Origin of the sequence: Stenotrophomonas sp. AR029 (genome assembly GCF_047520695.2) — a bacterium.
GTDB lineage: Bacteria > Pseudomonadota > Gammaproteobacteria > Xanthomonadales > Xanthomonadaceae > Stenotrophomonas > Stenotrophomonas sepilia.
Window position 1 is genome coordinate 206,188 of the sequence record NZ_JAXBQQ020000001.1, and the last position, 57,671, is coordinate 263,858.

The following is a 57,671-nucleotide window of genomic DNA, read 5'->3' on the forward strand; positions in this document are numbered from 1 at the left end:
ATGCGCTTGCCCACGGGGTGAACCTGCTCGATACCGGTCACAACTATTCCGGCTTCCATGCCGAGCCGCGCCTGGGCCGCATCCTGCGCCCGTTGCTGAAGCAGTACCCGCGCGATTCACTGGTGATCTCAAGCAAGGGCGGCACGCTGACCGGCCAGGCCGGCATCAGCGGCGCCGAGCAACGCAACTTCTCGCCCGCGGCCATCACCGCCAGCTGCGAGGCGTCGCTGCGCAACCTCGGCCTGGACCATCTTGATGTCTACCAGCTGCATGGCGCCAGCGAACACGACATCAGTGACGACCTGCTGGCGGCACTGCAGCGCCTGCGCGAACGTGGGTTGATCCGGTACACCGGCATCAACACCCACTCGGCCTCGACCCTGCGCTGGATGATCGCCCATCCGGACGCCTTCGATGTGGTACTGCTGGACTACAACGCCCTGCAGCAGGACCGAGAACCGCTTATCGATCGGCTGCAGGCAGTGGGCATCGGCGTGCTGGCCGGCACCGTGCTGGCGCAAGGACACCTGCTGCCCGCGCGTGCGCGCCTGCCACGGCTGGCCGATGGCTGGTATCTGGCGCGCGCGTGGTTGAAGCCCAGCAGCCGCCAGCTGATGCGCAGTGCCCGCCAGATGCGGCGCGCGGTGGCCACGATCCACAGCCAGCGCCCGGCCCAGACCGCCTTCGCCTATACGCTGGGCCATCCCGGCGTTGCCAGCGGCATCCTCGGCACCACCCGCACCCGCAGCCTGGACGAAGTGCTGGCGACGCGGCTGGAGGCGCTGACTCCGGCGGAACGGCAACGGCTGGTCGATGCCTTCGGTGATGGCCGTGGTTCGCCCAGTCAGTGAGTCTTCACCCGGCACTGCCGCCGTTGCGGCAGTCTGTCCGGCATGAAGAAGCTCACCGCACTGCTTGTGCTGCTGGTCCTGGCCTTGGCGGCCTGGTGGTTCGGCGGCCCGTACCTGACCGTCAATGGCCTGTCCAAGGCCATCGAGCAGCGCGACACTGCGCGCCTGGAGCGCTACGTCGATTTCCCGCGCGTGCGCAGCAGCCTGCGCGCGCAGCTCAATGACTACCTGGTGCGCCAGGCCGGCCCAGACGTGGCGGCCAGCCCGTTCGGTGCCCTCCTCCACGGCCTCGGCGACCAGCTCGGGGGGGCCGCGGTGGAAACCATGGTGACCCCGACCGGGATCGGCGCGATGCTGCAGGGCCACGTGCTGTGGAAGCGTGGCCGCAATGAACTGCAGGGTGGCGACGCCTTCGGCGCAACTGAACCGGCGCGGCCGTTGAAGAATGCCGAACATCATTTCGAAGCGCTGGACCGCTTCGTGATCGATGTGGATCGCGGCCCCGGCCAGCCACCGATGAAGGTGGTGCTGGAGCCGCAGGGCCTGCGCTGGAAAGTGGTGGACCTGCAGCTGGGGATGTCGGGCAGCCCGTAGCCCCATGCCGCTGCGCTCGCCGGGCATGGCCCGGCGCTGCCGCCGCCTTGTACCCCGCTCTGGTAGACGCCCACCTTGGTGGGCGCGGCTGCGCCGCGATGCCAACAGCTACCGGGCTCAGCCCTCGTTGGCGACGCCGTGCGGTACGTGGCCGGCGGCTACATGCTCGCGGGCACTGTCGATGTTGTGCTGCGAATCATCGAAGAAGATGTCGGCACCGAAGGCCTGCAGGAACGGCCCCTTGTGCCGGCCGCCGAGGAACAGTGCTTCGTCCAGGCGCACGCCCCACTCCCGCAGGGTACGGATCACCCGCTCGTGCGCCGGGGCCGACCGCGCGGTCACCAGTGCGGTACGGATCGGCGCGCTGTCGCCAGCCGGGAACACTTCCTGCAGCGTGTGCAGGGCCGACAGGAAGCCGCGGAAGGGGCCGCCACTGAGTGGCTCGCGGGCGCGTTCGCGTTCGTGGCGGCCAAAGGCTTCCACGCCCTGCTCGCGCGAAATGCGCTCACTCTCGTCACCGAAGATCACTGCGTCACCGTCGAAGGCAATGCGCAGCTGGCCGGCCGGGCGACCGGTATCGATCTGGTCGGCCGCTGCCGCAGCGGTCTCGCCCGGTGGTTTGGGCAGGATGGTCGCCGCCGCGATGCCATGGCGCAGCGCACTGCGCACCGATTCCGGGTTGGCCGACAGGAACAGGTCGGTGCCGAACGGCTTCACATACGGCCAAGTCGGCTCGCCAGCGGTGAACGTCGCACGGATGATGCCCAGGCCGTAATGCTGGATCGAGTTGAAGATACGCAGGCCGGTATCGGCCGAATTGCGCGACAGCAGGATCACCTCGACCCGCGGGTTCTCCGGGCTGGCGCCCTGGTTCAGTGCCAGCAGCTTGCGCACTACGGGAAAGGCCACGCCGGGACCGAGGATGTCGTCCTCATGCTGGCGCTGGAACTCGGCATAGGCCGCCACGCCATCGCTCTCGAACAGCGCGTGGCTTTCCTCGAGGTCGAACAGCGCGCGCGAGGTGACCGCGACGGTCAGCAAACGGGGGGAGTTGTCGCCCATCGGTGGGGGTCCTTCAAGCGGTCGGCGGGGCCGGCCGCCCATTGTCCTCAAAAAACGAACTGTTCGCTCAGGATCCGGTCTTCCAGGTTGTGCTCCGGGTCGAACAGCAGGGTCACACGACGGTCCCTCGACTCGCGGATGGTAACCTCGACCACATCGCGGGTCTCGTGCGAATCAGCGGTGACGCTGACCGGACGCTTGTAGGGATCGAGCACGCGGAAGCGCACTTCGGTGTCGGCCTTGAGGATCGCCCCGCGCCAGCGTCGCGGCCGATACGGAGCCAGCGGCGTCAGCGCGATGGTATGCGACCCCAGCGGCAACACCGGGCCGTGCGCGGAATAATTGTAGGCGGTACTGCCGGCCGGGGTGGCCACCAGCACGCCGTCACCGATCAGCTCGGCCACCCGCTCCTGGCCGTTGAGGTCGATGCCGATATGGGCCGCCTGCCGGGTCTGGCGAAGGAGCGAGACATCGTTGTACGCCAGCGAGCCGGTGCTGGTCCCGGACTCGGTCAGCGCCACCATTTCCAGCGGGCGCAGGTTGGCCGGTTCGGCACGCGCAATGCGGGCCTGCACGTCATCGTCGCCACGGTACTGGTTCATCAGGAAGCCAACGGTGCCCAGCTTCATGCCGAACACCGGCTTGCCCAGGTGCCCGTGCCGGTGCAGGGTCTGCAGCATGAAACCGTCGCCACCCAGCGGGCACAGCACGTCGGCCTGCTCGGGCGCGTGATCGCCATAACGCGAGATCATCGCCGCGCGGGCCATCTGTGCAGGTTCGGCGGTGCTGGCCAGGAAAGCGATGCGGGGGGTGTCGCTCATCAGGCGTGGGGCCCTGGAAGTGTGGATAGAGCATACCTCGCCACTGCTCCAACGCAACTGAGGTTGCCGATTCCAATGCTGCCTGTCTGACTTCCGATTCCCAAGCGATGCCCTCCTCTGCACGCCACCAAGTAGAACGCCTGGGCGACGGCGGCCACAGCCCTCCAGAACCGGCCTACGCCCAAGGCTGATTGTTCCTTCGCTCCCTGGATGTGCGGGGAAACAATCGCGTTGGGCCCGATACCAACTACATCGTGGATGACGGAAGCCGCACTTTTGCGGGCAGCCGTGACCGCTTGGCACACGCGAACAACGTCGCGGAGGTTTCCATCTGCTCGAGGTGACTCTGTAAAAAATCCAACACATCGAAGGCTGCTCGCATCGTTTACCGACAACGTCCGATAGCTCCCGTCCGGTACTGCACCGACCATGCAGCAGCGTACTCGCCGTTCCGCGGCTGATTGCGCTCCACCCTTCAGAGAGAGAGGACACATGAACTTCAAGCACCTCAGCCTTGCGTTGGCGGCACTACTGCCGTCCTGGGCCAGTCTTGCCCAAGACGCAGCCACTTCTCAGCAAACCGCAGCGGCAAAGGCCCATATCGGCTTCCTGAGCCCGGCATCAAACGCCTACCGGGAGCTGCTGCCGGGCAACTATACGAATCTGTACTTCACGCTACGCAATGATGACTGGCAGGACCGGGTGCGGCTGCCCACCTCGCTGTCGTTGTCCGAGCGTTCCATCTATCTGGCCAACCTGGCGACATCGCCCCGCCATCTGGAGGTCGACGGTGTATTCACCCATCTGCCCTCAGAGGTCAGAAAGGTGATGTTGCCCGCCGGCCAGAACCTGGCCGTCAGCAACAGGATGAGCATGGCCTGGCGCCTGTCCCCGAAGCACCTGCGCGAGATCAATGGCCCGAACGAAGCGCGCTGGCGCATTCCTTCAAACGGACGCAAGCTCGCAACGGTACTCAATCTCCGTGATGGGCAGCATGTCGGCCAGGTGGGCCTGCCCGACGGCGCACACTCCTATGACACGGTTACCATTCGGCACACGGCAACGTGGCCGAGCTCGGTCATCGCAGCCGATACGCAGTTCCCGCGCTCGAACCTGCGGATCGAGTCGGGTGACGTGCACCACTACGTCTTTGATCCCTTCTTCCGCGTGTGGAAACTGAATCATGCAACCTATCGCCCCGTACTTCCGAATGACGCATCGCGAAAGACGAGTACGGCACGCACACTGGTCACGGCCACCAACGAGAACTTCCGGGGCTACTATCTGAATTTCCCCGATAGCCCCTCGGACCGTGATCGCCGGAGGTTCAAGATCGCTGACTCGAAGGTGATCGACCCAGGCTATGGACTGAAGATCAGCGCTGGCAACATCTTTGATCGCGAGGCCCACATCTGGACCCGCCCTGGCGAAGCGTTCGAGTTCATCTTCGTCAACGACAACGGCCCTGGCTCCGGTTACTGGCACGCACTTCGCTTCCCGGTACAGCGCATCGACGTCGACAAGGAGCGTGGTGGCGAGGTCGACAACGCCGCCGCACAGCTCACCTGGGTGTCCACGGGCGGGGGCACGGTCACATTGCCGAATGCGCACCAGCGCCTGACACGCTTGGTGGTGGAGAATGTCACCGGCGTCCGGCCGCATCCGACACCAAGGACGACCACGATTGTCGGCCCCGGAGTGTCGGACAAAATCCTGCCGGGCGAGCAGGTGTCCTATCGCCTCAGGGACTACAAGTGGATTCGTGAAACGACCACTGTCGACGTGGTGCTTGCCGTTTCCGACCGCCTCGGCGAGATCGGTTCGAAGGACATGGCACTGGAATTAATGCGTGAAAGCCTGAAGAAGACGAACGATGCACTGGACAACTCCGGCGCGACCTTCCGCTTCCGTGAAGCGGCGGTGCGAAATATCACCGTGCCGTACTACCTGCCGACCTATGCCATTCCCGAGTGGATCGCCAACCACGCATCGCAAGTGATCAGCGACAGCGGTGCCGATGGGGTCTTCTTCGGTGGCGTGGCCGATGGCTGCAACGGCGTCCACCACTCCAAGCCGCGCAAGCAGTTTGCGGTGGCAATGAACCTGCTCTGCTCCACCGACATGCTTCGTGAGGAAATGGGCAAGGCACTGGGCTTGAAGGTCAATGGCATGCAGGGCGTTCCGGTCATCGGCGCCGGCAACAAGCTGCCGCTGTACCCGACGCCGTTGCGCTTCGTGGACGATGGCAACCGCGCCATCAACCCCGGCCAGCGCGACGAAGTGCAGCACATGAACGGTGTCGCCGCCGAAGTCGCCCGCTACGGCCACGCGCGTTGATGGACTGATTGCTGGCAGCCATCGGCGGCCAGCGGCCCCGGATACAGAACGGCCCCGCTTTCGCGGGGCCGTTCCTTTTCTCCACGCACGCCGGGCACGGCCCGGCACTACGTCACTTATGCACCATGCGCGGCCAGCTGGCCCAGGCGCTGCACCGCGACCGAGACGGTCGGGTAGTCCAGGGTCTTCTGCTCGGCCAGTTCGGCCAGCATCGCCAGGGTGAAGCGCAGGCTGTTGTCGTCGCGGCCCATCCAGGCAGCGACCTTGGCCTCGGCACTGTTGCCCTTGGTGCCCAGCACCTGCCCGGCCAGGTTGCGGTGGTTGGCTGCCAGCTCGTCACGCAGCACGCCACGCGCCACCGCGTGCCAACGACCGTTGACCTCCAACGCGTCGACCTGCTCGAACAACCACGGCAGCTGCAGGGCATCGCCCAGGCGGAAGTGGACCTTGGACACGTCCACCGGCTTCAGCTTGCGGGTGCGGGCCAGTTCGATGATGTCGAACGCCGGCTCCAGGAAGTGCAGTTCGGCCAGCTGCTGTGCCAGCGCGGACGGCAGGCCCTTTTCCTTCCACTCGGCCACCAGGGCTTCGTAGGTCGGACGCTGCGAATCCGGCAGCACGCCCGAAGCAACGCGAATGTCGTTGAACGGGCCCTGGTAGCGGTTGACCGCCTCGGTGATGCCCGGCATCGCGCCCGGGCGCGACAGCAGCCAGCGCACGAACGAACGCTGCAGCTTCCAGATCACTTCCAGTGCGTCGATCTGCACCGACTCCGGCACCTTGCCGTCGAGCGCGTCGATCTGCGCCCACAGTGCGCGTGCATCCAGCGTTTCACGGCTGATGGTGTAGGCCTTGGCGACCTCGGCGATGGAACGACCGGTGTCTTCCTGCATGCGCATCAGGAAGGTGGCGCCCATGCGGTTGATGGTCTGGTTGGTCACGGCCGTGGCGATGATTTCGCGCTTCAGGCGGTGACGCTCCATCGCGTCGGCGTACTTCTTCTGCAGCGGGGTCGGGAAGTAGCGCTGCAGTTCCTTGGACAGGTACGGGTCTTCCGGGATGTCCGAATCCAGCAGCTGGTTGAACGCCACCAGCTTGGAGTAGGACAGCAGCACCGACAGTTCCGGACGGGTCAGGCCCTGGCCGCGTGCCTTGCGCTGCGACAGCTCGGCGTCGGACGGCAGGAACTCGATCTGGCGGTCGAGCAGGCCCTGCTGTTCCAGGGTGCGGATGAAGTGCTGCTTGGAACCCAGGCGCTTGACCGCCATCCGCTCCATCAGGCTCAGCGCCTGGTTCTGGCGGTAGTTGTCGTTGAGCACCAGCTCGGCGACTTCATCGGTCATCGACGCCAGCAGCTTGTTGCGCTGCTCGACGGTCAGCTTCTTGGCCCGCACCACATCGTTGAGCAGGATCTTGATGTTGACTTCGTGGTCGGAGGTATCGACGCCGGCCGAGTTGTCGATGAAGTCGGTGTTGAGCAGCACGCCGGCCTGGGCAGCCTCGATGCGGCCCAGCTGGGTCATGCCCAGGTTGCCGCCCTCGCCCACCACCTTGCAGCGCAGCTCGCCACCGTTCACGCGCAGCGCGTTGTTGGCGCGATCGCCGACATCGCTGTGCTGCTCGCTGGCGGCCTTGACGTAGGTACCGATGCCGCCATTCCACAGCAGGTCGACCGGTGCCTTCAGGATCGCGCTCATCAGATCGTTCGGCGACAGCGCCTTGACGTTCTCGTCCAGGCCCAGCGCTTCGCGCACCTGCGGGGTGATCTCGATCGACTTCAGGCTGCGCGGGTACACGCCGCCGCCCTTGCTGATCAGCTTGGTGTCGTAGTCCGCCCAGCTCGAACGCGGCAGGGTGAACAGGCGCTCACGCTCGATGAACGACGTGGCCGCATCCGGATTCGGATCCAGGAAGATGTGGCGGTGGTCGAACGCAGCGACCAGGCGGATATGGCGCGACAGCAGCATGCCGTTGCCGAACACGTCGCCGGACATGTCGCCGACGCCGACCGCAGTGAAGTCCTGGCTCTGGCTATCACGACCCAGCGCACGGAAGTGGCGCTTGACCGATTCCCACGCGCCGCGCGCGGTGATGCCCATGCCCTTGTGGTCGTAACCGACCGAACCACCGGAGGCGAACGCATCGCCCATCCAGAAGCCGTGCGCGATGGCCAGGCCGTTGGCGATGTCGGAGAAGGTCGCCGTGCCCTTGTCCGCGGCCACCACCAGGTACGGATCGTCCATGTCGTGGCGCACGACATCCACCGGCGGCACGATCTTGTTGTTGACGATGTTGTCGGTGATGTCCAGCAGGCCCTGGATGAACAGCTTGTAGCAGGCCACGCCGTTGGCGAAGATCGCATCGCGGTCGCCGTTCACCGGCGGGGTCTTGGCGAAGAAGCCGCCCTTCGCGCCGACCGGCACGATGACAGTGTTCTTGACCATCTGTGCCTTGACCAGGCCCAGCACTTCGGTACGGAAGTCTTCGCGACGATCCGACCAGCGCAGGCCGCCACGCGCAACCGCGCCGAAGCGCAGGTGGGTACCTTCCACGCGCGGGCCGTACACGAAGATCTCGCGGTACGGGCGCGGCTTCGGCAGGTCCGGCACCAGCGCCGAATCGAACTTGAAGCTGATGACATGGCCGTGCTGGCCGTTGGCATCGGTCTGGTAGTAGCTGGTACGCAGGGTCGCGTCGATCACGCCCATGAACGAGCGCAGGATGCGGTCCTCGTCCAGGCTGGACACGCGATCCATCAGCTTCAGCAGTGCATCGCGCGTGGCCTGCATCTGCGCGTCGCGGTCCCCCTTGCGGGCATCGACCACGCTCTTGAGCACCTTCAGGGTGGCATCGTCGCCAGCGGCCAGCACATCGAAGTGGGCCTTCAGCTGGGCCTGACCGGCCGCGATGTCGTCCTTGCTCTCATGGCCGGTGGCCGGATCGAAGCGGGCCTCGAACAGTTCGACCAGCAGGCGGGCCAGCAGCGGGTAACGCGCGAAGGTGCCTTCCACGTAGGCCTGCGAGAACGGCACGCCGGTCTGCAGCAGGTACTTGCAGTAGCCACGCAGCATGGCGACCTGGCGCCAGTGCAGGCCAGCAGCCAGCACCAGGCGGTTGAAGCCGTCGTTCTCGGCGTCGCCGTGCCAGACGCGGGCGAAGGTCTCGCCGAAGGCTTCATCGACACTGGCGGCATCGATCACGCCAGCGGTCGACTCGACCTCGAAGTCCTGCACGTACACCGGCGCGTTGTCGACCGACAGGCGGTACGGACGCTCGGCGATCACGCGCAGGCCCATGTTTTCCATCATCGGCAGCGCGTCCGACAGCGGGATGTCATCCAGCTGGCGATACAGCTTCAGGCGCAGGCCATCGCCGCTTTCGCGCGGCACGGCCTGCAGGCTCAGGCGCAGGTCGTCCGGGCCGGTCAGCGCGTCGAGCTGGCTGACATCGTTGGCGGCAACGGCGGTGCTGTTGTCTTCGATGTAGCCGGCCGGCAGCGCCTTGCCGATGCGGGCGGCGATGCGCAGGCCTTCGGTCTCGCCGTGGCGGCTCACCAGCGCTTCGCGCAGGTCGTCCTGCCAGTTGCGCAGCACCTGGGCCAGCTTCTGCTCCAGTTCGGCGGTATCGACGTCGAGCATTTCACCCGGCTTCGGGCGCACGATCAGGTGAACCTGCGCCAGCGGCGATTCGCCCAGCACCACCGAGCTGTCGACGAACTCGCCGTGCAGCGCGTCCTTGAGCATCGCTTCGATGCGCAGGCGCACATCGGTGTTGAAGCGCTCGCGCGGCAGGTAGACCAGCGCGGAGATGAAACGGCTGTACTTGTCACGGCGCAGGAACAGGCGGCTGCGCACGCGTTCCTGCAGGCCCAGCACGCCCATCGCGGTGCGGAACAGTTCGTCCTCGCTGGACTGGAACAGTTCTTCGCGCGGCAGGGTTTCCAGGATATGGCGCAGGGCCTTGCCACTGTGGCTGGCCGGGGCCAGCCCGGACTGCTTCATCACATGCTCGTGGCGCTGGCGCACCAGCGGGATTTCCCACGGGCGACGGTTGTAGGCGCTGGAGGTGAACAGGCCGAGGAAACGCTGCTCGCCGATGATCTTGCCCTTGGCGTCGAACTCCAGCACGCCGATGTAGTCCATGTAGCCGGCGCGGTGCACGCGCGAACGGGCATTGGTCTTGGTCAGGATCAGCGCATCCTTCAAACCTGACGTGGTATTCAGGCCCTGCGCGGCCAGCGTCTTGACCGGACGGGCGGCGGACTTGTCCTTGCCGCGCATCAGGCCCAGGCCGGTGTCGTTCAGCGGCGCCAGCACCTCTTCCTTGCCCTGCTTCTCGACGCGGTACTCGCGGTAGCCGAAGAAGGTGAAGTGGTTGTCAGCGGCCCAGCGCAGGAACTCCTGTGCTTCCTTGCGCGACGCGTCGTCGACGGGCAGCTGGCGGCTGCCCAGGTCGTCGGCCAGTGCCAGCGCCTTGTCCTTCATCGGCTGCCAGTCGCGCACGATCGCACGCACTTCATCCAGCGCCTTGTTGATGGCCTGCTCGATGGCGGCCATCGCATCGGCCGGCTGGCGGTCGATTTCCAGCAGCATCACCGACTCGGCATCACCTTCGCCGACCTTGACCAGCTTGCCGGCCTTGTCGCGGGTGAAACGCAGTACCGGGTGGCCCAGCACGTGGACGCCCACGCCCTGCTCGGCCAGCGACATGGTGACGGTATCGACCAGGAACGGCATGTCGTCGTTGACGATCTGCAGCACGGTATGCGGCGATTCCCAACCGTTGGCCTTCGCGGTCGGATTGAACACGCGGACGTTGGCCTTGCCAGCCTTGCGGGCCCGGGCGAATTCCAGCGTCTCAGCCGCGAGAGCGGCCCACTCTTCAGCGCTGTGGTGCGGGAACTCGTCCGACTCCATGCGCTTGTAGAAGTCAGTGGCGAAGGCCACTGCTTCGGCCTGTGCGGCCGCGGGGTAGCGCTTGCGCAAGGCCGTGTACACCGGCTCCAGGGAGAAACCAGCGGTCACTGCGACCTCCGACTCTGCTGGTTTCGTCTTGTTTTTCACGGTCTTGGCTGCGGTTTTTTGCGGTTTCATGGCAGAGCGATGCGCTTGCTCAGTTGGGAAAATGAAATTGTAGCCCTACCGCACGAAAAGGCCTTGCTGCAGGACGGAATAAGCAGATTCGGGTTTGCTGCGGTTTAGACGCCTATTCAGTTCGCTCCGGTATGGAGCTGGCGCCTGCTTCAGCACTGCCGACAGGATCGGCAAAGCGTGTTACCGGAAGACACACGCGGCGACGCCGATTCGATTCCACAATCCTGAACTGGACGGTATAGTCCACCGCGTGAACCCGGCCTACCTCCCCGTTGCCCTCGACGCACGCGATGAGCGCGTGTTCGATGCCGTGCGCGAACTGCTGGCCCAGCAGGGCATCCAGATGAGCATGGACGCGGTGGCCCAGCATGCCGGCTGTTCCAAGCAGACCCTCTACTCGCGCTATGGCAGCAAGCAGCAACTGCTGCGCCGGGTAATGCAGCGCCACGTCGGCCACGCCACCGGGGCCATGGTTCGTGCACTCCGCAGTGACGACCTGCGTGCCAGCCTGCTCCAGTTCGCCACCGACTTCCTGGAGCATTTCAACCAACCGCACGTAGGGCAGGCCTGCCGGCTGATCGCGGCCGAGGCGGCCCAGTTTCCCGAAGAGGCGCGTACGCTGTACCGGCATGGTGCCGGCGCGTTGTCGCTTCATCTTGCTGAATGGATTGAAACCGTTTGCATGCAGGGCCAGCTCCGGCATGACGACCCGCACTTCATGGCCGAACTGCTGCTGAGCATGATCGCCGGTCAGGATTTCGACAAACAGCGCTTCCATACCCCCCACCGTGATGACGCGCTCTCGCGTCGGCGCTGGGCAGAGTTCTCCGTCGACAGCTTCCTGCGCGCCTTCGCGCCTCAGCCGTCGCCGGCCCCGTCTACAAACCAACCCCGGAGTTCCTCCTGATGACCGCCCCACTCCGCACCCTTGCCTTGACGTGCGCCGTTGCTGTCGCGCTGGCTGCCTGCAAGAAGCCGGAACAGCAGACGCCCCCGCCGCCGGAGGTGGGCGTGATCGACGCCAAGCCGCAGACCCTGCCGCTGCAGCGCGAACTGGTCGGCCGCCTGTCGCCGTTCCGCAGCGCCGACGTCCGCGCACGCGTGCCCGGCGTGCTGCTCAAGCGCGTCTACCAGGAAGGCTCGCAGGTCAAGCAGGGCCAGACCCTGTTCCTGATCGACCCGGCGCCGCTGCGTGCCTCGCTCAACGCCTCCGAGGCCCAGCTGGCCTCGGCCCGCGCGACCTACGCCAACGCCAAGGTCGCCGCCGACCGCGCACGCTCGCTGGCCCCGCAGCAGTTCGTCTCCAAGTCCGACCTGGACAACGCCGAATCGGCCGAGCGCACCGCGCTGGCCGCGGTCAAACAGGCCGAAGCGGCAGTGACCTCCTCGCGGATCAACCTGGGCTATGCCGAAGTGACCGCGCCGATCAGTGGCGTGGCCAACAAGCAGCAGGTCACCGAGGGCGCGCTGGTGGGCCAGGGCGATGTGACCCTGCTGACCACCGTCGACCAGCTCGACCCGCTGTACGTCAACTTCTCGTTGAGCGTGGACGAGCTGACCCAGCTGCGCGCGCAGCAGGCCAAGGGCGCGCTGGCGCTGTCCGGCGACGGCAAGGCCACGGTCAACGTCAAGCTCGCCGACGGCACCACCTATGGTGAGCCGGGCACGCTGGACTTCTCCTCGACCACGGTCGACCCGGCCACCGGCGCCGTGTCGTTGCGCGCGCTGCTGCCGAACCCGCAGCAGATCCTGCTGCCGGGCGCCTTCGTCAGCTTCCAGGCCAACCTGGGCGAGCGCAACAACGCCTTCCTGGTGCCGCAGCAGGCCCTGCTGCGCGATACCACCGGCGGCTACGTGATGGTGGTCGGCGCCGACGGCAAGGTCGTGCGCAAGAACGTGAAGACCGATGGCGCGCAGAACGGCAACTGGCTGGTCAGCGACGGCCTGGCCGCCGGTGACAAGGTGATCGTGGCCGGCGTGCAGAAGGTCAAGGAAGGTGCACCGGCGGTGGCCAAGCCGTGGACCCCTGGCCAGGACGCCAACGGCAAGCCGGCCGCAGGCGGCGCCGCCCCGGCGGGCGCTGCACCGGCTGCAGGCAAGGCACCGGCCGACGCGGCCAAGCCCGAGCAGGCCGATGCGGCCAAGCCGGCCGCCACCGATTCGAACAAGCAGTAACGGGAACCTTCCGTCATGCCTAAATTTTTCATCGAACATCCAGTCTTCGCCTGGGTGGTTGCGATCCTGATCTCGCTCAGCGGCGTGATCGCGATCCTCAACCTGGGCGTGGAGTCCTATCCCAACATCGCCCCGCCGCAGGTCACCGTCTCGGCGACCTATCCGGGCGCCAGCGCCGATACCACGGAAAAGTCGGTCACCCAGGTGATCGAGCAGCAGCTGACCGGCATCGATCACCTGCTGTACTTCAGCTCCTCGTCCGCCTCCAACGGCCGTGCACAGATCACCCTGACCTTCGAGACCGGTACCGATCCGGACATCGCCCAGGTGCAGGTGCAGAACAAGGTCTCGCTGGCCACGCCACGCCTGCCTTCGGAAGTCACCCAGCAGGGCGTGGTGGTGGCCAAGGCCAACGCCGGCTTCCTGATGGTGGTGGCGCTGCAGTCCGATACCCCGACCATCAACCGTGACGCGCTGAACGACATCGTGGGCTCGCGCGTGCTCGACCAGGTCTCGCGCATCCCCGGCGTCGGCAGCACCCAGCAGTTCGGTTCCGAGTACGCCATGAACATCTGGCTGAACCCGGAAAAGATGCAGGGCTACGGCCTGTCGGCCAGCCAGGTACTGGCCGCGGTGCGTGCGCAGAACGTGCAGTTCGCCGCCGGCGCGCTGGGTTCGGATCCGTCGCCGGAAGGCCAGCACTTCACCGCCACGGTCTCGGCCGAAGGCCGCTTCAGCTCGCCGCAGGAATTCGAGAACATCATCCTGCGTGCCAACGCTGATGGCTCGCGCGTGCTGCTGAAGGACATCGCCCGCGTCGCCTTCGGTGCCAACAACTACGGCTTCGACACCCAGTACAACGGCAAGCCGACCGGCGCCTTCGCCATCCAGCTGCTGCCGGGCGCCAACGCCCTGAACGTGGCCGAAGCGGTGCGCGCCAAGATGGACGAGCTGCAGCCCAGCTTCCCGGCCGGCGTCACCTGGTTCTCGCCGTACGACAGCACCACCTTCGTCAAGATCTCGATCCAGGAAGTGGTCAAGACACTGTTTGAAGCAGTGTTCCTGGTGTTCCTGGTGATGCTGATCTTCCTGCAGAACTTCCGCGCCACCCTGATCCCGACCCTGGTCATCCCGGTGGCGCTGCTCGGTACCTTCCTGGGCATGTGGATGATCGGCTTCACGATCAACCAGCTGACGCTGTTCGCGATGGTGCTGGCGATCGGCATCGTGGTCGACGACGCGATCGTGGTGATCGAGAACGTCGAACGCATCATGACCGAGGAGGGCCTGGCGCCCAAGCCGGCCACGCAGAAGGCGATGACCCAGATCACCGGTGCGGTGGTGGCGATCACCGTCGTGCTGGCCGCGGTGTTCATCCCCTCCGCCCTGCAGGGCGGTGCCGCCGGTGAGATCTACAAGCAGTTCGCGCTGACCATCGCCATCTCGATGGCATTCTCGGCGTTCCTGGCCCTGGGCTTCACCCCGGCGCTGTGCGCGACCTTCCTCAAGCCGACGCACAACGACAACCCGAACATCGTCTACCGCACCTTCAACAAGTACTACGACAAGATCAGCCACACCTATGTGGGCCACATCACCTCTGCGGTGCGCCATGCGCCGCGCTGGATGATCCTGTTCGTGGTGCTGACCGCGCTGTGCGGCTTCCTGTTCACCCGCATGCCGGGCAGCTTCCTGCCGGAAGAAGACCAGGGCTATGCGCTGGCGATCGTGCAGCTGCCGCCGGGCTCGACCAAGGGCCAGACCAACGAAGTGTTCGCGCAGATGCGTGGCATCCTGGAAAAGCAGGATGGCTATGAAGGCATGCTGCAGGTGGCCGGCTTCAGCTTCGTCGGTTCCGGCGAGAACGTGGGCATGGGCTTCATCCGCCTGAAGCCGTGGGAGGAACGCAAGTTCACCGCGCCCGAGTTCATCCAGAACATGAACGGCGCGTTCTACGGCATCAAGGAAGCGCAGATCTTCGTGGTCAACCTGCCCACCGTGCAGGGCCTCGGCCAGTTCGGTGGCTTTGACATGTGGCTGCAGGACCGTAGCGGTGCCGGCTACGAACAGTTGACCCAGGCCCGCAACATCCTGCTCGGCCAGGCCGCGCAGAAGCCGGACCACCTGGTTGGCGTGCGCCCCAACGGCCTGGAAAACGCGCCGCAGCTGCAGCTGCACGTGGACCGCGTGCAGGCGCAGTCGATGGGCATGTCGGTGTCGGACGTGTACAGCACCATCCAGCTGATGCTGGCCCCGGTGTACGTCAACGACTTCTTCTACGAAGGCCGCATCAAGCGCGTGACCATGCAGGCCGATGGCCCGTACCGCACTGGCCAGGAATCGCTGAAGAGCTTCTACAGCCCGTCCAGCCTGACCCAGAACGCCGATGGCACCAACGCGATGATCCCGTTGAACACGGTGGTCAAGTCCGAATGGGTGTCGGCGCCGCCGTCGCTGAGCCGCTACAACGGCTACTCGGCGATCAACATCGTCGGTTCGCAGGCACCGGGCACCAGCTCGGGTGAGGCGATGCAGACCATGGAAGGCATCGTCAACGACGACCTGCCGGCCGGCTTCGGCTACGACTGGTCGGGCATGTCCTACCAGGAAATCCTGGCCGGAAACGCTGCGACCCTGCTGCTGGTGCTGTCCATCGTGGTGGTGTTCCTGTGCCTGGCCGCCCTGTATGAAAGCTGGTCGATCCCGGTGGCGGTGCTGCTGGTGGTGCCGCTGGGCGTGCTGGGTGCCCTCGGCCTGTCGATGCTGCGCGGCCTGCCCAACGATCTGTTCTTCAAGATCGGCCTGATCACCGTGATCGGCCTGGCGGCGAAGAACGCGATCCTGATCGTGGAGTTCGCGGTGGAGCAGCGCGCAGCAGGCAAGAACCTGCGTGATGCCACCATCGAAGCGGCGCGCCTGCGTTTCCGCCCGATCCTGATGACCTCGTTCGCGTTCATCATGGGCGTGATCCCGATGGCGATCTCCACCGGTGCCGGCGCCAACTCCCGCCACGCCATCGGTACCGGCGTGATCGGCGGCATGCTGTTCGCCACCCTGCTCGGCCTGCTGATGATCCCGGTGTTCTTCGTGGTCGTGCGCCGCATGCTGGGCGACAAGCTGGACGAACCGTCCAAGGAGTTCATGGAACGCCAGCGCGATGCGGATGCCGCACATCGTCCGGATCGTTGATCCGGTGCTGCGCTGAGAACGAGAAGGCCCCGGAGCGATCCGGGGCCTTTTTATTGCCACAGTTGAATTCATGCCAACCCAGGTTGGCATCTACCGGAACAACGGCATTGCCGGTAGCCGCCAACCTTGGTTGGCGCTGTTCGGGCAACGCCTCAGCGCATCACCGCGACCACGGCGCACACCGCCACCAGAATCAGCGAGGCCCACTGCATGGGTACGAAGAAGAAATGGTGGGGCGCGGCCTCCCCCTTCCGCCGCGGCGCACGGTTGAGCCACAGGCCCAGCACCACGTTCACCGCTGCGCCGAGGCCTGAGCCCAACAGAACCTGTGACAGCGGAGTATTGCCCCTGGGGCCGTCATGCGGAAAGAAGTACGCCAGCAGCAGGATCGCTGCAATCGGCGTCACCAGCGTCATGATTCCCCAACCGCGATAGATCACGTCGTCATCCTCGAAGAAACGGACTGCATTAGAGCAGCATGCGTCTCTGCAGGCCAACGGCAATGACGTCATCTGGATGACCATCATCCACGCGTGGCGTGGACCTACCGCCGCGCCGCCATTGCGGCGGCGCGGCCCTGCGACTCAGCGCAGCCCGGTTTCGTTGCGGGCGATCACCAGGCGCTGGATCTCCGAAGTACCTTCGTAGATCTCGGTGATCTTGGCATCACGGAAGTAGCGCTCCAGCGGCATTTCCTTGGAATACCCCATGCCGCCGTGGATCTGCACCGCCTGGTGGGTAATCCACATCGCCGCCTCAGAGGCGGTCAGCTTGGCAATGGCAGCCTCATTGCTGAAGCGCTTGCCCTGGCCCTTCACCCACGCCGCGCGCAGGGTCAGCAGCAGCGCTGCGTCCAGCTTGCACTTCATGTCGGCAATCTTGGCCTGGGTCATCTGGAAGGTACCGATGGCCGCGCCGAATGCCTTGCGCTCCTTGACGTATTCAATCGTCGCTTCATAGGCGGCACGGGCGATGCCGATGGCCTGCGAAGCGATGCCAATGCGACCGGCATCGAGCACGCTCATGGCGATCTTGAATCCCTCGCCTTCCTGGCCCAGCACGTCTTCGGCCTGCGCCACGTAGTCGTTGAACTCGATCTCGCAGGTGGCCGAGGCGCGGATGCCCAGCTTGGGCTCGGTCTTGCCACGACCGAAACCGGCCTTGTCGGTATCGATGATGAAGGCGGTGATGCCGCGCGCGGCCTTGTCCGGCTCGCTCATCGCGAACAGCACGATGTACTTGGCCACCGGACCGGAGGTGATCCAGCTCTTCTTGCCATTGATGACGAAGGTGCCGTCGGCCTGCTTCACCGCGCGGCAGCGCATGGCGGTGGCATCGGAACCGGACTGCGGCTCGGTCAGCGCGAACGCGCCGATGGCCGTGCCTTCGGCGATGGCACGTACGTAGGTCTGCTTCTGCTGCTCGGTACCGTGGGTCAGGATGCCGTTGCAGAACAGCGAATTGTTGACCGACATGATGGTCGAATGGGCTGCGTCGGCGGCGGCGACCTCCACCATCGCCAGCACGTACGCAACCGGGTCCATGCCCGCACCGCCGTATTCGGTCGGCACTTCAATGCCCATCAGGCCGTTCTCGCCCAGCAGGCGGATGTTGTCCAGCGGGAACTCGCCGGTGCGGTCATGATGCTCCGCACTGGGGGCGATCTTTTCCTGCGCGATACGCCGCGCAACGTCCTGCAGCATCAACTGCTCTTCGGTAAAGCTGAAATCCACAACACCCTCCCGGGTACATGAAGTTATGGGCCGCATACGGCGCGCCCAGGTGCTCCGATTGTACCGGGGCCCGGCAGTTTCCGTACGCTGGCGACTTGACCGCGACAGCCCCTTCAGCGAATATATCTCTATATCGCGATAGGTAGATGTTTATGGATCTGGAAGACTGGTCGACCCGCCTGAAGGTGTTCGCCGATGCCACTCGCGTGCGCCTGCTGGCGCTGCTGGAGCAGGAGGAACTGACCGTGGCCGAACTGTCGGCGATCACCCGGCTGGCGCAGCCGCGCGTGTCCACCCACCTGGCACGCCTGAAGGAAGCCGGCCTGGTCCGCGACCGCCGTGCCGGCGTGTCGGCCTACTACCGCTTCGACGAGGCCCAGCTGGACCCCGCGCAGCGTGCATTGTGGCATGCCTTGAGCAACGGAAGCGATGACCCGCTGCTGCGCCAGGACGCTGAACGCGTGGCCGCCGTGCTGGCCCACCGCGCCTCCGACCAGAACTGGGCCGACAGCGTGGCCGGCGACATGGAACGCCACTACTCGCCCGGGCGCACCTGGGAGGCGCTGGCCCGCACCGCGCTGCCGCTGCTTGAGACCGGCGACGTGCTGGATATCGCCTCTGGTGATGGCGTGCTGGCCGAACTGGTTGCCCCGCATTCCAAGCGCTACATCTGCATCGATACCAGCGCGCGCGTGGTTGCCGCCGCCAGTGAACGCCTGCGCCGCCTGCCCAATGTGGAAGTGCGCGAGGGCGACATGCATGCCCTGCCGTTCAAGGATGCCAGCTTCGACCTGGTCGTGCTGATGCATGCGCTCACCTACGCCAGCAAACCGGCGCAGGCGGTGACCGAAGCTGCACGCGTACTGCGCCCGGGCGGCCGCCTGCTGCTGTGCAGCCTGGCCCGCCACGAGCACAAGGCAGCGGTGGAGGCCTATGGCCACGTCAACCTCGGCTTCAGCGACAAGGAGCTGCGCAGGTTCGTCGACAAGGCCGGCCTGCAGGTGTCCAGCCTGGAGACGGTCACCCGCGAGAAGCGGCCGCCGCACTTCGAAGTGATTTCGCTGATCGCCAACAAGCCCTGAGCCACAGACCGCCATGCCCGCCCTGCCCTGGTTGCATCCCGATCGTGCCAACGCCCTGCTCGACGCCCTGCGCGAGCGGATCCTGATCATCGATGGTGCGATGGGTACGATGATCCAGCGCCACGGCCTGCAGGAAGACGATTACCGTGGCGAACGCTTCGCCGGTGGCTATGACCATCTGCATGGCTCCGGCTGTGATCACGCCACACCGGAAGGCCATGACCTGAAGGGCAACAACGATCTGCTGCTGCTGACCCGGCCGCAGATCGTCGCCGATATCCACACCGCCTACCTCGAGGCCGGTGCGGACCTGGTCGAAACCAACACCTTCAATGCAACCTCGGTCAGCCAGGCCGACTACCACCTCGAGCACCTGGTGTACGAGTTGAACAAGGCCGGCGCTGCGGTCGCGCGCACGTGCTGTGATGCAGTGGCCGCAACCACTCCGGGCAAGCCGCGCTTCGTGATCGGGGTGATCGGCCCGACCAGCCGCACCGCTTCGATCAGCCCCGACGTCAACGATCCCGGCTTCCGCAATACCAGCTTCGACGAGCTGCGCGACACCTACCGCGAAGCCATCGAGGGCCTGATCGACGGCGGCGCCGACACCCTCATGGTCGAGACCATCTTCGACACGCTCAACGCCAAGGCCGCGCTGTATGCGCTGGAGGAAGCGTTCGATGCGCGCGGCGCGCGGCTGCCGGTGATGATCTCCGGCACCATCACCGACGCTTCCGGTCGCACCCTGTCCGGGCAGACCGCCGAGGCCTTCCACGCATCTCTCGCCCACGCCCGGCCGTTGTCGATCGGCTTGAACTGCGCGCTGGGTGCCGATGCGATGCGCCCGCATGTGGAAACCCTCTCGCAGGTCGCCGACTGTTACGTCAGCGCCCACCCCAATGCAGGCCTGCCCAACGCGTTCGGCGAGTACGACGAAACCCCTGAAGAGATGGCCACCACCCTGCGCGGCTTCGCCGAGGATGGCCTGTTGAACCTGGTCGGCGGCTGCTGTGGCTCCACCCCCGAGCATATCCGTGCAATTGCCAATGCCGTGGCCGGACTGCCGCCGCGCGCACTGCCCGGCACCCGGGAGCAGGCCGCATGAACGTTGCCGCCACTGTCCCGCACTTCCCGCCCTACTGCTGTTGAGCCGACGCCTGCCATGACGCCTGTCCGCCCTACCCGCCTGTCCGGCCTGGAACCTCTGGTCATCACCCCGGACCTGCTGTTCATCAATGTCGGCGAACGCACCAACGTCACCGGCAGCGCGCAGTTCCGCAAGCTGATCAAGGAAGGCCGCTACGAGGAGGCGGTGGACGTGGCCCGCCAGCAGGTGGCCAGCGGCGCGCAGATCCTCGACGTCAACATGGACGAGGGCCTGATCGATTCGGAAGCGGCGATGACGCGCTACCTCAACCTGATCATGTCCGAGCCGGACATCGCGCGCATCCCGGTGATGGTCGACTCCTCCAAGTGGAGCGTGATCGAGGCCGGCCTGAAATGCCTGCAGGGCAAGAGCGTGGTCAACTCGATCTCGCTGAAGGAAGGCGAAGCGCTGTTCCGCGAGCACGCGCGCAAGGTGCTACGCTATGGTGCCGCGGCAGTGGTGATGGCGTTTGACGAGGCCGGGCAGGCAGACACCTGTGCGCGCAAGGTCGAGATCTGCACACGCGCCTACCGCATCCTGGTCGACGAGATCGGCTTCCCGCCGCAGGACATCATCTTCGACCCGAACATCTTCGCCGTCGCCACCGGCATCGAAGAGCACGACAACTACGCGGTGGACTTCATCGAAGCCACCCGCATCATCAAGCAGACCCTTCCGCACTGCCATGTCTCCGGCGGCGTCTCCAACGTCTCGTTCTCGTTCCGAGGCAACGAAACCGTGCGCCAGGCCATCCATTCGGTGTTCCTGTACCACGCGATCGCCGCCGGCATGGACATGGGCATCGTCAACGCCGGCGCGATGCCGATCTACGACGAACTGGAGCCGGACCTGCGCGAGCGTGTCGAGGACGTGATCCTCAACCGCCGAAGCGATGCCACCGAGCGCCTGCTGGAGATCGCCGAGCGCTACAAGGGCAAGAAGGGCGCGGCGAAGACCGAAGATCTGGCCTGGCGCGACAAGCCGGTGGCACAGCGCTTGGCACATGCCCTGGTACACGGCCTGGATGCCTTCGTCGAGGAAGACACCGAACTGGCCCGGCAGGCCTCCAGCCGCCCGCTGGACGTGATCGAAGGACCGCTTATGGACGGCATGAACATCGTCGGCGACCTGTTCGGCGCCGGCAAGATGTTCCTGCCACAGGTGGTGAAATCCGCGCGCGTGATGAAGAAGGCCGTGGCCTACCTGCTGCCTTACATCGAAGCGGAAAAGGCGCGCAGCGGTGACACCGCCAAGAGCAACGGCAAGATCATCATGGCCACGGTGAAGGGCGATGTGCATGACATCGGCAAGAACATCGTCGGCGTCGTACTGGCCTGCAACAACTTCGACGTGGTCGACCTCGGCGTGATGGTGCCGGCGCAGAAGATCCTCGATGCTGCCCGCGAGCACAACGCAGACCTGATCGGCCTGTCCGGGCTGATCACCCCGTCCCTGGAGGAGATGAGCCACGTCGCCCGCGAGATGGAGCGCCAGGGCTTCGACCTGCCGCTGCTGATCGGGGGCGCGACCACTTCGCGTGCGCATACCGCGCTGAAGATCGACCCGCACTACAAGGCGCCGACGGTGTGGGTGAAGGATGCGTCGCGCGCGGTTGGCGTGGCGCAGTCGCTGATCTCGCGTGATCTGCGCGAGGCCTTCGTTGCCGCCAACGAAGCCGACTATGCCGAAATCCGCGCACGCCACCGCAACCGGGGCGACGCCAAGCGCCTGGTCACACTGGAACATGCGCGCGCGCAGAAATTCCATGGCGGCTGGGACAACTACACTCCACCGACACCGAATCAGCCCGGCCTGCACGTGTTCGACGACTATCCCCTGGCCGAACTGGTCCACTACATCGACTGGACGCCGTTCTTCCAGGCCTGGGAGCTGGCCGGCAAGTTCCCGGCGATCCTCACCGACGGGATCGTCGGTACCCAGGCCAGCGAGCTGTACAAGGATGCCCGTGCGATGCTCGAGCGCATCGTCGGCGAGAAGTGGCTGACGGCCAAGGCCGTGTTCGGCCTGTGGCCGGCCAACAGCATCGGCGACGATGTCCGCGTGCAGCACGCACAGGGCGAAACCACCCTGCACTTCCTGCGCCAGCAGGTGGACAAGCCAGCCGAACGCCCGGATTTCTGCCTGGCCGATTTCATTGCACCGGCCGACAGCGGAAAGCAGGACTGGATCGGCGCGTTCGCTGTCACCGCCGGCATCGGCATCGACGCCCACGTCGCGCGCTTCGAGGCCGAGCATGACGATTACAACGCGATCCTGCTGAAAGCATTGGCCGACCGCTTCGCCGAGGCGCTGGCCGAGCGCCTGCACCAGCGCGTGCGTACCGAATTCTGGGGCTACGACCGCGCCGAGACGCTGGACAACGAGGCCCTGATCGACGAGCAGTACCGCGGCATCCGTCCGGCACCGGGCTACCCGGCCTGCCCCGAGCACAGCGAGAAGCGCCGCCTGTTCGACCTGCTGCAGGCTGAGAAGAACGCGGGCATGGAATTGACCGAGAGCTTCGCGATGCTGCCCACGGCCGCTGTCTCGGGCTACTACTTCAGCCATCCGCAGAGCCAGTACTTCGTGGTCGGGCGTCTCAGCCGCGAACAGGTCACCGACTATGCCCGGCGCAAGGGCGTGGACCGCGCCCAAGCCGAACGCTGGCTGGCCTCCAACCTCGACTACGACCCCGAATGACACAAAAAGGGGACGGAGGGGATTAAGTCGTTTGTGCATTAGCGACTTAATCCCCTCCGTCCCCTTTTTTGCTTCATCATTCGGCGATGACCGTTCCCGTTGCCCGCCTCTCAAGTTTCTACCTGTTCTACTACGCGGCGCTCGGCGCGTTCACGCCGTACTGGAGCCTGTTCCTGACCGCGCGCGGCATGAGCGTGACCGCGATCAGCGTGATGATGGGCCTGTGGTACGCCACCCGCGTGATCGCACCCAGTACCTGGACCTCGCTGGCGGCCGCATCACCGCGGCCGATCCGCCTGCTGCGCGTCGGCTGCGTGCTGACCCTGCTCAGCTTCGCTGCCTTCCTGCTGCCACTGCCGCAGCCGTGGATGTACCCGGCGATGATCGTGTTCTGCTTCTTCTACAACGCGGTGATGCCGCAGTTCGAGTCGATCACCCTCACCCACCTGGGCAACGACAGCCATCGCTACGGGTTGATCCGGGTCTGGGGCTCGCTCGGTTTCATCGCCGTGGTCACCCTGTTCGGCTGGCTGATCGAGGGCGATGGCGCCGGCAACCACGCCGGATTGTTGCCGTGGATGATGCTGCCCCTGTTCGTGCTGCTGGTTGCCTCGGCCTTCAGCAACCACTACGCGCGCGGCATCGGCAAGACTGCGGGTGACACCAGCGGCTTCTGGCAGATCGTGCGCCGACCGCCGGTGCTGGCGTTCTTCCTGGCCGCCTTCATGGAACAGCTGTCGTTCGGCCCGTACTACACGTTCTTTTCGGTCTACATGGACCATCACGGCTACCGTACCTCCACCCTTGGCCTGCTGTGGACCATCGGCGTGGTCTTCGAAGTGGGCGTGTTCTTCACCATCGGCCGCTTCTTCCGCCGCTACGACGCCAGCTGGATGCTGCTGATCGCGCTGGTCAGTTCCTGCCTGCGCTGGGCCGTGACCGCACTGTTCCCGGAGAACCTGCCGGTGATGCTTCTGGCGCAGACCGCGCACGCGCTGGGCTTTGCCGCGTTCTTCGCTGCAGCGATGCAGATGCTGGCGACCTACTTCCCCGGTCGTCTCAACGGCCACGGCCAAGGACTGCTGTACGGCTTTTCGTCCGGTGTCGGCGGTGTGCTGGGCGCGCTCATTGCCGGCCAACTGTGGAAGATCGACGACGGCCGCACCGCGTTCCTGGCCGGCAGCGGCTTCGCCCTGATTGGCGCCCTGCTCTGCTTCTTCGCGCTGAGCCTGCCGCTGATACGCGCGCGCCGGACCCACGGCGCACACTGACAACGCTCCGATTCAGCGCTGCAGCAACACCTGCTGCAGCGATGGCAGCAGCACGCGGTTGCCATGCGCGCTGAGATGATCTCCATCGAAGAACAGCGGGCGGCCATCGCGCTGCGCGGGACATAGCGCGTCGTCGCACAGCACCGGCATCGGGTCCCACAGCACGCCACCCGGCAGTCCATCAACCACCTGCTGCAGGCTGCCCAGCATCGGCGCACGCAGCGCTTCCATCGCCTCGCGCGTGCTGTCCAGGCCATTGCGGCAGACTTCGTTGCGCGCATTGAATTGGTCCGAGCAGCGATAGGGCGGCGCCGGCAGCACCGGCTTGGGCGCCTCCAGCACGATGCGCACACCGCGCTCGGCCAGTGGCTTCCACTGCTTGATCGCCTCGACCGCTTCGGCCTCACGCCCTGCCGTGGCCTCCGCTGTCAGTTCGCCCGCCAGCTGCGCCCGCGCATCGAACAGCACGAACTGATCGGACAGGCGCGGCATCCGCAGCGACACCAGCACCACGGCATCGCCCGGCTGCGCGCGCCGCGCGATATCGGCGAACACCGCGGCATCGAAATCAGCGCAACCGGCACCCGCCCCACGCCACTTCTGCAGGCTCACCTGCGGGCATCCGCCGCGGCCATAGAGGGAGACCTCCGAGCCGGTTTCCAGCGCCAGCCGCTGCAGCAGCTCGATGTAAGCCATCGCATGCGAATCACCGGCAACAAACACCCGCTTCGGCGCGCCGGCCGGCGTCGGGCGGTCGCAGTTTCCACGGGCAAAGGTCCGCGCACTGCCGCCTTCGAAACGATGCTTGGCAGCCAGCAGAGCGCAATTGGGATAATCGCCAGCCACGCTCTTGCCATTGGGGTACCAATCGGCCGGATGCCGGCTGACGGTACTCAGCGACAGTCGTGGCGCCTGCTGATAGAGCAATGCCTGGATACCGGCGGCGCACAGCAGTACGACCGCGCCGGCCAGCACCCAACGCCCGGGGCGCAGGCGCTGCGCCAACGTGCCGCGGAACGGCTGTTCCACCCAGCGCCACGACGCCCATGACAGCACCAGTACCAGCACCATCGCAGCGGTCATCTGCCAGGGTGCCTGCAGGCCCACGGTCCAGCGCATCAGCACGAACACCGGCCAGTGCCACAGATACAGCGAGTACGAAAGCAGACCGATGCGGCGCATCGGAGCGCTGGCCAACAGGCGCGCCACCCATGCCTGCGGATGGTGATGCAGCGCCCAGAGCAGGCCCGCGGTGGCGAAGGCCGGCAGCAGGCCGTCAGGCCACGGCGAGCGCCCGGCACGCGAGGACCATAGCGCCCACCCCAGCAGGGCCAGCGCCATCATGGCCAGCAGGGAAAACACCGGCGCAGCGCGCTTCAGTGCCTGACTGGTTGCCGGGTCCAGCGATTGCCGCACGTGCAGCAGCTGGAACAACAGCACGCCCACCCCCAGTTGCCAGAGACGGGTGCTGGTGGCGTAGAACGCCCACGATGGCGGCGCCTCGCGCAGACCCAGCACCGCAGCGTGCAGCAGCGATGCCATGCTGACCAGTGCGAACAGGCCCAGGCTGATCCAACGCCCGCGCGCGCCACGTGCCCAGGCCAGGAACAGCAACGGGAACAGCAGGTAGAACTGCTCTTCCACACCCAGCGACCAGGTATGGGTATAGGGATTGAATTCGGCCTTGGGCGCGAAGTAATCGTTGCCGATCGCCGCCAGCACCCAGTTGCTGAAGCCGAACAACGCCATCAGCCCCGTCTTGTCGCTGGCTTCGCTGAGCCACGACTCGGGAATGAACAGCACGCTCGCCACAGCGGTCAGCAACACGCACGCCAGCAGCGCTGGTGCGATGCGACGGATGCGACGCGCATAGAAGCGCAGCATCGACTGCCCCAGCGACAGCGGCGGCAGCCGGTGTACTGATGCGCTGACCACGAAACCGGAGATGACGAAGAACACATCCACGCCAGTGAACCCGCCTGGCAACCAGGCCGGGTCCAGGTGGAACACGATGACGGCCAGCACCGCGATCGCGCGCAGGCCGTCAATGTGCGGCACGTAGCCGCGGCTTGGATCAGCGGTCATCCCTTCCCCCACGGCCGCGACGGCAGCGCGCCCGCGGCGGTCACGCGCTTACCAGACCAGGTCGTCCGGCACCTGGTATTGCGGGTCCGCGTACGGATCCTCCTCGGCCGGCGCATTCGGATCGACCTTCAGCGCCACCGACGCGGCGAACACCGCCTCGGACTGCGCCAGCACCTCGGCGGTCACCAGCAGGTAGCGGCCATTGAGCTGGACCACCCCAAGCTCGCCGGCATTGAGCGCGGTCAGCTGTTCGGCGGTCACATAGATGCGCTTGATCTTGCCGCCATATGGGAAGTGGCGGGCGATATCGGCCGCTTCCGAGTTCAGGCTCTTGTCCTTCAGCAGTTCTTCCAGCTTGGCCTTGGCCTCGCGGCGCACACGCGCCTCTTCCTGCTTCAGGCGCTCGGTCTCGATGCGCTCTTCCTTTTCCTTCTGCGCGCGGATGGCGTAGGCCTTGGCCAGGTCCATCTCTTCGGCGCTGCGCGGCTTGCGCGGGCCCTGCTGGCCTGGGCCACGTGACTGACCGGGCTTGCCCGGGCCGCCGTGGCCATGCCCACGACGCTCGCCGGGCTTGTGCTCGCCCTTGCCAGCGCCCTGCGGCTTTCCATTGCCGTTGCCACCCTTGCCCTGCGGGCGACCATCACGGCGGGGGCCATCATTCTTGCGCTCGGGCTTGGGCGCAGGCTTGAAGCCCAGGCCCATCAGCTGGTCGCGGAGGGTATCGCTCATAGGATTCGGATCAGTAGTGCGGCGGCGGCGGTTCGCTCGCCGGATCGGAAGAATTCAGCGCGTTGCGGACCTTGCCCAGGTCTTCCAGCAGCACGCGCAGCACGTCGGCGTTGCGCATGCCCTGCATGCGGGCATCGGCCAGCGCATCGCTCAGTTCGGCCAGCGCCTGTTCCTGGAAGGACACGCGCATTTCCAGTTCGACCAGGCGCGCTTCCAGCGCCTGCTCGCGTTCGGTTGGCAGCAGATCAGACATGCAGCGAGCGCCCCCGGCCAATGCCGTAGTACGCCAGGCCCGCCGCTTCCACATCCGCCGGCTCATACAGGTTGCGGCCGTCGAACACCACCGCGTCCTTCAACTGCTCGCGCAGCCTCTGGAAATCGGGGCTGCGGAACTGCTTCCACTCGGTCACCACGACCAGTGCATCGGCCCCCTGCAGCGCCTCATCGGCACTGCTGCAGAACACCAGATCATCGCGCTCGCCGAAGATGCGCTGCGACTCGTGCATCGCTTCCGGATCGTAGGCACGCACCGTCGCGCCGCCTTCCCACAGCTGCGCCAGCAGGCGACGGCTGGAGGCTTCGCGCATGTCATCGGTGTTCGGCTTGAACGCCAGGCCCCACACGGCAAAGGTCTTGCCACGCACACCTTCGTCTTCACCCTTGTCGTAATGACGCTGGATGAGAGCGAACAGATGGCCCTTCTGCGCGTCGTTGACCGCTTCCACGGCGTTCAGCAGCTTCGGCTCCAGGCCGGCCTGCTGCGCGGTGCGGGCCAGCGCCTGCACATCCTTGGGGAAGCACGAGCCGCCGTAACCGGCGCCCGGGTAGATGAAATGCCAGCCGATGCGCGGATCCGAGCCAATGCCCTGGCGGACCTGCTCGACATCGGCGCCGACACGTTCGGCGATGTTGGCGATTTCGTTCATGAACGAGATCTTGGTCGCCAGCATCGCGTTGGCGGCGTACTTGGTCAGCTCCGCCGAACGCACGTCCATTTCCACCACGCGGTCGTGGTTGCGGTTGAACGGTGCGTACAGGCGCCGCATCACCGCCACCGACTCGGCGCTGGTCGCGCCGATGATGATGCGATCCGGGCGCATGCAGTCGGCGACAGCGTCGCCTTCCTTCAGGAATTCCGGGTTGGACACCACATCGAAGGCGATGTCCGCGCCACGTGCCGCCAACTCTGCGGCAATGGCAGCACGCACCTTGTCGGCGGTGCCCACCGGCACCGTCGACTTGTTGACCACCACGGTCGGCACGCTCATGTGCCGCCCGATGGTGCGGGCCACAGCCAGCACGTACTGCAGATCGGCACTGCCATCCTCGTCCGGCGGCGTGCCGACGGCGATGAACACGACCTGGCCGTGGCCGATCGCGGCCGCGGCATCGGTGGTGAACGCCAGCCGCGACGCGGCGTGGTTGGCCTTCACCATCGGCTCCAGGCCCGGCTCATAGATCGGGATGATGCCCTGGTTGAGGCCATCGACCTTGGCCTGGTCGATATCGACGCAGACCACCTGGTGGCCGACATCGGCCAGGCAGGTACCGGTCACCAGCCCTACATAACCGGTACCGAAAATCGCAACGCGCATGTCCGTGCAGGCTCCGTGGTCGCTTACGGCAGGACGCCCAGCAGCTCGACGTCGAAGGTCAGAGTCGCGTTCGGGCCGATCGGGCCACCCGGGGTGCCGTTCTCACCGTAAGCCAGCTCACCCGGGATCCAGAAGCGGTACTTCGAACCGACCGGCATCAGCGCGACGCCTTCGGTCCAGCCCTTGATCACCTGGTCCAGGCCGAACTCGGCCGGCTGGCGACCATAGGAGCTGTCAAACACGGTGCCGTTGAGCAGCTTGCCTTCGTAGTTCACACGCACCTTGCTGCTCGGCAGCGGGCGCTCGCCGCTACCCGGGCGGATGATCTGGTACTGCAGGCCAGACGGGGTGGTCACCACGCCCGGCTGGGTCTTGTTCTTGGCCAGGAACGCGTTGCCTTCCTCGCGGTTGGTCTGCGCAGCGGCGGCGGCCTTGGCCTGCATCTCGGCCTGCTTGCTGCCCATGAAGGCCTGGATGGTGGCGGTCGCGTCAGCTTCCGTCATCTTCGGCTGGCCCTTGCTCAGGCCTGTGCTGATCGCGTCAAACAGCGAGGCGACATCGATGTCGTCCTTCAGCTGTGCCAGCGACGGGCCGACCGAGTACGAACCGATCATCTGCGACACTTTGACGCGATCGACCTTCGGCGGCTGCGAACCCGGCGCCATGCCCGGCACCTGCTGGCCACTGCGGGCCATCACGACCTGGCGCAACGCGGCATCGGTGGCCTTGGCCTGTTCCTGGGTGATCTGCGGCTGCAGGCCTTCGAACGAACGCTCCACGGCAGTGCGCAGCGCGGCCACATCGATCTCATCGGCGATCGGGGTGAACGACTTGGCGACATCAAGGCCGATGGCGTAGCCGAGCTTCTGCTTGGGGGAATTCAAGGTTGCGGTCTCCTTGGCGGCTGCGGGGGCAGCCGGTTGTTGCGACAGAGCGACACCCGAAGTGCCCATCGCCAGAATCAGAACCGACGCCGCGGCGCCGCGCATTCCCATCTTCATTCGCTGCATTCCTGGAAGTGTCTGGGCGCCGACGTCGGCGCGAAAAGAAACATTGTCGCACGCATGCCGTCGATGTCGAGGCATCCGTGCCGGATATCAATGCGTGGCGGCTGCGGCCAGCGCCTTGTCGATGGCGGCGGTCAGCTGCGGATCGTCCGGCGTTACCTTGCTGGCGAACTGGGCAATGACCTTGCCATCGCGGCCGACCAGGTACTTGTGGAAGTTCCAGCCCGGCGCCACGCCGGTGGCCGCGGTCAGCCTCTGGTACAGCGGCGTGGCCTGTGCACCGACGACATGCACCTTCTCGAACATCGGGAACCTGACGCCGTAGGTGAGCGTGCAGAAATCCTGGATCTGCTTTTCGTCACCGGGCTCCTGGCCCTTGAAATCGTTGGACGGGAAACCGAGCACGGCAAAGCCGCGGCCGGCATAACGCTTCTGCAGCGCCTCCAGGCCTTCGTACTGAGGGGTATAGCCGCACTTGCTTGCGGTATTGACCACCAGCAGTACCTGCCCGTGGTAGCGCTGCTGCAGGTTGACCTGCTGCTTGCTCGCGAGTGGGCGGTACTCCAGGTCCAGCAGATCGGCCGCCAGCACATGGGAGGAACCGGCCAAGCCGGCCACCAGCAGGGTCAGCAGGGACAGGCCGCGCAGGCGGCGCGGGATAACGGTCGGCAGGGGCATCGAGAGCGGTCCGCGGTAGCCATTCACAGGGCCGGCCGGTAGCGGCCGGGAATCGGCCGAACTATAGCACCGCCCCCCGCCCCCCCCGTTGCGGCAAGCGCCAGCGGCTTTGCGCGGCGTGGCGTCTTCCCGCTGGCCTTGCCAACGACGGCGCAGTGATGACATAGCATGGACAACACTGAATGGCAGGCGGAACTGGACCAGCCCGCACATCAAATTTATTTCCCTTTCCAATCAAATGGATAAGAGGATATTTCAGCAATTTGACCACCCCTGCCATCAGTTGGGGACGGCAGGGGGTTGCACCCAGGCGTGCCGGTGTTATAGTTGCATACAACACCAGTCACCTGAGACAGGGGGAAGCCGTGAACGCCCGCATCCGTCGCAACCTCACCGCACCCGCGGCCGCTGCTGTTTCGACCCTGATCGTGCTGGCCTGGCTGGCCACGCCCACCACCCCCGCCTCTCCCGACAGTGCGCAGGACGCAACCGCTGCACCGGCCGGGAACGCCGATTCCCCCCCCCCTCCCCCGCGTCGGCTGCACAGCTCCCTGTCCATGCCGTATTTCTCGTTCGCCCAGCCGCTGACCCCACGGAGCTGAATATGAGCGACATCCAGTGGAGCGACGGCGCTCCCATCTACCGTCAATTGAAGGAGCGCGTGATCGCCATGATGCTCGACGGAATCCTGAAGCCGGGCGATGCCCTGCCTTCGGTGCGCCAGGTGGCCGCCGACTATCAACTCAACCCCATCACCGTTTCGCGCGCCTACCAGGAACTGGCCGATGAAGGCCTGGTCGAGAAGCGCCGCGGCCTGGGCATGTTCATGACCGAGCAGGCGGCCACGCAGCTGCGCAGCAGCGAGCGCGAGCGCTTCCTCAACGAAGAATGGCCCGCGGTGCTGGAGCGCATTCAGCGCCTGGGCCTGAGCCTCGACGAATTGCTGCCCCAGGGGAACGTCTGATGAACAGCACTGCAAGCGAACCCGTCATCACCGCGCGAGGCCTGCGCAAGGCCTACAGGACCACGGTAGCCCTCGACAACGCCAGCTTCAGCATTCCGAGCGGGCGCATCGTCGGCTTGATCGGCCCCAACGGCGCCGGCAAGACCACCGCACTGAAGGCCATCCTCGGCCTCACCTCGGTGGAAGGCGACCTGAGCGTGCTCGGCCGCGATCCGCGACTGCATCGCGACGAGCTGATGAATGACATCTGCTTCATCGCCGACGTCGCCGTGCTGCCGCGCTGGCTGAAGGTGCGCGAGGCGATCGACTTCGTCGCCGGCGTGCACCCGCGCTTCGACCGGGCCCGCTGCGAGCGCTTCCTGGCCAATACCAAGCTGCAACCGAAGCAGCGCGTGCGCGAACTGTCCAAGGGCATGATCGTGCAGCTGCACCTGGCGCTGGTGATGGCCATCGACGCCCGCATCCTGGTGCTGGACGAGCCGACTCTCGGCCTGGACATCCTCTATCGCAAGGAGTTCTACCAGCGCCTGCTGGAGGACTACTTCGACGAACAGAAGACCATCATCGTCACCACCCATCAGGTGGAAGAGATCGAGCACATCCTCAGCGACGTCATGTTCATCCGTGATGGCCGCATCGTGCTCGACGCGGACATGGACGATGTCGGCCAGCGCTACACCGAGCTGCTGGTCAACGCCGACCAGCTGGAGACCGCGCGTGCGCTGAAGCCGATCGACGAGCGCAGCCTGGCGTTCGGAAAGACCGTGATGCTGTTCGATGGCGTGCCGCGCACCCAGCTCTCCACCCTTGGCGAGACCCGCAGCCCGGGCCTGGCCGATCTGTTCGTCGCCATCATGAAGGGGACCTACGCATGAATGCCGTCAACCACCCCGTCAGCCCGATGGGCACCCTGCGCTGGCTGCTCAAGCGCGAGTACTGGGAGAACCGTGGCGGTTTCCTGTATGCACCGTTGATCGCCGGCCTGATCTCGCTGGTGATGAGCACCATCGGCATCGCCTTCGGCCTGTTCGCCCTGCACCGGGCCGCGCGTGATGGTGGCCTGCACATCGACGGCGAAGACGTGAACATCAACGGCCTGGACCTGGCCCTGCTGACCCGCGACATCAGTGCCAAGGACCTGGCTGACCTCGGCAACGGCCTCGACCTGACCCTGGTGCTCAGCTCGGCCTGGCCGTTCCTGGTACTGGCCTTCGTGGTGTTTTTCTACTGCCTGGGTGCCCTGTACGACGACCGCCGCGACCGCAGCATCCTGTTCTGGAAGTCACTGCCGCTGTCGGATACCCAGACCGTGCTGTCCAAGGTGATCAGCGCACTGATCGTGGCCCCGCTGATCGCGGTGATCGCCGGCATCATCACCATGTTCGGCTTCATGCTGGTGATCAGCATCGTCGCGCTGATGCACGGCGGCAGCCCAATGACCCTGATCTGGGGCCCGGCCAGCCCGCTGACCCTGGCCGCCGGCCACCTGGCCTGGATCCCGGTCTACGCCCTGTGGGCCCTGCCCACCGCCGGCTGGCTGCTGCTGTGCTCGGCCTGGGCCCGCAGCAAGCCGTTCCTGTGGGCGGTGATGCTGCCGCTGTTCGCCGGCGTCATCGTCAGCACGACCAAGGTGATGCCGCTGATCGGCCTGACCACGGGCTGGTTCTGGCAGAACATCGTTGGCCGGCTGCTGCTGGGCGGCGTACCGGGCACGGACCTGGTGTATCGCCTCAGCGCCGAGGAAGGCACGCGTCGCGACCTCGAATCGGTGGTCAGCCTGATGTCGCCGGCCTCGCAGCTGAAGTCACTGGCGATGCCGGAACTGTGGATCGGCGCCGCCGTCGGCGCCGTGTTCATCGTCCTTGCCATCCGTCTGCGCAAGCGCGCCGGCGAGATCTGATTCCATCCACCCGGAGGCACCACCCATGCGTTCCCTGCTCGCCTGTTCTGCGTTGTTGCTGTTGCCGCTGTCGGCGCTGGCCGCCGATGCTCCGAACTGCAAGTTCACCGCCGCCCGCACGCTGAAGCTGGATGTGGCCGGTGCCAGGGCTGTGGTGCTCGAGGTCAACCAGCACGACCTGAAGGTCGTCGCCGGCAAGGGCACTGGCCAGCTCGATGGCCGCGCCTGCGCGTCCAGCCAGGAATGGCTGGACCAGCTGGTACTGGACCAGCGCAGGGTGGGCGACAAGCTGGTGGTGAGCCTGCGCCGCGAGGGCCGCGACAGCGGCATCAGCCTGGGCAGCAGCTACGCCTGGCTGGACATCCGTGGCAGCGTGCCGGACAACCTGCCCCTGCAGCTGAAGGTCGGCTCCGGCGACGCCAGCGTGGACAACGCGCAGTCGCTGAGCGTGGATGTCGGCTCCGGTGATGCCATCGTGCGTGGCACCCGCGGCAGCATCCACGCAGCGGTGGGTTCGGGCGACCTGGACATTGATGGCGGCAGTTCGCTGAACCTGCTTTCGCTGGGTTCCGGCGACGTCAAGGTGCGCAACATCGGTGGCGATGCGGTCACCGGCACTGTCGGTTCGGGTGACCTGAAGATCAACGATGTCCGCGGCAACGCACGACTGGACACGGTCGGTTCCGGCGACATCGGGTTCAAGCGCGTGCAAGGCAACGTCGAGGTCGGTGTGGTCGGCTCGGGCGATGTTGATCTGTCCGACATCGGCGGCAATGTGCATGTGCGCAGCCACGGCTCGGGGGACATCCAGGTCGATGGCGTGCGCGGCAGCCTGACCGTCGACCACAGCGGCAGCGGCGATGTCGGCCACCGCAACGTCAGTGGCACCGTCACCCTGCCCCGTAAGAAGTAACCGCTAACGGATCGATCGAGGAAACTGCCATGAATCTGCTGCGCGTGCTGCCTGCCACCCTGCTGTGCCTGCCGCTGATCGCCTGCGGCGGCACTTCTTCCGCACCCGACAAGACCATCGGCAAGAGCGTCGCCGAGGCCACCAGCGGCGTCGGCCAGACTGTCAAGGAGGCCATGGACGATGCCCGCAAGGACATCACCGAGGGCAACATCAAGATCTCGGCCGACAAGCAGCCGCGTGCCGAGATCACCCCGGATGGCCGCCTGCTGATCGCCGGCAAGGAAGTGGCCGCCAACGAAACCCAGCGCCGCCAACTGCAGGAGTACCGCGGCCACGTGGTCGCCATTGCAATGGACGGCATGGATGTCGGCCTGGCCGGTGCCAAGCTCGGCGCCAGTGCTGCCGGAGAGGCCCTGAAGGGCATCTTCAGCGGCGACAGCGAGGGCATCGAGAAGCGGATCAATGCCGAGGCGGAGAAGATCGAAGCCCAGGCCAAGCGCATCTGCAACCGCATGCCGGCGATGCTGGCCAGCCAGCAGGCGTTGGCCGCTTCGCTGCCCGCGTTCAAGCCCTACGCCACAATGGACCAGAGTGACGTCGACGACTGCGGCAAGGACACCGTGGTCCAGCGCTAGGCCTGTGACAGATCAGCGCACCCGGCCGGCAGCGGCGCCCCGCTGCCGGCCGTAGCGTGCCGACCGGCTTACAATGGCGGCCCCGGACGCCCCCGAACCGAATGCCATGAAGAAGTTGTTCCTGCTGCTGGCCGCCCTGCTCTGCCTGGGCCTGGTCGGCTGTGACAAGGATTACCGCAACCACCGCGCCGAGCGCGGCAAGCCCAAGATTTCCGTCAGTGAAGGGATGGTGACCGTGCGTCGCCCGCCGGCACCGAACATCATCATCCTCGGCGATGGCACGATGAAGGTGGACGAGATCCAGATCCCGCTGGACGAAGGGCAGAAGCAGATGCTGCAGACGATGTTCGGCAGGCTGCAGGTGCTGCGCCAGAACACCCTGGTCGCCGCCCCGGCCGATCCCAACATGCAACCGGTGAAGATCCAGCCGCCGGAGGGCATGGAAGTGATTCCGGCGGACCTGATCCAGCGCATACCCGAGTTCAAGGATTACACCGACACGTTCGGCAACATCGTCGCCGACCGTCGCTGAAGCAGAAACGCCGCCCCAGGGCGGCGTTTCCTTTTGTAGAGCCGAGCCCATGCTCGGCTGCTGCCCGGAACCTGAGCCGAGCATGGGCTCGGCTCTACAACCAGCAGATCAACCGCCGGCGCCACCACCGCCAGCCTGGATGCCACCTGCGGTCAGTGCGGTCGGATCCAGCAGGCGCCGCAATTCGGCCTCCTCCAGCCCGCTGTCTTCCAGTGCCACGTCCAGCACCGGGCGTTGTTCCTTGTAGGCACGCTTGGCGATGGCCGCGGCCTTCTCGTAGCCGATGATCGGATTCAATGCCGTTACCAGGATCGGATTGCGCGCCAGCGCTTCGGCCACACGGTCCTCGCGCACCTTCAGCCCGGCGATCGCGCTGTCGGCCAGCAGCCGCGACACATTGGCCAGCAGGCCGATGCCATCGAGCAGGTTCACCGCAATCAGCGGCAGGGTGACGTTGAGCTGGAAGTTGCCGGTCTGCCCGGCCACGGTGATTGCCGTGTGGTGGCCGATCACCTGCGCGCAGGCCATCACGGTCGCTTCCGGAATCACCGGGTTGACCTTGCCCGGCATGATCGAGCTGCCCGGCTGCAGCGCCGGCAGTTCGATCTCGCCCAGCCCGGCCAGCGGACCGGCATTCATCCAGCGAAGATCATTGGCGATCTTGATCAGCGCCACGGCCAGTGCATTGAGCTGGCCCGACAGTTCCACGGCATCATCCTGCGCGGCCAGGCCCTCGAACTTGTTCTCGGCGCTGTCGAACTTGAAACCGGTCTGTTGCTTCAGTGCCTTGGCCACCTGCGCGCCGAAGCGCGGGTCGGCATTGATGCCGGTGCCGATGGCGGTGCCACCCAGCGGCAGGCGGCGCACGCGCCTGAGGCTGTCTTCGATCCGCTCCTGCGCCGAGGCCAGCTGTGCCGACCATGCGCCGAACTCCTGCTCGAAGGTCAGTGGCATCGCGTCCATCAGGTGCGTACGGCCGGTCTTGACCACCTTGCGCAGGCTGCGGCCCTTCTTGTCCAGGGTCTTGCGCAGGTGCACCAGCGCCGGCAGCAGCTGCTCATGCGTCGCCAACACCGCCGACACGCGCAGCGCGGTCGGAATCACGTCGTTGGAGCTCTGCCCCTGGTTGACGTGGTCATTGGGGTGCACGGCGGTCTTGCCCGCCTTGCCGGCACGGTTGGCCAGTGTGGCGATGACCTCATTGGCATTCATGTTCGACGACGTGCCCGAACCGGTCTGGTAGACATCGATCGGGAACTGCGCATCCCAGTTGCCGGCGGCCACTTCGGCGGCAGCGGTCTGGATGGCCTTGGCCACGTTCTTCGGCAGATGGCCCAGCTCCGCGTTGACGCCCGCGGCGGCGCCCTTGACCAGGCCCAGGGCACGGATGAAACCGCGCGGCATGCGCTGGCCCGACACCGGGAAGTTCTGCACGGCACGCTGGGTCTGCGCGCCCCACAGGGCGTCGGCAGGCACCTGCAGCTCGCCCATGCTGTCGTGTTCGATTCTGAAACCCTTGCTTGCAGCTTTGCTCATTGCATCAACTCCGCACTACTTCAGTGGGGGAAAGGGAAGCGGCGGCTGGCAGGGTGTCGCTTCCCGGGCTGGCGGCTGCGCCAACGATACTCCCTTGCCCGCAGCGTGGGATGACGAGCGCGGGCCAGATCGTTCCGTCTGCACGGCCGTTGTGCACGCGCAGGGGTAGTGCCGGCCGCTGGCCGGCACCATGGAAGCGTAGGCCGGGCGTGGTTGCCGGCCAGCGGCCGGCACTACCTGACCGGCACGTCGTAGAATATGGCCCCCGCCGCTCGCCCCAGCCCTGCCGACATGTCCGATTCCGCCCTGCTCGCCCTGTCCCCGCTCGATGGCCGCTATGCCGGCAAGGTCGACGCCCTGCGCCCGATCTTCTCCGAGTACGGCCTGATCAAGGCCCGCATCACGGTCGAGGTGGAATGGCTGCTGGCGCTGGCCGCCGAGCCGGGCATCGTCGAACTGGCCCCGTTCTCCGACGCCGCCGTCGCCCGCCTGCGCGCCCTGGCCGCCAGCTTCAGCCCGGCCCAGGCTGCACGCGTGAAGGAGATCGAGCGCACCACCAACCATGACGTCAAGGCGGTGGAGTACTTCATCAAGGAACAGCTGAAGGACGACGCCGAGCTGGCTCCGGCGCTGGAATTCGTGCATTTCGCCTGCACCAGCGAAGACATCAACAATCTCAGCTACGGCCTGATGCTGGAACAGGCCCGCCGTGAAGTGCTGCTGCCGACCCTGGACGGCATCGCCAGCACCCTGCGCAGCCTGGCCCACGCCCAGGCCGGCCAGCCGATGCTGTCGCGCACCCACGGCCAGACCGCCTCGCCGACCACCTTGGGCAAGGAACTGGCCAACGTGGTCGCCCGCCTGGAGCGCCAGCGCAGGCAGATTGCCGCGGTCGAACTGACCGGCAAGATCAACGGTGCGGTCGGCAACTACAACGCCCACATCGCCAGCTACCCGGACGTGGACTGGCCTGCCTTCGCCGAGCGCTTCGTGACCGGCCTGGGCCTGGTATTCAACCCGTACACCACGCAGATCGAGCCGCACGACAACGTGGCCGAGATCGGCGATGCCGCACGCCGCGCCAACATCATCCTGATCGACCTGGCCCGCGACATCTGGGGCTACATCTCGCTGGGCTACTTCAAGCAGCGCCTGAAGGAAGGCGAAGTCGGCTCGTCGACGATGCCGCACAAGGTCAATCCGATCGACTTCGAGAATGCGGAAGGCAATTTCGGCATCGCCAACGCCCTGTTCGAGCACTTCAGCGCGAAGCTGCCGATCAGCCGCTGGCAGCGTGACCTGACCGATTCCACCGTGCTGCGTGCGCTGGGCACCGCGTTCGGCCACAGCCAGGTGGCACTGGATTCGCTGGCCAAGGGCCTGGGCAAGCTGGAGGTGAACCCGCAGCGCCTGGATGCGGATCTGGACGCGGCCTGGGAAGTGCTGGCCGAGGCCGTGCAGACGGTGATGCGCCGCCATGGCCTGCCGAACCCGTACGAGCAGCTGAAGGCGCTGACCCGCGGCCAGGGGATCACGGCCGAGTCGATGCGTGCGTTCGTGCAGGGGCTGGAGCTGCCGGCGGATGCGAAGCAGCGTCTGCTCGAGATGACCCCGGGCAGCTACACCGGCCTGGCCGAGGCGCTGGCAAAGAAGATCTAAGGGGTTTGCTTGCGGCGGCGGCCGCGGGCGCTGCCTGCGGCAGGCTTAACTGCAACTGCAACGTCAAAGGCGGCTCTGGGTTACTGCCTCGCTTGGCGGGGCGGGTTGGGTTCGCGGGGGACGCCGTGAACCCGTCCCTGGGGGCTTGGCCGCGGCATCCATGCCGCGGACACCCCCGCGAACCCAACCCGCCCCACCTCTGACAGTTTCCCGGTGACGGATCGAAGAGCATTGGGTTGTCGGGACGGAATTTGAAAGAGGGACGCGGCTTCGCCGCGTCCCTCTTTGTTTGAGGGTCTTTTGTAGAGCCGAGCCCGTGCTCGGCTGCTTTTGGGCACGGGCAACAGCAAGCCGAGCGTTGGCTCTGCTCTACATGAGCAAGCGCAGCGCGCGACCCGCTTTTGCCTTTGATTTTCTTCTTTCATTCCGTGGCGGGCCGCGCAGGAAACTGTCAGGGGCCGGGCGGGTGGGCTGCGCGGGGGTGTCCGCCGCATGGATGCGGCGGCCAAGCTTACAGGGACGTACTTGCAGCGTCCCCCGCGCAGCCCACCCGCCCGGCCAAGCGCGGCTTTTGCTTGTGAACCCGTCCCCGCCACGAGGGGCTCCGCCGTTGGCCGGACACCCCGCGACAAACCACCACACGTGCGCAATCCCCACGAACGTCGGACAATGGAGACCTCGGCGGCCCGCCACGCCGCCCCTCCCGCTTTCCGCTGCAAGGATTCCCCCCATGGCCGCCCGCAAGTCCTCCGCCCCCCTCATCGAAGTCACCGCCCGCCCCGGCCAGCCGCTGGGCATGGCGCCGGCCACCTTCCTGCGCGACTTCTGGCAGAAACGCCCGCTGCTGATCCGCAACGCCTTCCCCAACTTCCAGACCCCGGTGCAGCCGGAAGACCTGGCCGGGCTGGCCTGCGAGGAAGGCGTGCTGGCGCGCCTGATCGAGCACGACAAGACCCGGGACGGCTGGCGCGTGCGCACCGGCCCGTTCCAGGAAGACGTGTTCCCCGCCCTGCCCGACCACGACTGGACCCTGCTGGTGCAGGACGTGGACAAGTGGGACCCGGACGTGCGCGCCCTGATCGAGCACTTCAGCTTCCTGCCGCGTTGGCGCATGGATGACGTGATGATCAGCTTCGCCGCCACCGGCGGCTCGGTCGGCGCCCATGTCGACCAGTACGACGTGTTCCTGCTGCAGGCCCACGGCCACCGCCGCTGGCAGATCGACGCCAGCGAATCGATCAAGGGCAAGCAGCCACCGCTGGGCTTCCGCCCGGACGTGGAACTGAAGCTGCTGAAGGTGTTCAAGCCGACCCACGACTGGGTGCTGGCGCCGGGCGACATGTTGTACCTGCCGCCGAACGTGCCGCACCACGGCGTCGCCGAGGATCCCTGCCTGACGTTCTCCTTCGGCATGCGCGCGCCGTCCTCGGCCGAGCTGATCAGCGACTACCTCGACACCCTGATCGCCGATGCCGACGAGAACATCCGTTACCAGGATGCCGACCTCAAGGTGCCGGCCGACCCGAACGAAATCGACACGGTGGCGATGGCGCGGGTGATCACCGCGCTCAACGCCATCCGCATGAACGACCCGGACAAGCTGGGTGACTGGTTCGGTCGCTTCATCACCACCTACCGCGCCGCCGGCGAAGTGATGGCCCACCAAGCCGCACCGGCACCGGAGGAAGTGGTCCAGGCGCTGGCCTCCGGCCTGCTGCTGCAGCGCCACCCGTGGGCACGCCTGGCCTGGCGCCGGGCCAAGCGCGGCGCCAGCCTGTACGTCAGCGGCCAGGACTTCGCGCTGCCGGTGAAGGACGCCCAGCGTCTGGCCGGTGCCGAGCAGCTCGACGCCGCCGCCTATCGCGGCCTGTCCGACAAGGGCCGTGCCGTGCTCCAGCAGCTGCTGGTCGGTGGCGTGTTCCAGCTGATCGATCCGAACGAGGTGTATGACGCTGAAGATGAGGATGACGGCGAAGACGCCGTGGTCCTCGGCGAAGTGGTCGAAGGCCGTGACCGTGTCGACGCGATCGACGCCGACGCGGTGTCCGACGATGTCCACTCCGTGACCGTGCACGACGACGGCATCGAAGTCATCGTCAACTTCGAGGATCACGACGAAGACGACAGCGACGACGGTCGCGCCTGAGCCCTGCCGCCATGGTCCGGGTCCAGCAGGTCAGCCACGCCGACGCCCACGTTGCCATCCACGACGTGCGCCAACGCGTGTTCGTGCAGGAACAGGGCATCGCCGCGGAACTGGAACGCGATGCGCTGGACCCGGTCAGCGTCCATGTGCTGGCACTGGACAGTGACAACCAGCCGGTCGGCACCGGCCGGCTGGCCCCGGACGGCCGCATCGGCCGTATGGCCGTGCTGGCCAGCCATCGCAGCCACGGGGTCGGTGAGGCCCTGCTGGAGGCACTGGTCGAGGCCGGGCGCAGGCTCGGCCTGGCCGAGCTGCACCTGCACGCCCAGCTGCCCGCCCGCGATTTCTATGCCCGCCAGGGCTTCCTGCCGGAAGGCGAGGTATTCGAGGAGGCCGGCATCGGCCACCAGCAGATGCGCCGCCGGTTGGGCGCGGCCAGTGCCATCGACAGCCGCGAGCAGGCGGTGGCCATCACCACGGCCATCGTCCACCGCGCCCGCCGCCAAGTGTGGCTGCACAGCCGTCAGCTGGACCCGGGACTGCTCGACGCGCCGTCGGTACAGGCCGCCCTGCGCCGCTTCGTCACCGCCCGCCACGACAAGCAGCTGCGGGTGATCGTGCACGATGCCGCTGCGATCGCCTCTGCCGGGGCACCGCTGCTGGCGCTGGCCCAGCGCTTGCCAAGCGTGATCCAGTTCCGCGAGGTCAGCGACCCGGTCGACCGCGCGCTGGCCTCTTCCTGCCTGCTCAACGATGCGGGCGACTTCTACTTTCGTCTGATCGGCCATCGCCTCGACGGCGAGGCCGGTATCGCGCTGCCGGCACGTTCGCAGCCGTTCGGGCAGCAATTGCAGCGCGTCTGGGACCGTTCGCGCGATTGCAGCGAACTGCGCGCGCTCGGCATCTGAGCCGGCACCGCTGACCCAACCTGTCTGGAACCGGCACCAGCGGACGCGGGATACCTGTGGTGGTGCCCCTTCGTGTCCCGTTGGGGGTACAATTTGGCTGTTTGAACGCGCCCGCGCAGGGCTATTCATCTTCCTGCCGGGTCCTTCTGAAGCCATACCCCACAAAGCGAATCAACACCCTCCATCGTGGACAATCAACTGAAGCAGTTTGCGCAATCTTCGCAACTCGCCGGCGGCAACGCCTCCTATGTCGAGGACCTGTACGAGCAGTACCTGGTCTCCCCGGATAGTGTCGATCCCAAATGGAAAACCTACTTCGACGGCTTCAAGGGCCGCGAAGCAGGTGACATTCCGCACTCGGCCGTCATCTCCCACATCGCGGACGCGGCCAAGGATGCGCTGAAAGCTGGCACCGGCACCGGTGCGGGCGACGAGCGCGAGCGCAATGTCGGTCGTCTGATCACCGCCTACCGCTCGCGCGGCCACCTGGACGCCCGCCTCGATCCGCTGGGCCTGGCCGCGCCGGTCAACACCCCGGACCTGGGCCTGCCGTTCCACAGCCTGTCCGATGCCGATCTCAACAGCGAGTTCAGCACCGGCGGCGTCGGCGGCCAGCCGCGCATGAAGCTGCGCGACCTGCTCGCACGCCTGAAGGCGACCTACACCGGCTCGATCGGTGCGGAGTTCATGCACATCTCCGAGGTCGAGCAGCGCCAGTGGATCTACAAGAAGCTGGAAGCGGCCGGTGGCAACTACCAGCTGGACGCTGACACCCAGCGCCGCACCCTGGAGCGCCTGACCGCGGCCGAAGGCCTGGAGCGCTACCTGCACACCAAGTACGTCGGCCAGAAGCGCTTCTCGCTGGAAGGCGGCGACTCGCTGATCCCGATGATGGACACCATCATCCGCAGCGCCGGCAAGGATGGCGTCAAGGACGTGGTGATCGGCATGGCCCACCGCGGCCGCCTGAACGTGCTGGTCAACACCCTGGGCAAGAACCCGCGCAAGCTGTTCGACGAATTCGAAGGCAAGTTCGAGCACGACGAGCACGCGTCGGCCGGCGACGTGAAGTACCACATGGGCTTCTCCGCCGACGTGGCCACCGACGGTGGCCCGGTGCACCTGGCGCTGGCGTTCAACCCGTCGCACCTGGAAATCGCCGACCCGGTCGTGGCCGGTTCCGTGCGTTCGCGCCAGGAGCGCCGCAAGGACACCGCACGCAAGCAGGTCATGCCGATCCTGATCCACGGCGACGCGGCCTTCTCCGGCCAGGGCGTGGTCATGGAGCTGTTCCAGATGTCGCAGGCCCGCGGCTTCGCCGTCGGCGGCACCGTGCACATCGTGGTCAACAACCAGGTCGGCTTCACCACTTCCAACCCGCTGGATACGCGCTCCACGCGCTATGCCACCGACGTGGCGAAGATGATCGCCGCCCCGGTGCTGCACGTGAACGGCGATGATCCGGAAGCCGTCGTGTTCGCCGCGCAGCTGGCCTTCGAGTTCCGCCAGAAGTTCGCCAAGGACGTGGTCATCGACCTGATGTGCTACCGCCGTTGGGGCCACAACGAGGCCGACGAGCCGGCGATCACCCAGCCGCTGATGTACCAGGTGATCCGCAAGCACCCCACCACCCGCGAGATGTATGCCGAGCAGCTGGAAAAGGCGGGCGTGATCGCCGCCGGTGCCGGCAAGGCCATGGTCGATGCCTACCGCGAGAAGCTGGACGCCGGTGAAGTGACCACCGAGCTGGCCAAGGTCGAGAAGACTCCGCCGACCAGCCCGCTGTTCGTCGATTGGCCGAAGCTGCTGGAAGGCAAGCTGTCCGACCCGGTCTCGACCAAGGTCGAGAAGAACAAGCTGGTCGAGCTGGCCAAGCTGATCAACACCATCCCGGACGAAGTGCAGCTGCACTCGCGCGTGGCCAAGGTCTACGACGACCGCCGCAAGATGGCCGCCGGCGAGATCGCGGGCGACTGGGGCTTTGCCGAGAACCTGGCCTACGCCACCCTGCTCGACGAAGGCCACGCGCTGCGCCTGGTAGGCCAGGACGTCGGCCGCGGTACGTTCACGCACCGCCATGCGATCCTGCACGACCAGAAGACCGACAACTACTACATGCCGCTGCGGCAGCTGGTGGACTCGCCGGAGAAGGCCACCGTCATCGACTCGCTGCTGAGCGAAGAAGCGGTGATGGCCTACGAGTACGGTTTCTCCACCACCGATCCGAACACGCTGTGCATCTGGGAAGGCCAGTTCGGCGACTTCGCCAACGGTGCCCAGGTGGTGATCGACCAGTTCATCGCCGCCGGTGAAGCCAAGTGGGGCCGCATTTCCGGCCTGACCCTGCTGCTGCCGCATGGCTATGAAGGACAAGGCCCGGAACACAGCTCGGCGCGCCTGGAGCGCTTCCTGCAGCTGTGCGCCCTGGAGAACATGCTGGTTGTCGTGCCGTCGACCCCGGCGCAGGCCTTCCACATGCTGCGTCGCCAGCTGCACATGACCACCCGCAAGCCGCTGGTGGTGATGTCGCCGAAGTCGCTGCTGCGCCACAAGCTGGCCGTGTCGACCCTGGACGAACTGGCCAATGGCGAGTTCCAGCACCTGATCGGCGACGCCAATGCCGATGCCAAGAAGGTCAAGCGCGTGGTGCTGTGCTCGGGCAAGGTCTACTACGACCTGCTGGAAGACCAGACCAAGCGTGGCCAGGACGACGTGGCGATCATCCGCGTGGAGCAGCTGTATCCGTTCCCGCGTGCGCTGCTGGCTGCCGAGCTGAAGAAGTACGGCAAGGCCACCGACGTGGTGTGGACGCAGGAAGAACCGCAGAACCAGGGCGCGTGGTACCAGATCCGCCACCACCTGCAGTTCTGCCTGGCCGATGGCCAGAACCTGCACTACGCCGGTCGCGCACGTTCGGCGTCGCCGGCTGCCGGTCACATGGCTGACCACGTCCGCGAGCAGCAGCAGCTGATTGCCGACGCACTGGTCAACCCGTTCAACGACACGTTCGCTGAATAATCCTCCCCCTATTTAGAAGACAAACCAGGAAGCTCCCGCAATGGCCACCGAAGTCAAAGCCCCGGTACTGCCCGAATCCGTCGCCGACGGCACCATCGCCACCTGGCACAAGAAGGTGGGCGACGCCGTCAAGCGCGACGAAAACCTGCTTGACCTGGAAACCGACAAGGTCGTGCTGGAAGTGCCGTCGCCGGTTGACGGCGTGCTGAAGGAAATCAAGTTCAAGGAAGGCGATACCGTGACCTCCAGCCAGGTCGTGGCGATCATCGAAGAAGGCGCCGTGGCTGCGGCTCCGGCTCCGGCCGCTGAAGAGAAGAAGGCTGAAGCCGCACCGGCCGCCGCTGCTCCGGCCGCTGCCGCCGCTCCGGCTCCGGCTGCCAAGTCGGCCGCCGACACCCTGCCGCCGGGCGCCCGCTTCACCGCCATCACCGAAGGCGTGAACCCGGCCGACGTCGACGGCACCGGCCGTCGTGGTGCAGTGACCAAGGAAGACATCGTCAACTTCGCCCGCAACGGCGGCGCCGGCAAGGCCGGTGGCGCACGTCCGGAAGAACGCGTGCCGATGACCCGCATCCGCAAGCGCATCGCCGAGCGCCTGATGGAGTCGAAGAACTCCACCGCCATGCTGACCACCTTCAACGAAGTCGACCTGTCCAAGGTGTCGGCGGCGCGCAAGGAGCTGCAGGACGAGTTCGTCAAGGCCCACGGCATCAAGCTGGGCTTCATGAGCTTCTTCGTGAAGGCCGCTGCCAACGCGCTGCAGCGCTTCCCGCTGGTCAACGCCTCGATCGACGGCGACGACATCATCTACCACGGCTACTCGGACATCTCGATCGCCGTGTCGACCGAGAAGGGCCTGGTCACGCCGGTCCTGCGCAACGTCGAGCGCATGTCGTTCGCCGACATCGAGAAGACCATCGCCGACTACGCCAAGAAGGCACGTGACGGCAAGCTGGGCCTGGAAGAACTGCAGGGCGGCACCTTCACCGTGACCAACGGCGGCACCTTCGGTTCGCTGCTGTCGACCCCGATCATCAACCCGCCGCAGAGCGCCATCCTGGGCATGCACGCCATCAAGGAGCGTCCGATCGCCCAGAACGGCCAGGTCGTGATCGCGCCGATGATGTACCTGGCGCTGTCCTACGACCACCGCATCATCGACGGAAAGGACTCGGTGCAGTTCCTGGTGGACATCAAGAACCAGCTGGAAAACCCGGGCCGCATGCTGTTCGGCCTGTAAGAAACCTCCCGCCCCTCCGCGCCTGCGCGGAGGGGTTCTGGTAATGCATCAAGGAATAATTCAATGGCTGAACAATTCGACGTCGTCGTCATCGGTGCCGGCCCGGCCGGTTACCACGCTGCCATCCGCGCGGCCCAGCTGGGCCTGAAGACCGCCTGCATCGACGCAGCGCTGGGCAAGGACGGCAAGCCGGCCCTCGGCGGCACCTGCCTGCGCGTGGGCTGCATCCCGTCCAAGGCGCTGCTCGATTCCTCGCGCCAGTTCTGGAACATGGGCCACATCTTTGGCGACCACGGCATCAGCTTCAAGGATGCCAAGATCGACGTCGAGGCGATGATTGGACGCAAGGACAAGATCGTCAAGCAGTTCACCGGCGGCATCGGCATGCTGTTCAAGGCCAACAAGGTCGCCGCCTACTACGGCTTCGGCCAGCTGCAGCCCGGCAACGTGGTCAAGGTGAAGCAGCACGACGGTTCGGAAGTCGAGCTGAAGGGCACCAACGTCATCATCGCGGCCGGTTCGGATTCGATCGAACTGCCGTTCGCCAAGTTCGACGGCGAGACCATCGTCGACAACGTCGGCGGCCTGGACTTCACCGAAGTGCCGAACCGCCTGGCGGTGATCGGTGCCGGCGTGATCGGCCTGGAACTGGGCAGCGTGTGGAAGCGCCTGGGCGCTGAAGTCACCATCCTTGAGGCCATGCCGGAGTTCCTGGCGGCTGCCGACGCCGAAGTGGCCAAGGCCGCTGCCAAGGAATTCAAGAAGCAGGGCCTGGACATCAAGCTCAATGCCAAGGTTTCCAAGACCGAGATCACCGGCAAGGGCAAGAAGAAGGAAGTCATCGTCACCTACACTGACGCGGAAGGCGAAAAGACCCTGACCGTGGACAAGCTGCTGGTGGCCGTCGGCCGTCGCGCCGCCACCAAGGGCCTGCTGGCCGAAGGCACCGGCGTCAAGGTCAACGAGCGCGGCCAGATCGAAGTCGACGCGCACTGCCACACCGGCGTCAACGGCGTGTGGGCGGTCGGCGACTGCGTGCGCGGCCCGATGCTGGCGCACAAGGGCTTCGAGGAAGGCATCGCGGTGGCTGAGCTGATCGCCGGCCTGCCGGGCCACGTCAACTTCGACACCATCCCGTGGGTCATCTACACCGAGCCGGAACTGGCCTGGGTCGGCAAGACCGAAGCCCAGCTGAAGGCCGAGGGCATTCCGTACAAGGCCGGCAGCTTCCCGTTCGCCGCCAACGGCCGTGCCGTAGCGATGATCGAGCCGGCGGGGTTCGTGAAGATCCTGGCCCATGCCGAAACCGATCGCATCCTCGGCATGCACCTGGTTGGCGCCAACGTCTCCGAACTGGTGCACGAAGGCGTGCTGACCATGGAGTTCAGCGGCTCGGCCGATGACCTGGCCCGCATCTGCCACGCCCACCCGTCGCTGTCGGAAGTGATCCACGACGCCGCGATGGCGGTCAGCAAGCGCGCCATCCACAAAGCGAACTGATCGTCCACCTGGTAGTGCCGGCCGCTGGCCGGCTTCACCCGGATTCAAGAAGCCCCGCCTTGGCGGGGTTTTTTGTTGCTCATTTTCCTGTAGCGCCGAGCATTGGGCTCGGCGCTACACCTTTCCAGCGGGCTTCTTCGGTGGATCGTCACAGATCCGATGCTGCACCACCGTCTCGCCGACCTTCCATTCCTTCGTGACCCGGCAGCGCTCCCTGTCCCCGGGCCTCGTCGAAGCCTTCGCCCCAGCAGCATTCGCTTCGTCGGCACCGGCTGCCTGCTGGCGCTCCAGCCACACCGAAGGCGGTGCTGGAGGAGCGGCCTGTAGCGGGCCCGCCAACAGGGCCAGACCGACCAGCACCACCGCCCTCATGCGGGCACCGTCCGGCCACCGAGCATGCGCGCCGGCAGCATGAACAGCGCGCGCAGGAAGGCGAACAGCGCCGAGAAGGTGATGCCGACCAGTCGGAACGGCAGGCTCAGCAGCCACACGAACGGCCAGGCGATCAGGGCGAGGATCGCCAGCGGCCAGCACAGTACGAACAGCAGGCACCACACACCGAGCGCGAACAGGGTCTTCATCACGGTCTCCTTGGGACGGCACCCTGCCGCCTGCGGACACCTTGGCGCCCTACCCTGGCGCCGGCAAACAGTTTGCGACGAAACCGGGCTGGCGGCGATGAAATCGGTCCAGCGCAGCGCAACGCCACGCCCACGCGCGGCTGCGCTTCGTGGCGACCGCATGGAACCCGCGCTGACAGCAGCTCCTGCCGGTGCCTTGGCTCGCCCGATGGTGGTTGCCGGCCAGCGGCCGGCATGACCGCTATTCGAACGAACCGACCGAGTCGTGGGCCAGGTTGTCGAAGCGGGTGTACTCACCGAAGAACTTCAGTTTGCACGAGCCGGTCGGGCCACCACGGTGCTTGCCGATGATGATTTCGGCCAGGCCCTTGTCCGGCGAGTTTTCCTTGTTGTAGTAGTCGTCGCGGTAGATGAACACGATCATGTCCGCGTCCTGCTCGATTGCGCCCGATTCGCGAAGGTCGGCCATCACCGGGCGCTTGTCGGTACGCGTTTCCAGCGAGCGGTTGAGCTGCGACAGCGCGATCACCGGCACGTTCAGTTCCTTGGCCAGGCCCTTCAGCGAACGCGAGATTTCCGAGATTTCGGTCGCGCGGTTCTCGCTGTTGCCCGGCACGCTCATCAGCTGCAGGTAATCGATCACCACCAGGCCCAGGTCATGCTCGCGCTTGAGGCGGCGGCACTTGGAACGCAGCACTTCAGGCGACACGCCCGGCGTGTCGTCGATGAAGATCTTGGTTTCCTTCAGCATCTTGATCGCGCTGGTGACGCGGCTCCAGTCCTCGTCCTCCAGCTGGCCGGTACGCAGGCGCTGCGCGTTGATGCGTCCATTGGAGGAAATCAGGCGCATCGCCAGCTGCGACGCCGACATTTCCATCGAGAACACCGCCACGCCCTTCTTCGACTTGATCGCCGCGTACTCGGCGATGTTCAGCGCGAAGGTGGTCTTGCCCATTGCCGGGCGCGCCGCGAGGATGATCAGGTCGGTCGGCTGCAGGCCAGCGGTCATCGCGTCGAAATCGTTGTAACCGGTCGGCAGGCCGGTGATGTTGCCGCCGTTCTCGAAGCGGTTGCGCAGCTCCTCGAAGGCATCCTTCAGTGCACCGGGCATGGCCACGAAATCGGTACGGCCACGCGCACCCTGTTCGGCGATTGCAAACACGCTCTTTTCCGCCGAGGCCAGCAGCTCGCTGCTGTCACGCCCCTCCGGCTGGAAACCGTCGTTGACGATGTCGGTGCCGACCTGGATCAGCTGCCGCAGCACCGCCTTGTCGCGCACGATCTCGGCGTAGGCCACGATGTTGGCCGCTGACGGCGTGGTACTGGCCAGTTCGATCAGGTAGGCGCCGTCACCCACCAGTTCCATCTTGCCCTGCGATTCAAACCACTCGCCCAGCGTCACCGCGTCGAACGGCCGTTCGCGCTCGGACAGCTCGCGGATCGCACGATAGATCATCTGGTGATCGCGACGATAGAAGTCGCTTTCGGTCAGCTGGTCGTTGACACGGTCATACGCCTCGGGCGCCAGCATCAGGCCACCCAGCACCGCCTGCTCGGCTTCCACCGAATGGGGCGGTACCCTCAACTGGTCGATGCGCGACTCGTCGCGATCGCGATCGAAGCCATCACCGCGCTCTCTGCGGTTGGAACGGAAGCCGGGACGAGCGGACATGCTGCGGTGTTTCCTGCAAAAGTGGGCCAGACGAGTGTAGGCATGTGCCGACCCCGGCAGCCATGGACAAGCCTGTGGATAAGCCGTGGGAAAACGGGGGATATCCGCCGGTACCTGGCCAGACTGGCGTGAAAGCGTCGCACTGCCTGCGACGGGCCCCGTTGCGGCGCCCGAGCGGGACATTATCGCAGATCAACGCCCCGGGGTCGGATCCCCTGCGACGCAGGGGACTCTGACCCCGCAGGCGTCAATCGCCCTTGACGTGCACTGCGATCAACGCCAGGAACCGGTCCACGTAGCCCTGCAGGAACTTCTGCGTGCCTTCGTTGTGGATCGTGCCATCGGCATCGATCAGGCCGTCCTTGAAGTGGATGAATGCCTCGGGCTGGCCCAGCACATGCATGTCCAGGAAGGCCAGGCTGTTGCGCAGGTGCTGCTGGGCCACGGCGGTACCGATCTGGCCGATGGAGGCGCCGATCACCGCCGCCGGCTTGCCGGCAAACGCACTGTCACCGTACGGGCGCGATCCGATATCGATGGCGTTCTTGAGCACGCCGGGCACCGACCGGTTGTACTCGGGTGTCACGAACAGCACCGCGTCGGCGGCGCGCACCTGATCCTTCAGCCGGGTGCCCTGCGGCGGATAATCAGCGTCGAAATCCTGGTCGTACAACGGCAGATCGCCGATCTGCACGTACTGGAAGCGCGCGCGATCACCGGCGAGCTTCTCCAGCGCATGGGCCAGCTTGCGGTTGCAGGAATCCTTGCGCAGGCTGCCAACGAACACGGCGATGGTGGGGACGGACATCGGGACATACTCCTCACGGTGCGGGAGGCCCAGCCTAGTCGCCAGGCCCGTGCCATCCGGTGAAGATCAGCCGCCGGTCACGCCGGTCCGCGCCTGCCGCCAATGCGCCTGCCAGGCCTGGAACATCAGCACGTTCCACAAGTGGGTATGCCACTTGCGCTGCCCCGCCAGGAACTGCTGCCACAGCGGCTGCACCGCCGCCGCCGACAGCACGCCCTCACGCTCCAGCCGCGCCGGCTGCAGCAGGTCCTCTGCCCAAGGTCGCAGGTCGCCCTTCAACCAGTCACTGACCGGTGCTCCAAAACCGCGCTTGGGACGGTGCACCATTGAATGCGGCACGTAACGGCCCAGCACGCGCTTGAGCAGCACCTTGCTGGTCGTCTCACTGCGCTTGAAGCCCAGCGGCAGCGACCAGGCGAACTCGGCCACGCGCCAGTCCAGCAATGGCGCGCGCGCCTCCAGGCTGACTGCCATCGAGGTCCGGTCGACCTTGCACAACAGGTCATCGGGCAGGTAGGTCACGAAATCGGCCAGCATCATCGCGTCGGCCGGTGTCCCCGCGCCGTGCAGCGGATCGGCCAGGTCGTAGAAGCTGCCGGCCGCCTGCGCACCGGGTACCGCCGCGGCAGGGTCGCGCCAGCGCGAGATGCGGTTGCGGTAGACGTCGCCGATGCCACGTGCGCCTGTCTCGGCCAGCAGCGCCGCCAGGCCACCGGTCCGCGAGGCCTCGCCCTGCTGCTGCGAGCGTGCGCCCATCCAGCGCCGCAGCGGCCCCGGCACGCGTCCGAGCATCTGCCAGTTGCGCAGCGCGCGTACATAGCGGGTGTAGCCGAAGAACAGCTCATCGCCACCGTCGCCGGACAGCGCGACGGTCACGCCCTGCCGTGCCAGCCGTGCCACCAGCGCGGTCGGCACCTGCGACGCATCGGCAAAAGGTTCATCGAACATCGCCGGCAACTGCGGCACCACCGCCAGCGCGTCGGCGCCACTGACGTACAACTCGGTGTGATCACAGCCGAGATGAGCCGCCAGCTCCCTGGCCAGCGGAGCTTCGTCATGTCCCGAGTCGGTGAAGCCGATGCTGAAACTATGCACCGGCTGCCCGCTCTGCGCCTGCATCAGCGCTGCCACCAGCGATGAGTCCGTGCCGCCGGACAGGAATACGCCGACCGGCACGTCGGCCACCATGCGCAGCGCCACCGCATCGCGCAGCAGCGTATCCAGCTGTTCCTCGGCCTCCTCGATGCGGCCCTGGAACGGGGCGGCCAACGCCGCCTGCATGCGTGCGCGCGCATCCCAGTACGGGCGCTGCGCCTGCTCCGGGCGGTGTGCCGCGGCGCCTGCGGCCACAGCCGCTGCATGCAGCCGCAGCACCCGGCCCGGCATCAGCTTGTAGCAGCGCTGGTGGATGCTGTGCGGCGCCGGGATGTAATCCAGCCGCAGCAGCAAGGTGAGCGCATCGCGGTCGATGTCGTTGTCGAACGCCGGATGTTGCCAGAGCGCCTTCAGTTCCGAACCGAACACCAGCGTGTCGCCGGCCCAGCCGTAGTACAGCGGCTTCTTGCCGACGCGGTCGCGGGCCAGCCACAGGCAACGATCCTGACGGTCCCACAGCGCGATGGCGAACATGCCGTTGCAGCGCTGCAGGGTGTCTTCGACGCCCCACTGCAGGATTGCCGCCAGCAGTACTTCGGTGTCGGCATGGCCGCGGAAGGTGTGCCCCAGCGGCTCCAGCTGTTCACGCAGGGCCGCGAAATTGTAGACCTCGCCGTTGTAGGCCATCACGTAGCGGCCGTCCGCCGAGGCCATCGGCTGGTGGCCCAGCGGGGACAGGTCGAGGATGCTCAGGCGTCGATGCGCCAGCGCGATGCCCGCCTCGGCATCGACCCAGCTGCCGCCATCATCCGGCCCGCGATGGTGCAGCGCTTGGCCCATGGCCAGCGCCTGCGCCTGCAGCGCCTCGGCCGACGCCAGCGGCGCCGGCAACAACATTCCCGCCAATCCACACATGCATCAGGGTTCCTGCGCCAGGTCGAGGGCGGCGCCAATCACCGCATTGTCGCTTGGAAGCCCGAACATTGCTGCCCCTGCCAGTGGCGTGTAGGTGTCGGCGCCACAGACGCGGCGCAGCGGCAGGTGACCAAAGCCGGCCTCGACCAGTGCCGTGACCACGCCCTCACCCACTCCGCCGCTGTGGCGGCCTTCGTCCAGCACCAGCACCCGCCGCGCGCTCGCGGCCTGGGCCGCGATGAAGCCGGCATCCAACGGTACCAGCCAGCGCAGGTCGACCACCCGCACCTGCCAGCCCAGCTGCTGCTCGATCGCCCGCGCCGCGCGCAACGCCATCGGCACGCCATTGCCATAGGTGTAGATCACCAGGTCTCCGGCCTCTGGTGCATACACCCGGCCCTCGCCCGGCACCAGCGCCTGGCCCTGTGCCGGGTAGTCGAACAGCCACTGGCCATCCCCTGCTTCGTGCAGGTCCTTGCTCATGTACAGCGCGATCGGCTCCAGGAACACCGCCACGCGCCCATCCACCCGCGCCAATGCGGCCAGCGTGCGCAGCATCATCACCGCATCGTCACCGCGCGAGGGGCAGCCGACCACCAGCCCGGGGATGTCGCGCAACGCGGTGATCGAGTTGTCGTTGTGGAAGTGCCCGCCGAAACCCTTCTGATAGCCCAGCCCGGCCACCCGCACCAGCATCGGGTTGCGGTACTGGTCGTTGGAGAAGAACTGCAGCGAACAGGCTTCACCACGCAGCTGGTCGATGGCGTTGTGCAGGTAGGCCAGGTACTGGATCTCCGGAATCGGCAGCATGCCCAGGTTGGCCAGGCCCTGCGCCATGCCCAGGATCATGGTTTCATCCAGCAGCGTGTTGAACACCCGGCGTGGACCGAAGCGGCGCAGCAGATCCTTGGTGACGGTGTAGACACCGCCCTTCTGAGCCACGTCCTCGCCGAACAGCAGGCTCTGCGGATACTTCGCAAGCAGTTCCAGCAGGCCGTGGTTGATCTGGATCGCGAGATGCCGTGGCGCCTGTCGTTCCGGCAAGGCCTCGGTACCGCCATAGAGTGCCTCGCGCGCTTCGTCGGCGACCTCGCGCCGGGCTTCGGCCTGCACCGCTGCGGGCGTATAGGGTGCCAATGGCGCCATGACCTCCTGCAGCGACTGCAGCTTCGCACGGCCTTCGGCATCGGCAGCGGCGGCCATGCAGCGCGCGCGCATCGTCTCGTAGGCCACTTCGATGGCGCCTGCATCCATCCAGCCCGATTCCAGCGCGATCTGCGCCGAGCGCAACAGCGGATCCTGTGCCTCGGCCGCGCACAATTCCGGCAATGCACGCCATTCCACCTCGAAGTCGGTGCCGGCGTGGCCCATCAGGCGCGTGGTGCGCAGATGCAGGAAGGTCGGTCGCCGCGTCCGCCGGCAGTGGTCCACTGCGGCCTGCACCTGGGCGTGCCCAGTGGCCAGGTCGAGGCCATCGGCAAAGAAATAGTCCAGCCCTGGCTGGTGGCTGAAGCGCTCGGCAATCCAGCCGTCCGGCGTCTTCACCGAGATGCCCAGCCCGTTGTCCTCGCAGACGAACAGGATTGGCGCCGGCAGTTTCTGGTAGGCCGCCCACATCGCGGTGTTGAATGCGGTCTGCGCAGTGGCATGGTTGGCCGAGGCGTCGCCGAACGAGCACAGCACGATGCTGTCGGCCGGAATGGGAAGCGCATGGCCCAGCCGCTTGCCACTCTCGATGGCCAGCGCGGTGCCCAGCGCTTTCGGCAGGTGCGAAGCGATCGTCGAGGTCTGCGGCAATACCCACAATGGCTTGCTGCCCCACACCTTGTGCCGGCCGCCACTGGCCGGGTCATCGGCGCTGGCCGCGAATGAAAGCGCCGCATCGCGCAACGGGTCGATGCCCGGCACCTGGCGCGAGCGCTCGACCATGAAGGCGCCGGAACGATAGTGCAGGAATGCGGGGTCGGTATGCCGGCAGGCCCGCGCCAGCAGCGCGTTGCCTTCATGGCCGGACGACCCGATGGTATAGAAGACCTTGTTCTGCACGCGCAATACGCGCGCCATCAGGTCCAGCTGGCGGCTGGCCAGCTGGGAATCGAACAGCTCACCGAAGGCCGCAGCGCTGAGCGAGCTGCCCGGCAGGATCGGCGCGTCCGGTGCAGGACGTGCGCGCGGTGTGCCTCGCCAGCCACGCACCGCGTCGAGGAAATTGGCGTCGCACACTTCGGCGCGGTTGAGCACGCGCATGCGCGCAGGAATCGGATCTGGGACCACAGCAAACATCGAACACCCTCCGTGTCGTTGTTGCATTCCACCCGGCAACGCCGGGCGCTACCCTGTGGGATCAGGCAGCCTCGAAACGCGCGCGCACCTCGGCGGTCACCGCTGGCATCGCCACGAAGCGCGGCTGCGCGCGCACGCGCTGCAGCCAGGCGCGCACTTCCGGGAAGGGCGCCAGGCTGATGCCGCCCTCGCCTGCGACGTCGGTATAGGCGAACAGCGCAATGTCGGCGATACCGTATGCGCTGCCGGTGAACCACTGCGCTTCGCGCAGGTGCTGCTCCATCACCGCCAGCGCGGTGGCGGCGCGCTCGTGCAGGCGTGGCAGTTCAGCACGGCGCGGTGAATCGGGCGGTGTCCAGCCGCGGATGAAGCGCGCTACCGCCACGCATGGCTCGTGCGTGTACTGCTCGAAGAACATCCAGCTCAATGCCTGCGCGCGTTCCCAACCGTCGGTAGGCAGGTAGGGCGTCCCTTCGGCCAACCAGAACAGGATCGCATTGGATTCAGTCAACACGCGGCCATCGTCGCGGACGATCAACGGCACCTTGGCGTTGGGATTGAGCGCAAGGAACTCGGCGGTGTGGGTCTGGCCATGGGCACTGTCCACTTCCACCCAGCGGTAGCGGCTGCCGAGCTGCTCCAGCAGCAGGCGGACCTTGTGGCAATTGCCGGACACCGACATGCCATGCACCGTCAACGGGACGCGCTCTTCCACCATTGCCTGCTTCCTCGGATCCGGCCGGCGGCCAGCTGCACGCAGTCTGGCAAGCCCGCCGGTGAATGCCAAGCGCGGATGCAGCATGGCAACACGGTAACGCTGGCCGCTGGCCGGCAATCGCACGAATCCTGCCACATCGAGGTTGCCGGCCAGCGGCCGGCACTACCGGCAACGCTCAGCGCGCGCGCTGGCGCCATTGTTCGCGCGACTGGCCCCAGATCTGCATCGGCTTGTCGTTGTACGGCGGCGGCAGCTCTCCCATGCGCAGCAGCGTGCTGCCCAGCTTGCGAGCGACCGCCCTCGAGTTGTCGTTGTTCTCGGCGATGGTGTGGATCACCTCGTCCCAGCCCAGCGTGTCGAATGCCCAGTCGATGGCAGCAACCGCCGCTTCCGGTGCATAGCCCCGGCCCCAGCTCGCATGCCGAATACCCCAGCCGACCTCGGTTCCAGGCCAGTCCTGCGGCTGCCACGGTCCCATCCGGCCGATCCAGTCACCGCTGGATTTCTCGATCACGCTGAACATCGAGAAGCCGAACAGCTGCCAGGCGCCGGCCAGGCTGCAGAAGCCGCGCCATGCCACCGAGGGCGGTTGAACACCCCCCAGGGTGCGCATCGTTTCCTCGTCGGCACAGAATGCCAGGTACGGTTCGTAGTCCTCGCGCAGCGGCGGGCGCAGGATCAGCCGCTCGGTTTCCAGGCGCAGGTCGAAGATGCTCATGCCGACTCCTTGTCGAAGGGGGGCATCCATCATGGTCGATTCCCTTTCCCCCCGGATCAATGCCCGTGCGCACAACGAAACGGGCCGGCATGAGCCGGCCCGTCGGGTGCAGCAGGGTGTTCTGGATTACTGGCGCGTGGCCGCAGTGGCGCCGGCAGCAGCGGTCTGCGTGACCAGCTGGCCATCGACCACCGGCAGGCGATCGCTGGCCGGCTTGTTGTCCATGCGCACGGTCTTCTCGGCGCCATCATAGCGATAGGTCACGTTGTAGCCCTTCACCACATCATTGGTACCCATGGCGATGCGGCTGCCCGGCTTGCTGGCCATGCGCATGGTGCCGGTGGTGCCGTCTTCGTTGCGATAGGTCACGTTGTAACCGGTGACGCGGCTCGACTCGGACGTTGCGGTTTCGGTGTGGCACTGGCGCTCGGTACGATTGACCACGCGGCCGCCCACATGGCGCTTGTCGATCTGGTTGCCGATGAAGCCACCGGCCACCGCACCGGCTGCGGTCGCGGCCTTCTTGCCGTTGCCGCCACCGACCTGGTTGCCGAGCAGGCCACCCACCACCGCGCCGACCACGGTACCGCCGACGTTGCCATCACGCTCCGGCAGGCGTTCCTGCACCGTCACGTCCTGGCAGACCTCGTGCGGAGTCTGGGTGGTGGAGGTCTCGCGCACCGGATCGGTGCCGATCACGGTGGCATAGGCCTTCTGCTTCTCGGTGATCGGGTCGACCTTCAGCACATCGGCATATTCCAGCCCGCGCGGCGCGGACGGGTCAAGCTTGTCACCACGTACGCCATCGTCGGTGGCGTTGCCATCGACCAGGCGCGACTCGCCATTGGGGGTTGCGGCGCTGATGGAGTCGGGCGAGCGGTCGCCACTCTTCATGAAGGCGGCGGTGGCGATGCCACCAACCAGCAGCGCGCCCGCTGCGACCAGGACAGTTGTAGTTGTGCTTTTCATGACCTGCTCCTTGCGGACCATCCGCAACGTTCTCGGGACAGATTGCAGCACGCGCTGCCTGAACGGAATCTCCACATTTCCTGCTCATTGCTGTAACCCATTCAGCATCGGGAAATGCAGGGCCCGTGGTAGCGTTTGCATATTCCCCACGAGGATCCCCGCCATGGCCAACCCGATGCTGCTGCCAGTACTGCAATGGGCGCGCCGGCTGCGCTACCCCACCCTGTTCAAGCTCACCGCCGGCCTGTTCGTGCTGACGCTGTTCATCCCGGACCCGATCCCGTTCATCGATGAGCTGGTGCTGGGCTTCGGCACGCTGCTGCTGGCGAACTGGAAGAGCCGCAACGCCACCACGCCACCGCCGCTGGAACAGCGTTGAGCGTGCTGGTCGACAGCCACTGTCATCTCGACGCGAGCGCGTTCGACCCTGACCGTGCCGCGGTGATCGAGCGGGCGCAGGCCGTAGGTGTGCGCCAACAGGTGGTGCCAGCGGTCACCGCTGCCAGCTGGCCGAAACTGCGCGAGGTCTGCCAGCAGGCGCCCGGGCTGTACCCGGCCTTCGGCCTGCACCCGATGTTCCTGGCCGATCACCAGCCTGGGCACCTGCCACTGCTGCGCGAGTGGATCGAGCGCGAACGCCCCTGCGCGATCGGCGAATGCGGCCTCGACTTCTTCGTCGAAGGACTGGATGCCGAGGCTCAACAGGCGTATTTCATCGGTCAGCTGGAACTGGCCCGAGAATTCGATCTGCCGGTGATCGTGCACGCGCGACGCGCGGTGGATGCGGTGATCGCCGCGATCCGTCGCGTCGG

General features: G+C 66.2%; 46 protein-coding genes (2 of these 46 only partly in view). 25 read left to right on the plus strand and 21 right to left on the minus strand.

The genetic code is table 11. From position 1 onward, the window contains the following. Both ACM0PB_RS01020 and ACM0PB_RS01025 read left to right on the plus strand, forming a co-directional pair. Window positions 1-851, plus strand: the 3' portion of a protein-coding gene (locus tag ACM0PB_RS01020) for an aldo/keto reductase (RefSeq protein WP_065197222.1). It extends 142 nt beyond the left edge of the window; only the last 851 of its 993 coding nucleotides appear in the window; its start codon lies beyond the left edge, outside the window; the stop codon is at window positions 849-851. Window positions 852-893: 42 nt separating this feature from the next. After that, on the plus strand, window positions 894-1,445 hold the full coding sequence (locus ACM0PB_RS01025; RefSeq protein WP_065178611.1) for a DUF2939 domain-containing protein: 552 nt from the start codon (window positions 894-896) through the stop codon (window positions 1,443-1,445). Window positions 1,446-1,562: 117 nt separating this feature from the next. On the opposite strand, the gene ACM0PB_RS01030 is transcribed toward ACM0PB_RS01025, so the two are convergent. Beyond that, complete coding sequence (locus tag ACM0PB_RS01030; RefSeq protein WP_005417414.1) at window positions 1,563-2,507, minus strand: 5'-nucleotidase; 945 nt, start codon at window positions 2,505-2,507, stop codon at window positions 1,563-1,565. 47 nt (window positions 2,508-2,554) lie between these two features. Next, window positions 2,555-3,328 carry an NAD kinase gene (locus ACM0PB_RS01035; protein ID WP_005417415.1) on the minus strand — a complete coding sequence of 258 codons (774 nt, stop codon included), beginning with the start codon at window positions 3,326-3,328 and terminating at the stop codon, window positions 2,555-2,557. A 492-nt stretch (window positions 3,329-3,820) separates the two neighbouring features. Here ACM0PB_RS01035 and ACM0PB_RS01040 point away from each other — a divergent pair, with 492 nt between their 5' ends. Beyond that, window positions 3,821-5,665 (plus strand): hypothetical protein, encoded by a 1,845-nt coding sequence (locus ACM0PB_RS01040; RefSeq protein ID WP_414603776.1) that lies wholly within the window; start codon window positions 3,821-3,823, stop codon window positions 5,663-5,665. Between the two features lie 116 nt (window positions 5,666-5,781). On the opposite strand, the gene ACM0PB_RS01045 is transcribed toward ACM0PB_RS01040, so the two are convergent. Beyond that, window positions 5,782-10,758, minus strand: coding sequence for an NAD-glutamate dehydrogenase (locus tag ACM0PB_RS01045; RefSeq protein ID WP_235649368.1), 4,977 nt, complete (start codon window positions 10,756-10,758; stop codon window positions 5,782-5,784). Window positions 10,759-11,008: 250 nt separating this feature from the next. On the opposite strand from ACM0PB_RS01045, the gene ACM0PB_RS01050 reads away from it, so the two are divergent. Genes ACM0PB_RS01050 through ACM0PB_RS01060 form a run of 3 tightly spaced genes read left to right on the plus strand, consistent with a single transcriptional unit; the run spans window position 11,009 to window position 16,122 of the window. Continuing rightward, window positions 11,009-11,665: a TetR/AcrR family transcriptional regulator gene (locus ACM0PB_RS01050; RefSeq protein WP_414604716.1), complete on the plus strand. Its 657-nt coding sequence runs from the start codon at window positions 11,009-11,011 to the stop codon at window positions 11,663-11,665. Then, window positions 11,665-12,933: an efflux RND transporter periplasmic adaptor subunit gene (locus tag ACM0PB_RS01055; RefSeq protein WP_069139730.1), complete on the plus strand. Its 1,269-nt coding sequence runs from the start codon at window positions 11,665-11,667 to the stop codon at window positions 12,931-12,933. Before ACM0PB_RS01050 ends, ACM0PB_RS01055 begins: the two co-directional genes overlap by 1 nt. Before the next feature lie 15 nt (window positions 12,934-12,948). Further along, window positions 12,949-16,122 carry a multidrug efflux RND transporter permease subunit gene (locus tag ACM0PB_RS01060; protein WP_053499470.1) on the plus strand — a complete coding sequence of 1,058 codons (3,174 nt, stop codon included), beginning with the start codon at window positions 12,949-12,951 and terminating at the stop codon, window positions 16,120-16,122. Window positions 16,123-16,274: 152 nt separating this feature from the next. On the opposite strand, the gene ACM0PB_RS01065 is transcribed toward ACM0PB_RS01060, so the two are convergent. Together ACM0PB_RS01065 and ACM0PB_RS01070 are read right to left on the minus strand one after the other, a co-directional pair. Beyond that, window positions 16,275-16,646, minus strand: a complete 372-nt coding sequence (locus ACM0PB_RS01065) for a hypothetical protein (RefSeq protein ID WP_414604717.1) — start codon at window positions 16,644-16,646, stop codon at window positions 16,275-16,277. A 60-nt stretch (window positions 16,647-16,706) separates the two neighbouring features. Then, window positions 16,707-17,855 carry an acyl-CoA dehydrogenase family protein gene (locus ACM0PB_RS01070; RefSeq protein ID WP_005417433.1) on the minus strand — a complete coding sequence of 383 codons (1,149 nt, stop codon included), beginning with the start codon at window positions 17,853-17,855 and terminating at the stop codon, window positions 16,707-16,709. Between the two features lie 152 nt (window positions 17,856-18,007). Here ACM0PB_RS01070 and ACM0PB_RS01075 point away from each other — a divergent pair, with 152 nt between their 5' ends. From ACM0PB_RS01075 to ACM0PB_RS01090, 4 genes are all read left to right on the plus strand, one after another. Beyond that, complete coding sequence (locus ACM0PB_RS01075) at window positions 18,008-18,937, plus strand: ArsR/SmtB family transcription factor (RefSeq protein WP_049412993.1); 930 nt, start codon at window positions 18,008-18,010, stop codon at window positions 18,935-18,937. A 13-nt stretch (window positions 18,938-18,950) separates the two neighbouring features. Next, window positions 18,951-20,042 carry a homocysteine S-methyltransferase family protein gene (locus tag ACM0PB_RS01080; RefSeq protein ID WP_065178607.1) on the plus strand — a complete coding sequence of 364 codons (1,092 nt, stop codon included), beginning with the start codon at window positions 18,951-18,953 and terminating at the stop codon, window positions 20,040-20,042. Window positions 20,043-20,099: 57 nt separating this feature from the next. Continuing rightward, window positions 20,100-22,784: a methionine synthase gene (metH, locus tag ACM0PB_RS01085; protein ID WP_065178606.1), complete on the plus strand. Its 2,685-nt coding sequence runs from the start codon at window positions 20,100-20,102 to the stop codon at window positions 22,782-22,784. An 86-nt stretch (window positions 22,785-22,870) separates the two neighbouring features. Then, a complete protein-coding gene (locus ACM0PB_RS01090; protein ID WP_065178605.1) occupies window positions 22,871-24,055 on the plus strand; it encodes an MFS transporter in 1,185 nt (394 codons plus the stop codon). 12 nt (window positions 24,056-24,067) lie between these two features. On the opposite strand, the gene ACM0PB_RS01095 is transcribed toward ACM0PB_RS01090, so the two are convergent. The 6 genes from ACM0PB_RS01095 to ACM0PB_RS01120 all read right to left on the minus strand — a co-directional run bounded on the left by ACM0PB_RS01095 (window position 24,068) and on the right by ACM0PB_RS01120 (window position 30,149). Beyond that, window positions 24,068-26,140: an acyltransferase family protein gene (locus tag ACM0PB_RS01095; RefSeq protein WP_065178604.1), complete on the minus strand. Its 2,073-nt coding sequence runs from the start codon at window positions 26,138-26,140 to the stop codon at window positions 24,068-24,070. A gap of 48 nt (window positions 26,141-26,188) precedes the next feature. Then, window positions 26,189-26,869: a DUF2058 domain-containing protein gene (locus ACM0PB_RS01100; RefSeq protein ID WP_005417446.1), complete on the minus strand. Its 681-nt coding sequence runs from the start codon at window positions 26,867-26,869 to the stop codon at window positions 26,189-26,191. Window positions 26,870-26,879: 10 nt separating this feature from the next. Further along, the gene (locus ACM0PB_RS01105; protein WP_005410256.1) at window positions 26,880-27,122 is read right to left on the minus strand and encodes a SlyX family protein; all 243 of its coding nucleotides are present in this window, start codon (window positions 27,120-27,122) and stop codon (window positions 26,880-26,882) included. Further along, on the minus strand, window positions 27,115-28,464 hold the full coding sequence (locus ACM0PB_RS01110) for a UDP-glucose dehydrogenase family protein (protein ID WP_065178603.1): 1,350 nt from the start codon (window positions 28,462-28,464) through the stop codon (window positions 27,115-27,117). Before ACM0PB_RS01110 ends, ACM0PB_RS01105 begins: the two co-directional genes overlap by 8 nt. A 23-nt stretch (window positions 28,465-28,487) precedes the next feature. Next, the gene (locus ACM0PB_RS01115; protein WP_014037761.1) at window positions 28,488-29,465 is read right to left on the minus strand and encodes an FKBP-type peptidyl-prolyl cis-trans isomerase; all 978 of its coding nucleotides are present in this window, start codon (window positions 29,463-29,465) and stop codon (window positions 28,488-28,490) included. Between the two features lie 96 nt (window positions 29,466-29,561). Then, window positions 29,562-30,149, minus strand: a complete 588-nt coding sequence (locus ACM0PB_RS01120) for a glutathione peroxidase (protein ID WP_053499455.1) — start codon at window positions 30,147-30,149, stop codon at window positions 29,562-29,564. Window positions 30,150-30,514: 365 nt separating this feature from the next. Here ACM0PB_RS01120 and ACM0PB_RS01125 point away from each other — a divergent pair, with 365 nt between their 5' ends. From ACM0PB_RS01125 to ACM0PB_RS01155, 7 genes are all read left to right on the plus strand, one after another. After that, window positions 30,515-30,751, plus strand: a complete 237-nt coding sequence (locus ACM0PB_RS01125) for a hypothetical protein (RefSeq protein ID WP_171955546.1) — start codon at window positions 30,515-30,517, stop codon at window positions 30,749-30,751. Between the two features lie 2 nt (window positions 30,752-30,753). Beyond that, complete coding sequence (locus ACM0PB_RS01130; RefSeq protein ID WP_005417481.1) at window positions 30,754-31,113, plus strand: GntR family transcriptional regulator; 360 nt, start codon at window positions 30,754-30,756, stop codon at window positions 31,111-31,113. After that, window positions 31,113-31,988: an ABC transporter ATP-binding protein gene (locus ACM0PB_RS01135; protein WP_005417484.1), complete on the plus strand. Its 876-nt coding sequence runs from the start codon at window positions 31,113-31,115 to the stop codon at window positions 31,986-31,988. Before ACM0PB_RS01130 ends, ACM0PB_RS01135 begins: the two co-directional genes overlap by 1 nt. Next, a complete protein-coding gene (locus ACM0PB_RS01140) occupies window positions 31,985-33,013 on the plus strand; it encodes an ABC-2 transporter permease (protein ID WP_065178601.1) in 1,029 nt (342 codons plus the stop codon). Before ACM0PB_RS01135 ends, ACM0PB_RS01140 begins: the two co-directional genes overlap by 4 nt. 25 nt (window positions 33,014-33,038) lie before the next feature. After that, a complete protein-coding gene (locus ACM0PB_RS01145) occupies window positions 33,039-33,926 on the plus strand; it encodes a DUF4097 family beta strand repeat-containing protein (RefSeq protein WP_171955547.1) in 888 nt (295 codons plus the stop codon). Window positions 33,927-33,955: 29 nt separating this feature from the next. Further along, the gene (locus ACM0PB_RS01150; RefSeq protein WP_065178600.1) at window positions 33,956-34,561 is read left to right on the plus strand and encodes a YggN family protein; all 606 of its coding nucleotides are present in this window, start codon (window positions 33,956-33,958) and stop codon (window positions 34,559-34,561) included. A gap of 106 nt (window positions 34,562-34,667) precedes the next feature. Next, on the plus strand, window positions 34,668-35,093 hold the full coding sequence (locus ACM0PB_RS01155; protein ID WP_005417496.1) for a hypothetical protein: 426 nt from the start codon (window positions 34,668-34,670) through the stop codon (window positions 35,091-35,093). A 108-nt stretch (window positions 35,094-35,201) separates the two neighbouring features. Here the strand turns inward: ACM0PB_RS01155 and ACM0PB_RS01160 are convergent, their stop codons facing one another. Next, window positions 35,202-36,629 (minus strand): class II fumarate hydratase, encoded by a 1,428-nt coding sequence (locus ACM0PB_RS01160; RefSeq protein WP_005417504.1) that lies wholly within the window; start codon window positions 36,627-36,629, stop codon window positions 35,202-35,204. A 291-nt stretch (window positions 36,630-36,920) separates the two neighbouring features. Between ACM0PB_RS01160 and purB the strand changes: the two genes are divergently transcribed. The 6 genes from purB (at window position 36,921) to lpdA (ending at window position 47,100) form a co-directional block, all read left to right on the plus strand. After that, window positions 36,921-38,288 (plus strand): adenylosuccinate lyase, encoded by a 1,368-nt coding sequence (purB, locus tag ACM0PB_RS01165; protein WP_171955548.1) that lies wholly within the window; start codon window positions 36,921-36,923, stop codon window positions 38,286-38,288. Window positions 38,289-39,018: 730 nt separating this feature from the next. Further along, a complete protein-coding gene (locus ACM0PB_RS01170; protein ID WP_164093193.1) occupies window positions 39,019-40,434 on the plus strand; it encodes a ribosomal protein uL16 3-hydroxylase in 1,416 nt (471 codons plus the stop codon). An 11-nt stretch (window positions 40,435-40,445) separates the two neighbouring features. Further along, window positions 40,446-41,342, plus strand: a complete 897-nt coding sequence (locus ACM0PB_RS01175; protein WP_164093182.1) for a GNAT family N-acetyltransferase — start codon at window positions 40,446-40,448, stop codon at window positions 41,340-41,342. A gap of 186 nt (window positions 41,343-41,528) precedes the next feature. After that, a complete protein-coding gene (locus ACM0PB_RS01180; protein ID WP_053499858.1) occupies window positions 41,529-44,360 on the plus strand; it encodes a 2-oxoglutarate dehydrogenase E1 component in 2,832 nt (943 codons plus the stop codon). A gap of 40 nt (window positions 44,361-44,400) precedes the next feature. Next, window positions 44,401-45,600 carry a dihydrolipoyllysine-residue succinyltransferase gene (gene sucB / locus ACM0PB_RS01185; protein ID WP_053499860.1) on the plus strand — a complete coding sequence of 400 codons (1,200 nt, stop codon included), beginning with the start codon at window positions 44,401-44,403 and terminating at the stop codon, window positions 45,598-45,600. Window positions 45,601-45,663: 63 nt separating this feature from the next. Next, window positions 45,664-47,100, plus strand: coding sequence for a dihydrolipoyl dehydrogenase (gene lpdA / locus ACM0PB_RS01190; protein ID WP_005417523.1), 1,437 nt, complete (start codon window positions 45,664-45,666; stop codon window positions 47,098-47,100). 114 nt (window positions 47,101-47,214) lie between these two features. Here the strand turns inward: lpdA and ACM0PB_RS01195 are convergent, their stop codons facing one another. From ACM0PB_RS01195 to ACM0PB_RS01235, 9 genes are all read right to left on the minus strand, one after another. Further along, on the minus strand, window positions 47,215-47,472 hold the full coding sequence (locus ACM0PB_RS01195) for a hypothetical protein (protein ID WP_139727359.1): 258 nt from the start codon (window positions 47,470-47,472) through the stop codon (window positions 47,215-47,217). Beyond that, window positions 47,469-47,681, minus strand: a complete 213-nt coding sequence (locus tag ACM0PB_RS01200) for a hypothetical protein (RefSeq protein WP_065178303.1) — start codon at window positions 47,679-47,681, stop codon at window positions 47,469-47,471. The genes ACM0PB_RS01195 and ACM0PB_RS01200 overlap by 4 nt, the downstream gene beginning before the upstream one ends. A 241-nt stretch (window positions 47,682-47,922) precedes the next feature. After that, entirely contained in the window at window positions 47,923-49,353 is a 1,431-nt protein-coding gene (locus ACM0PB_RS01205; RefSeq protein ID WP_005417526.1) for a replicative DNA helicase, read from the minus strand. A gap of 247 nt (window positions 49,354-49,600) precedes the next feature. Beyond that, entirely contained in the window at window positions 49,601-50,161 is a 561-nt protein-coding gene (locus ACM0PB_RS01210; RefSeq protein WP_049410520.1) for an NADPH-dependent FMN reductase, read from the minus strand. 66 nt (window positions 50,162-50,227) lie between these two features. Continuing rightward, window positions 50,228-52,171 (minus strand): asparagine synthase (glutamine-hydrolyzing), encoded by a 1,944-nt coding sequence (asnB, locus tag ACM0PB_RS01215; RefSeq protein ID WP_414604872.1) that lies wholly within the window; start codon window positions 52,169-52,171, stop codon window positions 50,228-50,230. Window positions 52,172-52,174: 3 nt separating this feature from the next. Further along, window positions 52,175-54,454, minus strand: coding sequence for a transketolase C-terminal domain-containing protein (locus ACM0PB_RS01220; protein ID WP_065186071.1), 2,280 nt, complete (start codon window positions 54,452-54,454; stop codon window positions 52,175-52,177). Window positions 54,455-54,515: 61 nt separating this feature from the next. Further along, the gene (locus ACM0PB_RS01225) at window positions 54,516-55,172 is read right to left on the minus strand and encodes a glutathione S-transferase family protein (protein ID WP_032954328.1); all 657 of its coding nucleotides are present in this window, start codon (window positions 55,170-55,172) and stop codon (window positions 54,516-54,518) included. Between the two features lie 175 nt (window positions 55,173-55,347). Continuing rightward, complete coding sequence (locus ACM0PB_RS01230; protein ID WP_065186070.1) at window positions 55,348-55,890, minus strand: GNAT family N-acetyltransferase; 543 nt, start codon at window positions 55,888-55,890, stop codon at window positions 55,348-55,350. Between the two features lie 126 nt (window positions 55,891-56,016). Beyond that, a complete protein-coding gene (locus ACM0PB_RS01235) occupies window positions 56,017-56,859 on the minus strand; it encodes a glycine zipper 2TM domain-containing protein (RefSeq protein ID WP_065178309.1) in 843 nt (280 codons plus the stop codon). A gap of 163 nt (window positions 56,860-57,022) precedes the next feature. On the opposite strand from ACM0PB_RS01235, the gene ACM0PB_RS01240 reads away from it, so the two are divergent. Together ACM0PB_RS01240 and ACM0PB_RS01245 are read left to right on the plus strand one after the other, a co-directional pair. Next, the gene (locus tag ACM0PB_RS01240) at window positions 57,023-57,238 is read left to right on the plus strand and encodes a DUF6116 family protein (RefSeq protein WP_005417541.1); all 216 of its coding nucleotides are present in this window, start codon (window positions 57,023-57,025) and stop codon (window positions 57,236-57,238) included. Continuing rightward, a protein-coding gene (locus ACM0PB_RS01245) for a TatD family hydrolase (protein WP_138952032.1) crosses the window boundary here: on the plus strand, window positions 57,235-57,671 show its 5' portion. It continues 337 nt past the right edge of the window; the window shows 437 of its 774 coding nt (coding positions 1-437); its start codon is at window positions 57,235-57,237; the stop codon falls past the right edge of the window. The genes ACM0PB_RS01240 and ACM0PB_RS01245 overlap by 4 nt, the downstream gene beginning before the upstream one ends.

What these genes read in the sequence shown, in the direction of transcription:
- ACM0PB_RS01025 (WP_065178611.1), top strand. Translation starts at nt 894, where the DNA reads ATGAAGAAGCTCACCGCACTGCTTGTGCTGCTGGTCCTGGCCTTGGCG.
- ACM0PB_RS01030 (WP_005417414.1), bottom strand. Translation starts at nt 2,507, where the DNA reads ATGGGCGACAACTCCCCCCGTTTGCTGACCGTCGCGGTCACCTCGCGC.
- ACM0PB_RS01035 (WP_005417415.1), bottom strand. Translation starts at nt 3,328, where the DNA reads ATGAGCGACACCCCCCGCATCGCTTTCCTGGCCAGCACCGCCGAACCT.
- ACM0PB_RS01040 (WP_414603776.1), top strand. Translation starts at nt 3,821, where the DNA reads ATGAACTTCAAGCACCTCAGCCTTGCGTTGGCGGCACTACTGCCGTCC.
- ACM0PB_RS01045 (WP_235649368.1), bottom strand. Translation starts at nt 10,758, where the DNA reads ATGAAACCGCAAAAAACCGCAGCCAAGACCGTGAAAAACAAGACGAAA.
- ACM0PB_RS01055 (WP_069139730.1), top strand. Translation starts at nt 11,665, where the DNA reads ATGACCGCCCCACTCCGCACCCTTGCCTTGACGTGCGCCGTTGCTGTC.
- ACM0PB_RS01060 (WP_053499470.1), top strand. Translation starts at nt 12,949, where the DNA reads ATGCCTAAATTTTTCATCGAACATCCAGTCTTCGCCTGGGTGGTTGCG.
- ACM0PB_RS01065 (WP_414604717.1), bottom strand. Translation starts at nt 16,646, where the DNA reads ATGGTCATCCAGATGACGTCATTGCCGTTGGCCTGCAGAGACGCATGC.
- ACM0PB_RS01075 (WP_049412993.1), top strand. Translation starts at nt 18,008, where the DNA reads ATGGATCTGGAAGACTGGTCGACCCGCCTGAAGGTGTTCGCCGATGCC.
- ACM0PB_RS01080 (WP_065178607.1), top strand. Translation starts at nt 18,951, where the DNA reads ATGCCCGCCCTGCCCTGGTTGCATCCCGATCGTGCCAACGCCCTGCTC.
- metH (WP_065178606.1), top strand. Translation starts at nt 20,100, where the DNA reads ATGACGCCTGTCCGCCCTACCCGCCTGTCCGGCCTGGAACCTCTGGTC.
- ACM0PB_RS01090 (WP_065178605.1), top strand. Translation starts at nt 22,871, where the DNA reads ATGACCGTTCCCGTTGCCCGCCTCTCAAGTTTCTACCTGTTCTACTAC.
- ACM0PB_RS01095 (WP_065178604.1), bottom strand. Translation starts at nt 26,140, where the DNA reads ATGACCGCTGATCCAAGCCGCGGCTACGTGCCGCACATTGACGGCCTG.
- ACM0PB_RS01100 (WP_005417446.1), bottom strand. Translation starts at nt 26,869, where the DNA reads ATGAGCGATACCCTCCGCGACCAGCTGATGGGCCTGGGCTTCAAGCCT.
- ACM0PB_RS01105 (WP_005410256.1), bottom strand. Translation starts at nt 27,122, where the DNA reads ATGTCTGATCTGCTGCCAACCGAACGCGAGCAGGCGCTGGAAGCGCGC.
- ACM0PB_RS01110 (WP_065178603.1), bottom strand. Translation starts at nt 28,464, where the DNA reads ATGCGCGTTGCGATTTTCGGTACCGGTTATGTAGGGCTGGTGACCGGT.
- ACM0PB_RS01115 (WP_014037761.1), bottom strand. Translation starts at nt 29,465, where the DNA reads ATGAAGATGGGAATGCGCGGCGCCGCGGCGTCGGTTCTGATTCTGGCG.
- ACM0PB_RS01120 (WP_053499455.1), bottom strand. Translation starts at nt 30,149, where the DNA reads ATGCCCCTGCCGACCGTTATCCCGCGCCGCCTGCGCGGCCTGTCCCTG.
- ACM0PB_RS01130 (WP_005417481.1), top strand. Translation starts at nt 30,754, where the DNA reads ATGAGCGACATCCAGTGGAGCGACGGCGCTCCCATCTACCGTCAATTG.
- ACM0PB_RS01135 (WP_005417484.1), top strand. Translation starts at nt 31,113, where the DNA reads ATGAACAGCACTGCAAGCGAACCCGTCATCACCGCGCGAGGCCTGCGC.
- ACM0PB_RS01140 (WP_065178601.1), top strand. Translation starts at nt 31,985, where the DNA reads ATGAATGCCGTCAACCACCCCGTCAGCCCGATGGGCACCCTGCGCTGG.
- ACM0PB_RS01145 (WP_171955547.1), top strand. Translation starts at nt 33,039, where the DNA reads ATGCGTTCCCTGCTCGCCTGTTCTGCGTTGTTGCTGTTGCCGCTGTCG.
- ACM0PB_RS01150 (WP_065178600.1), top strand. Translation starts at nt 33,956, where the DNA reads ATGAATCTGCTGCGCGTGCTGCCTGCCACCCTGCTGTGCCTGCCGCTG.
- ACM0PB_RS01155 (WP_005417496.1), top strand. Translation starts at nt 34,668, where the DNA reads ATGAAGAAGTTGTTCCTGCTGCTGGCCGCCCTGCTCTGCCTGGGCCTG.
- ACM0PB_RS01160 (WP_005417504.1), bottom strand. Translation starts at nt 36,629, where the DNA reads ATGAGCAAAGCTGCAAGCAAGGGTTTCAGAATCGAACACGACAGCATG.
- purB (WP_171955548.1), top strand. Translation starts at nt 36,921, where the DNA reads ATGTCCGATTCCGCCCTGCTCGCCCTGTCCCCGCTCGATGGCCGCTAT.
- ACM0PB_RS01170 (WP_164093193.1), top strand. Translation starts at nt 39,019, where the DNA reads ATGGCCGCCCGCAAGTCCTCCGCCCCCCTCATCGAAGTCACCGCCCGC.
- ACM0PB_RS01175 (WP_164093182.1), top strand. Translation starts at nt 40,446, where the DNA reads ATGGTCCGGGTCCAGCAGGTCAGCCACGCCGACGCCCACGTTGCCATC.
- sucB (WP_053499860.1), top strand. Translation starts at nt 44,401, where the DNA reads ATGGCCACCGAAGTCAAAGCCCCGGTACTGCCCGAATCCGTCGCCGAC.
- lpdA (WP_005417523.1), top strand. Translation starts at nt 45,664, where the DNA reads ATGGCTGAACAATTCGACGTCGTCGTCATCGGTGCCGGCCCGGCCGGT.
- ACM0PB_RS01195 (WP_139727359.1), bottom strand. Translation starts at nt 47,472, where the DNA reads ATGAGGGCGGTGGTGCTGGTCGGTCTGGCCCTGTTGGCGGGCCCGCTA.
- ACM0PB_RS01200 (WP_065178303.1), bottom strand. Translation starts at nt 47,681, where the DNA reads ATGAAGACCCTGTTCGCGCTCGGTGTGTGGTGCCTGCTGTTCGTACTG.
- ACM0PB_RS01205 (WP_005417526.1), bottom strand. Translation starts at nt 49,353, where the DNA reads ATGTCCGCTCGTCCCGGCTTCCGTTCCAACCGCAGAGAGCGCGGTGAT.
- ACM0PB_RS01210 (WP_049410520.1), bottom strand. Translation starts at nt 50,161, where the DNA reads ATGTCCGTCCCCACCATCGCCGTGTTCGTTGGCAGCCTGCGCAAGGAT.
- asnB (WP_414604872.1), bottom strand. Translation starts at nt 52,171, where the DNA reads ATGTGTGGATTGGCGGGAATGTTGTTGCCGGCGCCGCTGGCGTCGGCC.
- ACM0PB_RS01220 (WP_065186071.1), bottom strand. Translation starts at nt 54,454, where the DNA reads ATGTTTGCTGTGGTCCCAGATCCGATTCCTGCGCGCATGCGCGTGCTC.
- ACM0PB_RS01225 (WP_032954328.1), bottom strand. Translation starts at nt 55,172, where the DNA reads ATGGTGGAAGAGCGCGTCCCGTTGACGGTGCATGGCATGTCGGTGTCC.
- ACM0PB_RS01230 (WP_065186070.1), bottom strand. Translation starts at nt 55,890, where the DNA reads ATGAGCATCTTCGACCTGCGCCTGGAAACCGAGCGGCTGATCCTGCGC.
- ACM0PB_RS01235 (WP_065178309.1), bottom strand. Translation starts at nt 56,859, where the DNA reads ATGAAAAGCACAACTACAACTGTCCTGGTCGCAGCGGGCGCGCTGCTG.
- ACM0PB_RS01240 (WP_005417541.1), top strand. Translation starts at nt 57,023, where the DNA reads ATGGCCAACCCGATGCTGCTGCCAGTACTGCAATGGGCGCGCCGGCTG.